The sequence below is a fragment of the Paenibacillus phyllosphaerae genome (genome assembly GCF_014192105.1).
In the GTDB taxonomy this organism is placed as follows: domain Bacteria; phylum Bacillota; class Bacilli; order Paenibacillales; family Paenibacillaceae; genus Paenibacillus_Z; species Paenibacillus_Z phyllosphaerae.
Genome location: NZ_JACHXK010000002.1, coordinates 698,937 through 756,607 on the forward strand (window position 1 = coordinate 698,937; position 57,671 = coordinate 756,607).

The 57,671-nt window shown below is 56.6% G+C and carries 52 protein-coding genes and 1 riboswitch (2 of these 53 cut by a window edge); of the genes, 41 read left to right on the forward strand and 11 right to left on the reverse strand.

Annotation, left to right across the window (positions count from 1 at the left end):
* From rny to FHS18_RS07505, 9 genes are all read left to right on the forward strand, one after another.
* On the forward strand, nucleotides 1-1,316 hold the 3' portion of the coding sequence (gene rny, locus FHS18_RS07465) for a ribonuclease Y (RefSeq protein WP_183598534.1). The gene continues 223 nt to the left of window position 1, outside the view; the window shows 1,316 of its 1,539 coding nt (coding positions 224-1,539); its start codon lies beyond the left edge, outside the window; its stop codon occupies nucleotides 1,314-1,316.
* A 93-nt stretch (nucleotides 1,317-1,409) separates the two neighbouring features.
* Entirely contained in the window at nucleotides 1,410-2,204 is a 795-nt protein-coding gene (locus FHS18_RS07470) for a TIGR00282 family metallophosphoesterase (RefSeq protein WP_183598536.1), read from the forward strand.
* 141 nt (nucleotides 2,205-2,345) lie between these two features.
* A complete protein-coding gene (locus FHS18_RS07475; protein WP_006286829.1) occupies nucleotides 2,346-2,606 on the forward strand; it encodes a stage V sporulation protein S in 261 nt (86 codons plus the stop codon).
* A 113-nt stretch (nucleotides 2,607-2,719) separates the two neighbouring features.
* Nucleotides 2,720-3,685 (forward strand): dipeptidase, encoded by a 966-nt coding sequence (locus FHS18_RS07480; protein WP_183598538.1) that lies wholly within the window; start codon nucleotides 2,720-2,722, stop codon nucleotides 3,683-3,685.
* Between the two features lie 178 nt (nucleotides 3,686-3,863).
* Entirely contained in the window at nucleotides 3,864-5,603 is a 1,740-nt protein-coding gene (locus FHS18_RS07485; protein ID WP_183598540.1) for a 2-oxoacid:acceptor oxidoreductase subunit alpha, read from the forward strand.
* Nucleotide 5,604: 1 nt separating this feature from the next.
* On the forward strand, nucleotides 5,605-6,471 hold the full coding sequence (locus FHS18_RS07490; protein WP_183598541.1) for a 2-oxoacid:ferredoxin oxidoreductase subunit beta: 867 nt from the start codon (nucleotides 5,605-5,607) through the stop codon (nucleotides 6,469-6,471).
* 93 nt (nucleotides 6,472-6,564) lie between these two features.
* Nucleotides 6,565-7,134: a phosphate propanoyltransferase gene (pduL, locus tag FHS18_RS07495; protein WP_183598543.1), complete on the forward strand. Its 570-nt coding sequence runs from the start codon at nucleotides 6,565-6,567 to the stop codon at nucleotides 7,132-7,134.
* Nucleotides 7,135-7,377: 243 nt separating this feature from the next.
* Entirely contained in the window at nucleotides 7,378-8,970 is a 1,593-nt protein-coding gene (miaB, locus tag FHS18_RS07500; protein WP_183598722.1) for a tRNA (N6-isopentenyl adenosine(37)-C2)-methylthiotransferase MiaB, read from the forward strand.
* Nucleotides 8,971-8,993: 23 nt separating this feature from the next.
* Nucleotides 8,994-9,497, forward strand: coding sequence for a YlbF/YmcA family competence regulator (locus FHS18_RS07505; RefSeq protein ID WP_183598545.1), 504 nt, complete (start codon nucleotides 8,994-8,996; stop codon nucleotides 9,495-9,497).
* A 279-nt stretch (nucleotides 9,498-9,776) separates the two neighbouring features.
* On the opposite strand, the gene FHS18_RS07510 is transcribed toward FHS18_RS07505, so the two are convergent.
* Nucleotides 9,777-11,024: an MFS transporter gene (locus FHS18_RS07510; protein WP_221401217.1), complete on the reverse strand. Its 1,248-nt coding sequence runs from the start codon at nucleotides 11,022-11,024 to the stop codon at nucleotides 9,777-9,779.
* A 218-nt stretch (nucleotides 11,025-11,242) separates the two neighbouring features.
* Here FHS18_RS07510 and FHS18_RS07515 point away from each other — a divergent pair, with 218 nt between their 5' ends.
* From FHS18_RS07515 to FHS18_RS07585, 16 genes are all read left to right on the forward strand, one after another.
* The gene (locus FHS18_RS07515) at nucleotides 11,243-11,602 is read left to right on the forward strand and encodes a DUF3889 domain-containing protein (RefSeq protein WP_183598547.1); all 360 of its coding nucleotides are present in this window, start codon (nucleotides 11,243-11,245) and stop codon (nucleotides 11,600-11,602) included.
* A gap of 56 nt (nucleotides 11,603-11,658) precedes the next feature.
* Complete coding sequence (locus tag FHS18_RS07520; RefSeq protein ID WP_183598550.1) at nucleotides 11,659-11,970, forward strand: heavy metal-binding domain-containing protein; 312 nt, start codon at nucleotides 11,659-11,661, stop codon at nucleotides 11,968-11,970.
* A 163-nt stretch (nucleotides 11,971-12,133) separates the two neighbouring features.
* Nucleotides 12,134-12,514, forward strand: a complete 381-nt coding sequence (locus FHS18_RS07525; RefSeq protein ID WP_183598552.1) for a DnaJ family domain-containing protein — start codon at nucleotides 12,134-12,136, stop codon at nucleotides 12,512-12,514.
* Nucleotides 12,515-12,518: 4 nt separating this feature from the next.
* Nucleotides 12,519-12,830: a rhodanese-like domain-containing protein gene (locus FHS18_RS07530; protein ID WP_246427487.1), complete on the forward strand. Its 312-nt coding sequence runs from the start codon at nucleotides 12,519-12,521 to the stop codon at nucleotides 12,828-12,830.
* A gap of 250 nt (nucleotides 12,831-13,080) precedes the next feature.
* Complete coding sequence (locus FHS18_RS07535) at nucleotides 13,081-15,282, forward strand: heavy metal translocating P-type ATPase (RefSeq protein ID WP_183598554.1); 2,202 nt, start codon at nucleotides 13,081-13,083, stop codon at nucleotides 15,280-15,282.
* A 120-nt stretch (nucleotides 15,283-15,402) separates the two neighbouring features.
* On the forward strand, nucleotides 15,403-16,944 hold the full coding sequence (locus FHS18_RS07540; protein ID WP_183598556.1) for a PAS domain-containing sensor histidine kinase: 1,542 nt from the start codon (nucleotides 15,403-15,405) through the stop codon (nucleotides 16,942-16,944).
* 118 nt (nucleotides 16,945-17,062) lie between these two features.
* Nucleotides 17,063-17,302, forward strand: a riboswitch (cobalamin riboswitch).
* A gap of 272 nt (nucleotides 17,303-17,574) precedes the next feature.
* Complete coding sequence (locus FHS18_RS07545) at nucleotides 17,575-18,582, forward strand: ABC transporter substrate-binding protein (protein ID WP_183598558.1); 1,008 nt, start codon at nucleotides 17,575-17,577, stop codon at nucleotides 18,580-18,582.
* The gene (locus tag FHS18_RS07550; RefSeq protein ID WP_183598560.1) at nucleotides 18,582-19,616 is read left to right on the forward strand and encodes a FecCD family ABC transporter permease; all 1,035 of its coding nucleotides are present in this window, start codon (nucleotides 18,582-18,584) and stop codon (nucleotides 19,614-19,616) included. Before FHS18_RS07545 ends, FHS18_RS07550 begins: the two co-directional genes overlap by 1 nt.
* Complete coding sequence (locus tag FHS18_RS07555; RefSeq protein ID WP_183598562.1) at nucleotides 19,613-20,392, forward strand: heme ABC transporter ATP-binding protein; 780 nt, start codon at nucleotides 19,613-19,615, stop codon at nucleotides 20,390-20,392. Before FHS18_RS07550 ends, FHS18_RS07555 begins: the two co-directional genes overlap by 4 nt.
* A 19-nt stretch (nucleotides 20,393-20,411) precedes the next feature.
* Complete coding sequence (cobT, locus tag FHS18_RS07560; protein ID WP_183598564.1) at nucleotides 20,412-21,476, forward strand: nicotinate-nucleotide--dimethylbenzimidazole phosphoribosyltransferase; 1,065 nt, start codon at nucleotides 20,412-20,414, stop codon at nucleotides 21,474-21,476.
* 41 nt (nucleotides 21,477-21,517) lie between these two features.
* Nucleotides 21,518-22,123, forward strand: coding sequence for a bifunctional adenosylcobinamide kinase/adenosylcobinamide-phosphate guanylyltransferase (gene cobU / locus FHS18_RS07565; protein ID WP_183598566.1), 606 nt, complete (start codon nucleotides 21,518-21,520; stop codon nucleotides 22,121-22,123).
* A complete protein-coding gene (gene cbiB, locus FHS18_RS07570) occupies nucleotides 22,120-23,100 on the forward strand; it encodes an adenosylcobinamide-phosphate synthase CbiB (protein WP_183598568.1) in 981 nt (326 codons plus the stop codon). The genes cobU and cbiB overlap by 4 nt, the downstream gene beginning before the upstream one ends.
* Nucleotides 23,082-23,888: an adenosylcobinamide-GDP ribazoletransferase gene (gene cobS, locus FHS18_RS07575; protein ID WP_183598570.1), complete on the forward strand. Its 807-nt coding sequence runs from the start codon at nucleotides 23,082-23,084 to the stop codon at nucleotides 23,886-23,888. Before cbiB ends, cobS begins: the two co-directional genes overlap by 19 nt.
* 20 nt (nucleotides 23,889-23,908) lie before the next feature.
* Nucleotides 23,909-25,036: a threonine-phosphate decarboxylase CobD gene (cobD, locus tag FHS18_RS35110; protein ID WP_343060439.1), complete on the forward strand. Its 1,128-nt coding sequence runs from the start codon at nucleotides 23,909-23,911 to the stop codon at nucleotides 25,034-25,036.
* Nucleotides 25,033-26,646 carry a cobyric acid synthase gene (locus FHS18_RS35115; RefSeq protein WP_343060440.1) on the forward strand — a complete coding sequence of 538 codons (1,614 nt, stop codon included), beginning with the start codon at nucleotides 25,033-25,035 and terminating at the stop codon, nucleotides 26,644-26,646. Before cobD ends, FHS18_RS35115 begins: the two co-directional genes overlap by 4 nt.
* Entirely contained in the window at nucleotides 26,643-27,356 is a 714-nt protein-coding gene (locus FHS18_RS07585; RefSeq protein ID WP_183598572.1) for an adenosylcobinamide amidohydrolase, read from the forward strand. Before FHS18_RS35115 ends, FHS18_RS07585 begins: the two co-directional genes overlap by 4 nt.
* Nucleotides 27,357-27,654: 298 nt before the next feature.
* Here the strand turns inward: FHS18_RS07585 and gluQRS are convergent, their stop codons facing one another.
* The gene (gene gluQRS, locus FHS18_RS07590) at nucleotides 27,655-28,620 is read right to left on the reverse strand and encodes a tRNA glutamyl-Q(34) synthetase GluQRS (RefSeq protein ID WP_183598574.1); all 966 of its coding nucleotides are present in this window, start codon (nucleotides 28,618-28,620) and stop codon (nucleotides 27,655-27,657) included.
* A 397-nt stretch (nucleotides 28,621-29,017) separates the two neighbouring features.
* On the opposite strand from gluQRS, the gene hrpB reads away from it, so the two are divergent.
* The 4 genes from hrpB to FHS18_RS07610 all read left to right on the forward strand — a co-directional run bounded on the left by hrpB (nucleotide 29,018) and on the right by FHS18_RS07610 (nucleotide 35,368).
* Nucleotides 29,018-31,501: an ATP-dependent helicase HrpB gene (gene hrpB / locus FHS18_RS07595; RefSeq protein ID WP_183598576.1), complete on the forward strand. Its 2,484-nt coding sequence runs from the start codon at nucleotides 29,018-29,020 to the stop codon at nucleotides 31,499-31,501.
* Nucleotides 31,502-31,549: 48 nt separating this feature from the next.
* Complete coding sequence (locus tag FHS18_RS07600; protein WP_183598578.1) at nucleotides 31,550-31,825, forward strand: DUF1294 domain-containing protein; 276 nt, start codon at nucleotides 31,550-31,552, stop codon at nucleotides 31,823-31,825.
* Nucleotides 31,826-32,032: 207 nt separating this feature from the next.
* Nucleotides 32,033-34,114 (forward strand): HelD family protein, encoded by a 2,082-nt coding sequence (locus tag FHS18_RS07605; protein ID WP_183598580.1) that lies wholly within the window; start codon nucleotides 32,033-32,035, stop codon nucleotides 34,112-34,114.
* 441 nt (nucleotides 34,115-34,555) lie between these two features.
* Nucleotides 34,556-35,368: an EcsC family protein gene (locus FHS18_RS07610; protein WP_409348538.1), complete on the forward strand. Its 813-nt coding sequence runs from the start codon at nucleotides 34,556-34,558 to the stop codon at nucleotides 35,366-35,368.
* Nucleotides 35,369-35,475: 107 nt separating this feature from the next.
* On the opposite strand, the gene FHS18_RS07615 is transcribed toward FHS18_RS07610, so the two are convergent.
* Entirely contained in the window at nucleotides 35,476-37,014 is a 1,539-nt protein-coding gene (locus FHS18_RS07615) for a phytoene desaturase family protein (protein ID WP_183598582.1), read from the reverse strand.
* Between the two features lie 228 nt (nucleotides 37,015-37,242).
* Here FHS18_RS07615 and FHS18_RS07620 point away from each other — a divergent pair, with 228 nt between their 5' ends.
* From FHS18_RS07620 to FHS18_RS07640, 5 genes are all read left to right on the forward strand, one after another.
* The gene (locus tag FHS18_RS07620) at nucleotides 37,243-37,704 is read left to right on the forward strand and encodes a GNAT family N-acetyltransferase (protein ID WP_183598584.1); all 462 of its coding nucleotides are present in this window, start codon (nucleotides 37,243-37,245) and stop codon (nucleotides 37,702-37,704) included.
* Between the two features lie 32 nt (nucleotides 37,705-37,736).
* Nucleotides 37,737-38,096, forward strand: coding sequence for a Lin0512 family protein (locus FHS18_RS07625; protein WP_183598586.1), 360 nt, complete (start codon nucleotides 37,737-37,739; stop codon nucleotides 38,094-38,096).
* A 295-nt stretch (nucleotides 38,097-38,391) separates the two neighbouring features.
* Nucleotides 38,392-39,132 (forward strand): SDR family NAD(P)-dependent oxidoreductase, encoded by a 741-nt coding sequence (locus FHS18_RS07630; protein ID WP_183598588.1) that lies wholly within the window; start codon nucleotides 38,392-38,394, stop codon nucleotides 39,130-39,132.
* Nucleotides 39,133-39,414: 282 nt separating this feature from the next.
* Nucleotides 39,415-40,089 carry a response regulator transcription factor gene (locus FHS18_RS07635; protein WP_183598730.1) on the forward strand — a complete coding sequence of 225 codons (675 nt, stop codon included), beginning with the start codon at nucleotides 39,415-39,417 and terminating at the stop codon, nucleotides 40,087-40,089.
* Complete coding sequence (locus tag FHS18_RS07640; RefSeq protein ID WP_246427488.1) at nucleotides 40,086-41,483, forward strand: sensor histidine kinase; 1,398 nt, start codon at nucleotides 40,086-40,088, stop codon at nucleotides 41,481-41,483. The genes FHS18_RS07635 and FHS18_RS07640 overlap by 4 nt, the downstream gene beginning before the upstream one ends.
* Nucleotides 41,484-41,532: 49 nt before the next feature.
* Here FHS18_RS07640 and thrC read toward each other — a convergent pair whose 3' ends face one another.
* Nucleotides 41,533-42,816 (reverse strand): threonine synthase, encoded by a 1,284-nt coding sequence (gene thrC / locus FHS18_RS07645; protein ID WP_183598590.1) that lies wholly within the window; start codon nucleotides 42,814-42,816, stop codon nucleotides 41,533-41,535.
* Nucleotides 42,817-42,991: 175 nt separating this feature from the next.
* Here thrC and FHS18_RS07650 point away from each other — a divergent pair, with 175 nt between their 5' ends.
* The 3 genes from FHS18_RS07650 to FHS18_RS07660 all read left to right on the forward strand — a co-directional run bounded on the left by FHS18_RS07650 (nucleotide 42,992) and on the right by FHS18_RS07660 (nucleotide 47,055).
* Nucleotides 42,992-43,903 carry a LysR family transcriptional regulator gene (locus FHS18_RS07650; protein WP_183598592.1) on the forward strand — a complete coding sequence of 304 codons (912 nt, stop codon included), beginning with the start codon at nucleotides 42,992-42,994 and terminating at the stop codon, nucleotides 43,901-43,903.
* A gap of 284 nt (nucleotides 43,904-44,187) precedes the next feature.
* Nucleotides 44,188-46,545, forward strand: a complete 2,358-nt coding sequence (helD, locus tag FHS18_RS07655; RefSeq protein WP_183598594.1) for an RNA polymerase recycling motor HelD — start codon at nucleotides 44,188-44,190, stop codon at nucleotides 46,543-46,545.
* A 45-nt stretch (nucleotides 46,546-46,590) separates the two neighbouring features.
* Nucleotides 46,591-47,055, forward strand: coding sequence for a GNAT family N-acetyltransferase (locus tag FHS18_RS07660; protein WP_343060443.1), 465 nt, complete (start codon nucleotides 46,591-46,593; stop codon nucleotides 47,053-47,055).
* 123 nt (nucleotides 47,056-47,178) lie between these two features.
* On the opposite strand, the gene catR is transcribed toward FHS18_RS07660, so the two are convergent.
* Nucleotides 47,179-47,511: a catDE operon transcriptional regulator CatR gene (gene catR / locus FHS18_RS07665; RefSeq protein WP_183598598.1), complete on the reverse strand. Its 333-nt coding sequence runs from the start codon at nucleotides 47,509-47,511 to the stop codon at nucleotides 47,179-47,181.
* Between the two features lie 232 nt (nucleotides 47,512-47,743).
* On the opposite strand from catR, the gene FHS18_RS07670 reads away from it, so the two are divergent.
* On the forward strand, nucleotides 47,744-48,481 hold the full coding sequence (locus tag FHS18_RS07670; RefSeq protein WP_183598600.1) for a GTP cyclohydrolase II: 738 nt from the start codon (nucleotides 47,744-47,746) through the stop codon (nucleotides 48,479-48,481).
* A 185-nt stretch (nucleotides 48,482-48,666) separates the two neighbouring features.
* Here FHS18_RS07670 and FHS18_RS07675 read toward each other — a convergent pair whose 3' ends face one another.
* Nucleotides 48,667-49,365 carry a class I SAM-dependent methyltransferase gene (locus tag FHS18_RS07675; RefSeq protein WP_183598602.1) on the reverse strand — a complete coding sequence of 233 codons (699 nt, stop codon included), beginning with the start codon at nucleotides 49,363-49,365 and terminating at the stop codon, nucleotides 48,667-48,669.
* A 147-nt stretch (nucleotides 49,366-49,512) separates the two neighbouring features.
* Nucleotides 49,513-50,547, reverse strand: coding sequence for a MerR family transcriptional regulator (locus FHS18_RS07680; protein ID WP_183598604.1), 1,035 nt, complete (start codon nucleotides 50,545-50,547; stop codon nucleotides 49,513-49,515).
* Nucleotides 50,548-50,739: 192 nt separating this feature from the next.
* On the opposite strand from FHS18_RS07680, the gene FHS18_RS07685 reads away from it, so the two are divergent.
* Together FHS18_RS07685 and FHS18_RS07690 are read left to right on the forward strand one after the other, a co-directional pair.
* Nucleotides 50,740-51,738 (forward strand): phosphotransferase enzyme family protein, encoded by a 999-nt coding sequence (locus tag FHS18_RS07685; RefSeq protein WP_183598606.1) that lies wholly within the window; start codon nucleotides 50,740-50,742, stop codon nucleotides 51,736-51,738.
* A gap of 214 nt (nucleotides 51,739-51,952) precedes the next feature.
* A complete protein-coding gene (locus tag FHS18_RS07690) occupies nucleotides 51,953-52,306 on the forward strand; it encodes a hypothetical protein (RefSeq protein ID WP_183598608.1) in 354 nt (117 codons plus the stop codon).
* 235 nt (nucleotides 52,307-52,541) lie between these two features.
* Here the strand turns inward: FHS18_RS07690 and FHS18_RS07695 are convergent, their stop codons facing one another.
* From FHS18_RS07695 to hxlA, 3 genes are all read right to left on the reverse strand, one after another.
* Nucleotides 52,542-52,955 carry a winged helix-turn-helix transcriptional regulator gene (locus tag FHS18_RS07695; protein WP_183598610.1) on the reverse strand — a complete coding sequence of 138 codons (414 nt, stop codon included), beginning with the start codon at nucleotides 52,953-52,955 and terminating at the stop codon, nucleotides 52,542-52,544.
* 79 nt (nucleotides 52,956-53,034) lie between these two features.
* Nucleotides 53,035-53,586 (reverse strand): 6-phospho-3-hexuloisomerase, encoded by a 552-nt coding sequence (hxlB, locus tag FHS18_RS07700; protein ID WP_183598612.1) that lies wholly within the window; start codon nucleotides 53,584-53,586, stop codon nucleotides 53,035-53,037.
* 4 nt (nucleotides 53,587-53,590) lie between these two features.
* Nucleotides 53,591-54,223 (reverse strand): 3-hexulose-6-phosphate synthase, encoded by a 633-nt coding sequence (gene hxlA / locus FHS18_RS07705; protein ID WP_183598614.1) that lies wholly within the window; start codon nucleotides 54,221-54,223, stop codon nucleotides 53,591-53,593.
* 861 nt (nucleotides 54,224-55,084) lie between these two features.
* Here hxlA and ltrA point away from each other — a divergent pair.
* On the forward strand, nucleotides 55,085-56,485 hold the full coding sequence (gene ltrA, locus FHS18_RS07710; RefSeq protein ID WP_183598617.1) for a group II intron reverse transcriptase/maturase: 1,401 nt from the start codon (nucleotides 55,085-55,087) through the stop codon (nucleotides 56,483-56,485).
* A 90-nt stretch (nucleotides 56,486-56,575) separates the two neighbouring features.
* Here the strand turns inward: ltrA and FHS18_RS07715 are convergent, their stop codons facing one another.
* Nucleotides 56,576-57,671: the 3' portion of a sensor domain-containing diguanylate cyclase gene (locus FHS18_RS07715; RefSeq protein ID WP_246427489.1), read on the reverse strand. The gene runs 569 nt beyond the window's last position; only the last 1,096 of its 1,665 coding nucleotides appear in the window; its start codon lies beyond the right edge, outside the window; it ends in the stop codon at nucleotides 56,576-56,578.

The window sequence follows — 57,671 nt, forward strand, 5'->3', positions numbered from 1 at the left end:
ACATTCGCGAACGTCGTAATGAGGTACAGCGTCAAGAGCGACGGCTGGTCCAGAAGGAAGAGTCGTTGGATAAGAAAATAGAAGCGCTGGAACGCAAAGAAGAACAAGTGGCCAACAAAGAGAAACGGATCGAGGAAACACAGGAGACGATCGATTCGCTCTACAAGCAGCAGGTAAGCGAGCTGGAGCGCATCTCTAACCTGACTATGGACGAAGCCAAACAGATCATTCTGCAAAGTGTCGAGCAAGAGGTAAGGCACGAGACGGCACAGATGATCAAGGAAATCGAACAGCAGGCCAAAGAGGAAGCGGACAAAAAGGCACGCGATATTATATCCCTTGCTATCCAACGCTGTGCGGCGGATCACGTTGCAGAGACGACGGTTTCCGTTGTTGCTCTGCCGAACGAGGAAATGAAAGGCCGCATCATCGGACGCGAAGGCCGCAATATTCGCGCCTTGGAAACGTTGACCGGTATCGATCTTATCATCGACGATACGCCGGAAGCGGTCATCTTGTCAGGCTTTGACCCGATTCGCCGTGAAATCGCTCGCACCTCGCTGGAGAAACTCGTCGCAGACGGGCGGATCCATCCGGCGCGTATTGAAGAGATGGTTGAGAAGTCACGCCGTGAGGTTGATGAGCGCATCCGTGAATATGGTGAACAAGCAACTTTCGAAGTGGGCGTACATGGCTTGCATCCAGATCTGATCAAGATTTTGGGCCGGCTTAAGTACCGGACAAGCTATGGCCAGAACGTACTGAAGCATTCCATGGAGGTCGCTTACTTGACCGGTCTTATGGCAGCAGAGCTCGGCGAAGACGTTACGCTTGCGAAACGTGCCGGCCTTATGCATGACATCGGTAAAGCACTCGATCACGAGGTAGAAGGTTCGCACGTTGAGATTGGCGTCGAGCTTGCCAAGAAGTATAAAGAACATCCGGTTGTCATTAACAGTATCGCATCCCATCACGGAGATTGCGAGGCAACATCTGTTATTGCAATGCTTGTCGGCGCAGCAGATGCCTTATCTGCCGCACGTCCAGGCGCGAGAAGAGAGACGCTTGAGACATACATCAAGCGACTGGAGAAACTCGAGGATATTACCGAATCGTTCGAAGGCGTTGAGAAATCCTACGCCATCCAAGCAGGCCGTGAAGTTCGTGTCATGGTACAGCCGGACAAAATCGACGATACTGAGGCATTCCGCCTTGCACGCGATATTACGAAGAAAATCGAGAGCGAACTCGATTATCCGGGTCATATCAAGGTTACCGTTATCCGGGAAACCCGTGCAGTTGAATACGCCAAGTAATTCCATAAGAATCCAATTGGTAAAGTGGCTGCCCTGCAGCCACTTTACTGATTTTCTGGGGAATACTAGCGATGAAAGTGAGGGCTACATAAGATGAACGTACTTTTTATCGGGGATATTGTGGGCAGTGTAGGTAGGGCGGCGGTGAAGAAGGTGCTGCCGGCGCTTCGTTCCAAATATAACCCCCATATTATTATCGCCAATGGCGAGAATGCTGCTGCGGGCCGAGGCATAACGGCTGCAATCGTCAAAGAGCTCCTCGATGCCGGCGTCCATGGAATTACGATGGGGAACCACACGTGGGACAACAAAGATATTTTCGAGTGGATCGACGATGAGCCGAAGCTCGTGCGGCCAGCGAATTTCCCGGAAGGCGCACCAGGCCGCGGGGCAGCGATTATTAAAGCCAATGGCAAGGAACTGGGCATCATTAATCTGCAGGGGCGGACGTTCTTGCCGCCGATCGACTGTCCGTTCCGTGCAGCGGATGAGCTGATCGAGCAGATGCGCGAGAAAACAGCCTGCATCCTCGTTGATTTTCATGCCGAAGCGACTTCAGAGAAAATCGCTCTCGGTTGGCATTTGGATGGCCGTGCATCGCTCGTAGTCGGCACGCACACGCATGTGCAGACGAATGACGATCGTATTTTGCCGGGAGGTACCGCATATCTTACCGATGTAGGTATGTGCGGCCCGCGTGACGGAGTGCTCGGCATGGAGCGTACGGCAGTCATCCATAAATTCCAGACGCAGTTGCCGGTACGTTTCGTCGTCGATGAAGGCGATTGGCATTTTCATGCGGTATTAGTGGAGATCGACGAGTCGACAGGCAAGGCCAAACGAACGCAAAAAATCCGGATGACCGAGACGGATTTAATGATGATGTAGAATTTTGTTTTGAAAATATGAAAATTCTCGCAATTCGGAAGAGTTTGCTAACGGGGCGACCAGAAAGAAGGAATTTTATTACCTCTCTCGAATACTATCTAAATAGTGGTATTCATCCATCATTCCCGAGGAGGTACTTTCATGGAAGTCTTAAAAGTTTCAGCAAAGTCTAATCCAAATTCTGTAGCAGGGGCGCTGGCCGGTGTACTTCGTGAACGCGGCGCGGCCGAATTGCAGGCGATCGGGGCTGGTGCGTTGAATCAAGCAATTAAAGCAGTGGCCATCGCTCGCGGGTTTGTGGCTCCTAGCGGGGTGGATCTGATCTGCATTCCTGCATTCACGGACATTGTCATTGATGGAGAAGACCGCACTGCCATTAAGCTCATCGTTGAGCCAAGATAGTGCTGCTGCTATAAAGAGAACGTAATCTGGAACCTGTTTACGATGTAGACAGGTTTTTTGCTTTGTTTGCATGCTTTGCTTCACAACGCTATCGGCCGAAAGGATGCGGTGACATGAGTTTGAAGTTAAGGTCTGCTGATTTTCATTGCGATGTACTGATGAAGCTGCTTGAGGATGAGAGTCGCTCCTTCACGAACGAAGAAAGAACGGAGCTCGATGTAACGCTTCCAAAATTGCGGCAAGGCGGGTCTGTGCTGCAAACCTTTGCCATATATATTCCTGAACGAATGGAGAAATCGATGATGCCGATCCTGCAGAGCATCGATCTGTTCCAACGTAAGATCCTGACTTCACCATCCTTGAAATGGATCCGGACGCGCCAGGATGTGAACCAATTAAATGGAAGCGGTTCAATCGGCGCCTTGCTTTCATTGGAAGGGGCTGACGGCCTTCAAGGAGAGTTATCCATGCTGCGGATTCTGTATCAACTTGGCGTTCGGGCGGTAGGGCTAACATGGAACAGGGCGAACTGGGGAGCAGACGGCGTATTGGAGAATCGGCAAGGGGGGCTTACGGGCAAAGGGCGTGAGTTCGTGGCGGAATGTAACCGGCTGGGGATGTTGCTTGACGTATCGCATTTGAGCGACAAAGCGTTCTGGGATATGGTGGACATTACGAATAAGCCGCTCATTGCTTCGCACTCGAATGCAAGAACTATCTGCGATCATCCGCGCAACTTGACCGATGATCAAATTCGCGCCCTAATTGCAATGAATGGCAGAATCGGCGTTACCTTTGTTCCCCAGTTCGTCATTGCAGGGAGGACGGCTCGCGTGGATGATATCCTCTTGCACGTGGAGCATATTTGTACGCTTGGCGGCGAGAAGCATATCATGTTCGGATCGGACTTCGACGGAATCGAATCCCACGTTATGGGCTTGTCAAACCCGGGCGAATTGGAGAACCTACAGGAAGCGTTGCTGCAAAGGTATAACGAGGCGCTAGTGAGCGGTTTCATGGCACAAAATGCACTCGATTATCTGCTCGAACAGCTGCCTGCTGGCAGTAAAATACAGTAGGTTATATCACTTAAGAATATAAGTTTCATCTAAAAGTGTTATATTTAAATATCTGTTTTTCCCTTGCATTTTAACACCTACAGTCATAGAATTTACTTAATGTTAAATCGTAATAATCACATGTTATACTTATATGCTCGTTATCATTGCACGTTCGTCTAAAGAGGAGATGTTCATTTTGATTAGTCAATTGTCTTGGAAGATCGGGGGACAACAAGGGGAAGGCGTAGAAAGTACCGACCGAATCTTCTCGACGGCTCTTAACCGTCTTGGATACTACTTGTACGGATATCGGCATTTCTCATCCCGTATTAAAGGCGGCCATACGAACAACAAAATCCGGATTAGCACGCATCCGATTCGTGCGATCTCCGATGATCTTGATATATTGGTAGCATTCGATCAGGAAAGTATCGACCTCAACTCGCATGAGCTTCGCTCAGGCGGCGTTGTCGTTGCAGATGCGAAGTTCAATCCGGTACTGCCAGAGGGCGTAGATGCCCAGTTATTCGCAGTTCCGATTACGAAGATAGCCGAAGAGCTCGGCACATCGCTCATGAAGAACATGGTTGCTTCCGGCGCATCGTGGGCGCTGCTCGGCCTGCCGATTGAAGTATTCAACAAAGCGGTGGAAGAAGAGTTCGGACGCAAAGGTCCGGCGATCGTGGAGAAGAACGTCGAAGCGGTTAAACGCGGCGCGGAGTTCGTCCTCGAACAAGCAGGCGGACCGCTGGATGCTTTCAAGCTGGACGAAGCGGACGGCAAGCAGAAGCTATTCATGATCGGCAACGAAGCGATTGGTCTTGGTTCGGTCGCAGCAGGCTGCCGCTTGATGTCGGCCTATCCGATTACGCCGGCTTCGGAAATCATGGAGTATTTGATCAAGAAGCTGCCTAAATTCGGCGGTACAGTCGTACAAACCGAAGACGAGATTGCGGCCGTAACGATGGCCATTGGCGCTAACTATGCGGGCGTGCGTACGATGACTGCTTCCGCAGGTCCTGGTCTGTCGCTAATGATGGAAGCAATCGGCCTTGCAGGGATGACCGAACAGCCGCTTGTCATCGTCAACACGCAGCGTGGCGGTCCTTCGACCGGCCTGCCGACGAAGCAGGAACAATCCGACTTGAACGCAATGGTATACGGGACGCATGGCGAGATACCGAAGATCGTTATTGCACCTGCCTCGATCGAGGACTGTTTCTACGATATGATCGAAGCATTTAACCTTTCTGAGCAATACCAGGTACCGGTTATCGTGATGACTGACCTTCAGCTTTCCTTGGGCAAGCAGTCCTGTGAAGAGCTGGATCTGTCCACGGTGACGATCAACCGCGGCAAACTGGTCCGCGAGAGCGAACTGCCGGAGCTGGAGACGCATCAACTGTTCAAACGTTATGAATTAACGGAAGACGGCGTATCTCCGCGCGTTATTCCAGGCGACAAGCATGGTCTGCACCATGTAACGGGCGTTGAACATGACGAGACGGGTCGTCCGTCCGAGAATGCCGGGAATCGTCTGCGTATGATGGATAAACGTCTGAACAAGCTGAACGGTCTGCAAATTCGGGATGCTGTTCGCAGCGACTCGCCGCATGACGCAGCCGACCTGCTCATTATTGGCATGGGGTCGACGGGCGGTACGATCGATGAAGCCCGAAGCCGCTTGGCTGAAGAGGGAGTATCGTCGAACCATATTACGATCCGCCAGATTCATCCGTTCCCGACAGAGCTGGTGAAAGCAGAACTTAACAAGGCGAAGAAGGTTATTATTCTTGAGAACAATGCGACGGCGCAATTGGCAGCGCAAGTGAAGTTGTATGCAGGCGGCGCGGACAAAATCAAGAGCGTGCTCAAATACGACGGCAATCCATTCCTGCCTTCCGAAGTGCACCAAGCTTGCAAGGAGTTGAACTAAGATGGCAACATTCAAAGAATTTCGTAATAACGTGAAGCCGAACTGGTGCCCAGGATGCGGCGACTTCTCCGTGCAAGCGGCGATCCAACGGGCGGCAGCGAATGTCGGGCTTGAACCTGAACAGCTTGCCGTTATTTCCGGTATCGGCTGTTCCGGCCGGATTTCCGGTTACATTAATGCTTACGGCCTTCACGGTATTCACGGCCGTGCGCTTCCGATTGCACAAGGCGTTAAGTTGGCTAACCGGGAGTTGACCGTAATCGCATCCGGCGGGGACGGCGACGGCTTCGCGATCGGCATGGGACATACCGTTCATGCGATCCGCCGTAACCTTGACATTACGTATATTGTCATGGATAATCAAATTTACGGTTTAACCAAGGGCCAAACTTCGCCGCGCAGCGCGGAAGGCTTCAAGACGAAGTCGACGCCGGAAGGCTCAATCGAGTCGACTCTTTCTCCGCTCGAGATCGCAATGTCCGCTGGCGCGACATTCATCGCCCAGTCGTTCTCCAGCGATCTGAAGCAGCTGACGGCATTGATCGAAGCAGGCCTGAATCACAAGGGCTTCTCGCTTATCAACGTATTCAGCCCATGCGTGACCTTCAACAAAGTGAATACCTATGACTGGTTTAAAGAGAACATTGTGAACTTGAATGAGTTCCCGGACTATGATCCATCCAACCGGATGGCGGCAATGAACAAAATCATGGAAACGAACGGTATGCTCACAGGTCTGATCTATCAGAACAAAGAGCGTAAATCGTACGAAAATCTTATCGCTGGTTTCCAGGAGCAAGGTCTGGCTAACCAAGATATTCAATTGTCGCAAGATCAGTTCGAGAAGCTGCTCGCCGAGTTTAAATAGGACTCACCAGGGCATACGGTCCGATTGGGCCGTATGCCCTTTGATGCGTTTGGACACAGCTACATAGGGATGCAATCGAAAGGATGATGGAAGATGAAATTAGTACCAGTAGGCGTATCCGCACGCCATATCCACCTATCGCAGGAACATGTTGAAATTCTGTTCGGAGAAGGCGCGCAGCTGACGGAGATGAAGCCGCTCTCCCAGCCTGGCCAATACGCAGCGAATGAACAGGTAGCCGTAATCGGTCCGAAAGGCCAGTTCCCTAAAGTTCGTATTCTTGGTCCCGCCCGGAACGCAACGCAGCTAGAGGTTTCGCGTACGGACGCGTTCGCACTCGGCCTTAACCCGCCGGTACGCGAGTCCGGTAACATCGAAGGAACGCCGGGCGTTACATTGAAAGGTCCTGCCGGTGAAATTACGATCGAGCAAGGCGTTATCGTGGCAGCACGCCATATTCACTTCCATACAAGCGATGCAGAGAAGTGGGGCATTGCGGACAAGCAAAAGCTGACGGTACGTCTGCAAGGCGAACGCGGATTGGTGCTCGAGAATGTCGTAGCGCGCGTATCTCCTGATTTTGCACTCGATATGCACATCGATACGGACGAAGCGAATGCAGCTGGCGCCAAGACAGGCGATCAAGCAGAGATCATCGGTTAAGATAAAATGGTCTGAAACAGAACGTAAGCTCCCTTATGCTGGTACAAGCCAGCGTGAGGGAGCTTTTGTATTTTTCATAGAGGGAACAAATGACAGATGTTGGCTTCATGGCACATATTTCGGTTGGATATGAAGGTGTAAAGTGATATAATACCATATTGGATTGAACTGCAACCTTACACCGGAATAAGACGAACCTTACGGGCGTCAAGGCCCGTGCCAGAAGGAAGTGAGCGCACAGTGATGAAGGAGAACAACGGCTCTCCGGATCTCAAATCCGTCAAGAGCGAGAAGGATTTCTCGAAGTATTTTGACTTTTCGAGTGCGAAGCTGCTGAAGGAAGAAGGAGGAAGTTCCACCTACCGAATCAGCGGCCGTGACATTACGATCAACTCCGCCCCGAGCTACAAGGATGAGAAGAAGCGGGGCAAAGAGGATATCAAAGTACATTACGACGATATCGTTCCGGAATCGCTGCGGACATTCGGCGCCCGCAAAAATTATATGATTTATACATACGGCTGCCAGATGAACGAGCACGACACCGAAGTGATGAAAGGGATATTCGAGCAGATGGGCTACACGGCGACCGAGGACCGCAAGCAAGCGGACGTCATCCTGCTGAATACGTGCGCGATTCGCGAGAATGCGGAGGACAAGGTATTCGGCGAGCTTGGCCATCTGAAGCATCTGAAGCGGGAGAATCCGAATCTGATCCTTGGCGTATGCGGCTGTATGTCGCAAGAGGAGTCCGTTGTAGGCCGCATCCTTCAAAAGCATACGTTCGTCGACATTATTTTCGGCACCCATAACATTCACCGTCTGCCGCATCTGCTGCAGGAAGCGACGTTCAGCAAGGAGTTGGTTGTCGAGGTATGGTCCAAAGAAGGCGATATCATCGAGAACATGCCCAAGAAGCGGGAAGGCATGCGCGCGTGGGTGAATATCATGTACGGCTGCGATAAGTTCTGCACGTACTGCATCGTTCCGTATACACGAGGCAAAGAGCGAAGCCGCCGGCCGGAAGACGTGATTGCCGAGGTGCGTGATCTTGCCCGCCAAGGGTTCAAGGAGATTACGCTGCTCGGCCAGAACGTCAATGCGTACGGCAAGGACTTCGACGATATTCAATATCGCTTCGGCGACCTGATGGGGGATATTCATAAAATCAATATCCCTCGCATTCGCTTCACGACGAGCCACCCGCGTGATTTCGACGATCATCTCATCGAAGTGCTGGCGCGCGGCGGCAATCTGGTCGAGCATATTCATCTGCCGGTACAGTCGGGCAGCACCGAGATTCTGAAGAAGATGAGCCGGAAGTATACGCGCGAAGGATTCCTTGAGCTTGTCCGCAAAATCAAGCAGGCCATCCCGAATGTCGTGCTGACAACGGATATTATCGTCGGCTTCCCTGGCGAGACGGAAGAGCAATTCGAGGAGACGATGTCGCTCGTGCGCGAAGTCGGCTTCGATATGGCGTATACGTTCATCTATTCGCCGCGGGAAGGGACGCCTGCGGCGGGGATGGAGGATAACGTTCCGGAGTCTGTGAAGAAGGAGCGCCTGTACCGGCTGAATGCGTTGTTCGGCGAGTTGAGCCGCGCGAGCTACGAGAAGCTGAACGGTCAGATCCTCGAGGTGCTGGTCGAAGGGGAGAGCAAGAACAATGCGAATGTGCTGTCTGGCCGCACGCGCGCGAATAAGCTTGTTCACTTCGAAGGCCCGAAAGAATGGATTGGCGAATTTGTCCACGTGAAGGTGACAGAGGCGCAAACATGGTATATTAAAGCAGAACCAGTAAGTGGCCCCATCCCAGACGAAGCGGTGTCCTAACCCACAGGAGAGTGAATCAAGCCATGTCCAACGAGCAATCAACTGCGAAGAAAATAGAAGGCTGCGGTCATGATCATCTGACGCATGACCAGAAGCATGGGACAGGCAATGTGCCTTCCTTCAACAACCAAGATCTGATCGTCCGCGCCGATATTATGGAGAAGACGAAAGAGCTGGCGAGCATGCTCTACACTTCCGAGGAAGTACAGCAATTCCGTCGTGCGGAGCAGCAGATTAACGGCAATGAGCGGATCCAAGTCCTGATCGCGCAGATCAAGAAGAAGCAGAAGGAATTGGTCGCTTTCCAGACGACGTTCAAGAACACGGATATGGTCGCGAAGATCGAGAACGAGATCGACGAGCTGCAGGATGAGCTCGACAACATTCCGATCATCTCCGAATTCCAGCAAAGCCAAGCGGACATTAACTATCTGCTGCAGACCGTCGTATCGGTTATCCGCGATACGGTAGCGAAGAAAATCAACATGGAAGACGTCGAGCTGGAAGCTCCGGAGAACTGCGACTAATAGCGGCGCCTCGCGAGGAACATCTCTTCGCATCCAGTGAATTCCTGATTGCGCCATGCGATTGCCTCCCATACTAACACGGTCTGAAGCCAAGACAAGACTCAAGGTAAGGGAGGGTATCGCAATGGATTCGAAGAACGGTTCCCAGCACAAAGAGCCCGCTTCGAACGGCCCGGAGCATCAAGGCCGTTCCGCAGCGAAGAAGAAGTCCAAATAAGAACGCAAAGAGCTGATCTTAGCTTTCGTCTATATGACGAAAAGCATAAGATCAGCTCTTTTTTATATCGAACGGGACTGCTCTTCTTGACCAGTTGCGATGCGTAACTTGACGCTCTCCGCGTATTTCCACCACAAGCTTAAGGCGACGGAGAGCGCGGCGATTGTTCCGCCTAACCAGAAGCCGCTCGCAAGGCCGTAGCTGTCATTCATGAAGCCCGCGAGGAACGGACCGGCGAACATGCCGGCGCTATAGGCCGCCTGGTAGAAACCCATCGCCGTCGCCCGGCGAGCCGGCTCGAACGGTGCAATGGCAAGCGCAAGCAGAAGCGGGAAGTGCAAGCCTTGAGCCAGTCCATTCAACGCCTGCGTCAAGGCAAGCATGCCGAGCGTCTCACTGAATGGAATAGCAATTGTAAAGATGGCGCTGAGCGCGAAACCGGTTATAATCACATTCCATGAACCGAATCTGGGAGCGAGGTAACGTCCGGTCAGCAAGGAGACGGCCGCATGCGGCACCATGAAGGCGATCACGATCCAAATAAGCTGTCCGCTGGTGGCGCCGAGTGCCGTCGCATGAAGCGGCGTAAACCCGAACATGGTGATGAATAGCACGCTGTGGGCCAGGATGGAGAGGATCGACACTTGAAGCAGCGATCTTGTCTTGACCACATCAGCCAGCAAGGAAAAAGAGATCGGCGCCCGAACGATTCCGCCCGAAGGCTCCTTCACCAGCAGCGCAAGCAGGAGTCCCGCAACGCCGAATGCGATACCGGTGGCGAAGGCCGCATTCCAGCTCAGCGCGCCAGCCAGCCAGCTGCTCAAGGTCATGCCGGCGAGCTGCCCGCCTGCTGTCATGAAGCTGATATTGCTCATGGCGCGCGAGGAATCGCTGTTCGCGAAGTAGGCGGCATAGAGCACCGTGAACGCGACCCAGGCGGAGGCACAGACGCCGGAGACGATTCGTCCGGCGAGCGGCCATATCCAGGAGCCGGGGATCATGAACAACAGGCAGCTGAGCGCGCCTGAGAGCAGCCCTAACATGAGGAAGGGCTTGCGTCTATGCAGCTTATCGGACAGGATCCCCAGCGGGAACCGGATCAGCAGCTGCGTCAAGCCGTAGCTGCCGAGTACGATGCCGATCATCGTCTCACTATAGCCGCTGTCGCTCATGAAAGGCGTTAGAATCGGAACATAGATATAAAGCGTCGACCAATACAGCAGCGTGACGATGATAAAGATGAGATGATCGAAGCGAGTGGCGGTTATGAACGGCCGGTCCGCCGTGTCGATAGGTACAGGGGATTGCAACGAATATCGCTCCTTCCAGCTGCAGGTATAAATCCCCCTCTACTGTAACGCAGGCGGGAGGGAGGCGGCAATGCTTATTGTTGTCCTGAACTTATGCGCTTAAGGCTACTGATCGATCGCTTCCGTCCGGTGCAAAATCGTCCACGTGCATGCGTGAGTAAAGCAGACGGCGTAGGGGCATACTACTTCCGCAAATAAGCTGGAGGTGGATTTTTCCAATGCGTCTAACGAAAACAAGCGGGATCGTCTTTACTTTGCTCGTGCTGCTAATGATGACTGCCGGACTTTCGCAGGCAAACGCTGAGCCTCCCTATGCCAAATGGGGGCGCCTGGCTATGAAAGAGACATCCAAACGCTACCATGCGCAGATTATCGACTACAAGCATCTAGGCAGAAAAGTGGAGCAGAAGGGCGTCGTGTCCGAATCTTTCAAGCTCATTCTGAACAAAAATTCGAATCCGTTCAGCGTGACGGTACGGATCTGGTTTGACCAGAAAACGGAGCAAGTGATCCGTATTCAATTTACGGAGGAAGGCCGCGCGGTAAGCCGTACCCGAGCGCAAACTAAAATGATTTGAAACGAGAGGATTTTATAATCGTATGGAAAAAAAGGATAAATAAGGAGGAGTAACTTATGATTCTGACTACAACTTCAACGATTGAAGGTCGTCCGGCCCAGAGCTATCTCGGCGTCGTAACCGGCGAAGCGATCATGGGCGCGAATATTGTACGCGATCTGTTCGCATCGATCACCGATATTGTCGGCGGGCGCTCCGGCGCCTACGAGGCGAAACTGAAGGAAGCGCGCGATGTCGCTTTTGACGAAATGAGCAGTCAAGCAACGCGACTCGGTGCGAATGCCATTGTCGGCATCGATGTCGATTACGAGGTTATCCGGGACGGCATGCTGATGGTGGCCGTCAGCGGGACAGCGATCAAGATCTAACGCATTCGTGAATCGGTGGGAGAAGCAGCATTCGCTTGGACAGCGGCGGTGCTGCTTTTTTCCATGCAGATCAGTCCTCGCACTGGACATAGCCAAGTCTGGAAATGTACAATGCAAGTGAGCGTTCACCTTGGCGATCGATCATAGGAGGCATAATGATTCTATGGATATTTTTCGGCTGATCGCGGAGGAGCGGATCAAGGAAGCCATTGCAGACGGCGCCTTCGACAATCTTCCGGGAAAAGGCAAGCCGCTTGTCATGGAAGATCTGTCACATGTTCCGGAGGACATGCGGATGAGCTACAAAGTGATGAAGAATGCGGGCTTTCTTCCACCGGAGATGCAGCTGTCCAAGGAGATGGTCACGCTGCAGGATATGCTGGCTTTATGCACGACCGAGGAAGAGCGGGTTTCGCTCCGGGATGAACTGACCGAGAAGAAGCTGCGCTACCGGATGATGCTGGAGGCCAAAGGACTTTACGGCAACAGCGCCTTTACCCAATACGAGCAGAAGGTTCGAGCCAAACTTGAAGGAGATGAATGAAGGCATGAGTCAAGAGATTACGACGACCGAGCTAGCCAAGCTCTTGGAAGAAGGACAACCTATCAATTTGATCGATGTACGCGAAATCGACGAATGGCAGTCGGGCCATATCGCGCAGGCGAAGCTTATTCCGCTGTCGGAGTTTACGGATCGGATGCATGAGATCGATACGGACAATTCGCCGATCTATGTCATTTGCCGCAGCGGCGGCCGCAGCGGCAAGGTATGCGACTATCTCGCGCCTCAAGGCTATAAAGTGGTCAACGTCCAAGGCGGCATGCTGAGCTGGGCCGGGGATGTCGTAACAGGCGATTAGCGCATGCGTGCGCCGGACTTTTCATAAGATGATGGGCACTCGGATTGTGAACGATCCGGGTGCTTTTTTTAATGCCCATGCAGGTGGGGCTAGAAGTCTAGCAGAGTCGTTCTACCTTTCTTGCGCTTCCCGTCATGTCCGAGGTATTCCGCCCATATAGTAAACAATAGAGTTTGCGCATGGCATCGCTGTGGCAGCAAGCACAATTGCCGAAGATGACGTTTACGGCAGCCTGGGAGGAGGCAAGTGAATGACGGAACGGCCAGATCGCGCGGTATTGGACATGACGATTCAAGGGATGAGCTGCACCGCCTGCGCTGCTCGAATCGAAAAAGGACTGGGCAGAATGAAAGGCGTGGAAGCGGTGTCTGTCCATTACGCCGGCAAATCGGGGAGTGTCCGTTATTACGCCTCGCTGGTCTCGCCCGAGCAAATTATGGACCGGGTCCACGACCTTGGCTTTCGCGCGGCGCTATATGGAAGCCAGCAGGGAGAGAGCGATGAACAGGGGAAGCTGCTCCTTCGTCTTGTCCTATCCATACTCTTGTCGTTGCCGCTGCTTCTCGGGATGCTGCACCATTACGAATGGCTAAGCGGGATTCCGCTGCCGGGCTTCATCCAGGAGCCGCTCCTGCAGTTCGTCCTGGCGGCGATCGTCCAGTTCGGGATCGGCATGCCCTTCTACTTCAACGCCTACTACGCGCTTCGGGAGCGGACCGCGAATATGGATGTATTGGTCGCATTCGGGACGACGGCGGCTTTTGCCTACAGCTATTATGCGATGCTGGCGGGCCTTCCGCTTTATTTTGAAACTTCGGCGGTCGTCATAACGGCTGTCTTGCTGGGCAAATGGCTGGAAGCCTCGATCTCCGACCAGGCGCTGCGTGCGGCTACAGGTTTCGAACGGCTGCAGGTAATGGAGGCGGTCGTCCTGCGTTCCGGCGCTGCAGTTACCGTGCGGGTGGAGGAACTGCGGACGGGCGATACCCTCATCACGAAAGCCGGCAGCCGCATTGCCGCCGATGGGGCCGTCGTGCGCGGCCATGCCTTCGTCGACGAATCGTTCCTGACAGGCGAGAGCATGCCGGTGAGCAAAGAACCGGGGGACCCCATATTCGCCGGAACGATGGTATCCGGCGGTGAACTGGTGAGCCGCATCCAGGCGACGGGAAGCGCGACGATGCTTAGCCGGATTGCCGCCTTAACGAGGCAGTCGCAATCGTCCAAATCCTCGATCGGACGGAAGGTGGACGCCCTCGCGGGAATATTCGTCCCGCTCATGATGCTGCTGGCCATCGTCACGCTGCTCATCTGGCTGCTCATCCTCCGTCCGGGCGATCTGAGCACGGCAGCCGTACATGCCTTAGCCGTCGTGCTCGCTGCCTGTCCGTGCGCCCTTGGACTTGCTGCGCCGATTTCCCTCGTGCTGGCCTCGGGAAGAATGGCCCGCAGAGGAATCGTGCTGAAGGAAGCGGGCGTGCTCGAGCGTCTGGCTGCGCTTGATACCGTCGTGCTCGATAAGACCGGTACATTAACCGAGGGCAAGCCGCAGTTGAAGCAGATTGCGGTCGCTTCTGGCCGCTCCAAGCTTGCGCTCTTGCGTATCGCGGCTGCGGCGGAAGCGGCGTCCGCGCATCCATTTGCGCTAGCGCTCAAGGAGGAAGCCGGCAAGAAAGGACTGGTGCTGCCCCAAGCCGAGCAGTTCCAAGCCGTGTACGGCCGCGGCATCAGAGCTCGCGTAGAGGGCCGGCTGATTGCCATCGGGAACAGGCGCTTCGCGGAAGAGGAAGGCCATGCCATCTCGCCGGAGATGATCCGATTTGCGGAGACGGCCGAATCAGCGGGGGAATCGGTGCTGTACCAGTTTGCTGACGGGATCTGTGAAGGTGCGTATGCCTTCTATGATCCGGTGAAGCGCTCTTCGATTGAAGCGGTCAAGCAATTGCAGCAGAGCGGCGTCGAAGTGTGGCTGGCAACCGGTGATCATCCGGCCGCGGCGCATGCGGCTGCAGCGGAAGCGGGAATTCGGCATATCCACGCGTCCATGCTGCCGGAAGACAAGAAGGCGCTTATCGAACAGCTGCGCCAGCGGCATAGAAGAGTCGCGATGGCCGGGGACGGGTGGAACGACGCGCCGGCGTTGGCCGCAGCCGATGTAGGCATGGCGATGGGCGACGGAACGGAAGCCGCGCTGGCAGCCGGACATATGACCCTCATCCGGGCCAGACTGACGGGAATTCCGGATGCGATCCGCATCAGCCGGCTTGCGCTGCGCAATATTCGGCAGAATCTCGCGTTTGCCTTCGTGTACAATGCGATCGTCATTCCGTTCGCGGCCTTCGGAGGGCTAGAACCTTGGATGGCGGGCACAGCCATGGCATTCAGTTCGGTGTCCGTCGTGGGCAATGCGCTGCGGCTCAAGAAACAGATGGAGCGTGTCGTACAGACGTAAGCGATAAATGGGACCAAGGACTTACGCGAATAGCAAAATAAGCCAAAAGGGCAGAAGGTTTTTCGGCGTGCGACAGCGAATTCGTAAGAAGCAGGTTGCTTAACAAATTGCGGAGGATGGATGATGAGACGTCGTGTCACCTATATCAACCGAGAGCAGGCATTAAAGGTAAAGGATCGGGGACTCATCAATCCCCACGCCATTTTGACCGGGAACATGAACGCGCTGATCGATCATTATTTGACAGGTGTTTATATTTGTTACGAGGGACGTATCATCTATGTCAACTCCCGGCTTGCGGAGATGTTCGGCTATACGCAGCATGAGATGCGGGAGCTGGATCCGCTAGACCTCGCGTTCCACGAGGATCGGGAATTGTTCCGCATATACACGACGCAGTCCTCTGAAGTCGTGACGAGACAGCATCCCTATTGGATCCGCGGCTTGCGCAAGGACGGCTCCATCTTTTTCTTCGAGACGCAATCTTCTCTCATTACGTACAATGGCAAACCGATGTTCATGGGGACCCTGATCGACACAACGAATTTGAAGAAGGCGGATGATCTGCTGCGGGAGAATGATGAACGCTATCAGCGGCTGATCAAATATTTGCCCGAACCGATCATCGTGCAGGACGGCGATACGATTATCTACACCAACAATGCGGCGCTCAAGCTGCTTGGAGCGGACTCGCATGAGCAGCTGCTCTATCAGTGCTTCCGCCAGTTCGTTCATCCGGATTACCGGGAGGCGACCGGCGAGCGCGTCTCGAAGGTGATGCAGCTCGATGATCCGCTCGAGTTCGTCGAGAGCAAGCTGATCGGCATGGACGGGGAAACGATCGATGTAGAAGCGTCCAGTATTCGGATCTACAATTTTCTTGGACGGCGTAATGTCGTACAGACGGTGTACCGGGATATTCGGGAGCGCAAACGGGCGGAGGAGGCGCTGATTAATTCGGAGAAGCTGTCCGTAGCCGGCCAAATGGCCGCGGGCATCGCGCACGAAATCCGCAACCCGCTCGCGTCGCTCAAAGGATTCTCGCAGCTGCTGAAGAAGAAGTTCGACCGGCATCACGATTATCTCGATATCATGCTCGTCGAGTTAGACCGAATCAATGAGATCGTCCAGGAATTCATGGCGCTGGCCAAGCCGCAGGCCAACCAGCTGTTCGGCCATTACAATCTGGTCCGCATCCTGAATTCCGTGATGACGCTGCTCGAGACGCAGGCGATCTTGAAGAACATCGAGCTGATCATTAAGCAGAACGAGCATCATGATACGATGATTTTCTGCGACGAGAATCAGATCAAGCAGGTGTTCATCAATCTGCTCAAGAATGCGATTGAAGCGATGCCCGACGGCGGCCGCATCGAGATTGAGTTGAAGTCGGTACGCGAAGGCGCGATCTCCGTTACGATTAAAGACGAAGGCATCGGTATCCCGATGGAGCTGATCGACAAGCTGGGCGGACCGTTCTATACGACCAAGAGCAGCGGCACAGGCTTGGGCCTTATGATCTGCAACCGTATTATTCAAGCCCACCATGGCGAGCTTTCCTTTGCCAGCGAGAAAGGCGCGGGATCGACGGTGACCATCGTGCTTCCGCTGAGGACAGCAGGAACGCCGGAGATTGCCAGAGCGGAGCAGCTGCAGCATTAACGTTTACGCCGGGGCGGAAGACGTCCCGGTTTTTTGGCGTTTTCACGAGGTTCGGCCATACGACCGCCGGAGAAAAAGTGGACAACCGTTTCCATGGAATGATATAGTAACAGTCGACAATTGCATAAGAGGAACAGGTGCCAAGGACGATCGATTACAGCGTAAACGATGTGCTTGGTTAAAAGGGAAGACCGGTGCAAGACCGGCACGGACCCGCCACTGTAAAGAGCCGCATGTTTGAAGGATTCGCATTCATGCGCTGCGCGCGTTATCGCTAGGTGTCACTGGATGATTCCGGGAAGACAGATGGACGCGAACGCTCTGAAGTCAGGAAACCTGCCTGTTTCTTTAGTGACGCGTACCTACGTGGAATTAGGGAAGTGTTGGAGCTTGGATATACGATCGAGGGAAGCAAGGCCATATGTGCCGTTGATGGAAGGCTGACCGTGTACATCTTATATACGCAAGCACTTCCGGCACTTAGGAGGTGCTTTTTTTAATTCCCTGAAGAATGGATATGCTTCGAAGTAGTGGCAGCTAATATTCTTGGGGATGCGACACGAGCACCGTTACGAAAGACTTGCGTCAGCCATTCATGCAATTGCTACGCTAATTCAAGGAGTGGGGTACATGAAGAGAAGTGCAATGATGAGATTGAGCCAGCTGTTGCTTGCCATGATGCTGCTCGTTGTTATGGCCGCTTGCGGTAGCAAGGCGGACAATAACGGCAACGAAGCTGCCAACACGACGAACCAAACGACGAATACAGCGAATCAAACGACAGACGAGACGGATACAGGCGGGAAAGCATCAACGGTCTATCCGCTCACGCTGACCGACGCGACGAATACGGAAGTCACGTTCGACGCCGCGCCTCAGAAGGTCGTGACGCTTGTGCCAAGCGAAACGGAAGTGCTCTACGCGATCGGCGCCGGTGAACAGGTTGCCGGCGTGGACGATTATTCCAACTATCCGGCTGAAGCGGCATCCAAGCCTAAGGTAGGCGGTATGGAAGCGAATATCGAATCCATTGTCGGCTTGAAGCCGGATCTGGTCCTGGCCTCCTCGACGATGAACACCGCCGTGATCGAGAAGCTGCGCGGCCTGAACATCAAGGTCTACGCATCCGATCCGAAAACATACGAAACTGTCATGGAGAAGGTTGCTACGATCGGCGCGATCATGGACAAGGCGAGCGAAGCTGCGGAAGTCATCCAGCATATGCAGGACGTGAAGGAACAAGTTCAGAGCGCGGTTAAAGATGCGGCTCAGCCGAAAGTATACTTGGAGTTCTCCCCGGGCTGGACGGTCGGCAAGGGCGAATTCCTCGACGAGATCATCACCATGGCCGGCGGCGTGAACATCGCGGATCAGCAGAGCTGGTACGAGATCGATCCGGAGAAGGTTATTGCCGCGAATCCGGACGTCATCATCTACGCATCGATGACGGTCAAGGAAGGCGAGAAGAATCCGATTCTGGCCGCGATCGAGTCGCGTCCGGGTTGGGAAGCGATCGCTGCAATCAAAAATAAACAGCTGTATGAAATCGAGCAGGATCCGCTTGTTCGCGTAGGTCCAAGGCTTGCAGACGGATTATTGGAAGTAGCGAAGAAGCTGCATCCGGATCTTGTCAAGTAATGCGGCTCAAATTGTTAGGATATGGAGGAGCAGCGATGCTCCTCCTTGCCGCATCTATCGTCATCAGTTTGTCGATCGGCACGTCCAATTTACCGCTGCGGGAAGTGTGGAGCATCCTGATTCACCAGCTGCCGTTCGTCAGCGGCGATGGCGGCTGGGATGAAAGCTCCATCGTAATCGTAACGGACGTCCGGCTGCCGCGCATCTTGCTCGCCGTATTGATCGGCGCTTGTCTATCGCTTGCCGGAGCAGGGTTTCAAGGGGTGCTCCGCAATCCGCTCGCAGATCCATTCACCTTAGGCGTGGCCTCGGGCTGCTCCGTAGGTGCCGCATTCATGATTTTATTCGGGTATCAGACGGTTGCCGGGATTTGGTCGATTCCCATTGTGGCCTTCATCACAGGTATTATTACGCTGGCCATTGTATTCATGCTTGCCCGTTCGCGGGGAGCGATGAACGTGGAGACGCTAATCTTATCCGGCGTCATCGTGCAGGCTTTCCTCAGCGCATTCGTATCCCTCATGTCGACGTTGACCAACGATGTCGTGAACGAAATTATGTTCTGGCTGATGGGCAGCATCTCCAGCCGCGGCTGGGAGCATACGCAGGTCGTGCTGCCGTTCCTCCTCATCGGCTTGCCGGTCCTGATCAGGTACGCGCAATCGCTTAATCTGTTCGTCTTTGGTGAACGCCATGCCGCTTATCTCGGCGTCGATGCCGAGCGGACCAAGCTGATCGTATTGGTCGTCTCGACGCTGCTGACGGCTGCGGCGGTATCCGTGACGGGCGTAGTCGGATTCGTGGGGCTCGTTATCCCGCATCTGATCCGGCTTGTGGTCGGTCCGGACTATCGGTTGATCGTCCCGCTCTCGGTCATCGGCGGGGGCATTTATCTGCTGTGGTCCGACACGCTCGCCCGAGTAGCTATGGGCGGGCGCGAAATCCCGCTTGGCGTCGTAACGGCGCTGATCGGGGCGCCTTTCTTTGCGTATTTGCTCTACAAGCGCAAAGTGGTGAAGGGCGGTGCCGCATGATCGAAGCCCGATGCCTGACCAAGGTGCTCGACGGCACTGCCGTCATGGACAATCTATCTTTTAGGATGGAAGAAGGCGGCATGTATGGCATTATCGGACCGAACGGCGCGGGCAAGTCCACGCTGCTGAGCCTCATATCGGGCGTAGAGAAGCCGACCTCGGGCGAGTTGCTGTTGAAGGGTAAGCCCGCCTCCGACTATCCGCGCAAGGAGCTGGCCAAGTGGGTAGCCGTTCTTCAACAGGGCGGATTGATCCCGGCCGGATTTACCGTGCGGGAGGTCGCGGCGATGGGGCGATTCCCGTTCCAGAGCTGGCTGGGCGAGGAGAAGCGCGATGTCTCGGAACTGCTCGCTCGTACGCTTGCGCAGACTGCGCTGACTGAACTTGCGGATCGCTCGATTGACCGCTTGAGCGGCGGGGAGCGCCAGCGAGTCGCGCTTGCGAAGGTGATGATCCAGGAACCGCAATTGCTGCTGCTCGATGAACCGACGACTTATCTCGACATCGGCTATCAAGTTCAACTGTTGGACATGGTCAAAAGCTGGCAGCGGCAGAACCGGGTTACAGTGGTTGCCGTGCTCCACGACTTGAATCTGGCCGCTCATTATTGCGATCAGCTGCTGGTGCTTCAGCAAGGGAGAATCGTTGCGACGGGGTCGCCTGAGGAAGTCATGGTGCCTTCGTTAATCGAACAGGTGTATGGAACTCAGGCGGTAATTGTCAATCATCCGGTTACAGGCAAGCCGCAGCTGCTGCTGCAGCCGTCAAGTCTATAGTAATGGAGGAAAGCAGAATATGAAGAAGACGCCTTTGCACGTGGTAGAGGATACGATAGCACGTATCGAGCCGCTCAATCAGGAGGCGATACAAGCCGCCGAGGATCATTTGAACGCCTTGACCAAACCGCCTGGAAGCTTGGGCAAGCTGGAGGCCATCGCACGCCAAGCGGCCGGAATCACCGGTGAGCTCGCGGCGGATCTGACGGGCCGTGCCGTCATCGTAATGGCAGGCGATCACGGGGTATGCGAGGAAGGGGTCAGTGCATTCCCGCAGGAGGTTACGCCGCAGATGGTCATGAACTTCTTAAGCGGCGGAGCTGCCGTTAACGTGCTCGCCCGCCAGACCGGTACGCACTTGTTCTGCGTCGATATCGGCGTGGCCGCGGAACTTACGCATGATTCGCTGCTCAGCCGAAAGGTGCGCCCCGGAACAGGCAACATTGCCCGCGAAGCCGCGATGAGCCGGGAGGAAGCGTTGCAAGCGATAGCGGTGGGGATCGAGCTCGTGCATGAACTTGCCGACCGCGGTTACCGGATGTTCGCAACCGGCGAGATGGGGATCGGGAATACGACCGCAAGCGCGGCCATTTGCGTCGCGCTCGTCGGCATGACAGCCGACGAAGCCGTCGGCTTGGGGACGGGGATTAATGAGGAGCGCCGCCGCCATAAAGTCGAGATTGTCCAGCGTGCTCTCGATACGAATCAGCCTTCCGCAGCCGATCCGATCGATGTGCTGGCCAAAGTGGGCGGCTTGGAGATCGCCGGTCTTGTCGGCGTTATTCTAGGAAGCGCTGCCCGACGCCGCCTGGTTGTCATTGACGGCTTTATCTCGACGGCAGCCGCATTGGTTGCCGCGCGGTTGGCCCCTGAGGCGATCCCTTATATGATAGGGTCCCATCTGTCCCATGAACAGGGACATAGCAAGCTGCTGGCTGCGGTAGGCTTGTCGCCGATGATTCATATGGATATGCGTCTTGGCGAAGGGACCGGCGCCGTACTTGGCTTCCATTTCATCGATGCGGCCCTCCACATTATGCGGGAGATGGCAACCTTCGAAAGCGCGGGCGTGTCGAAGGGCTGATCTTATTCGCCACTCACAACCCCGGGAAAGGAGATGAAGGCATGGCGATATTCATTACCGGCGGCGCACGGAGCGGGAAGAGCGATTTTGCCGAACGATATGCGATGCGGCTCGGTACTCGCGGTATCTATATAGCGACATCCCAAATTTGGGATGAAGAGATGCGGGAGCGTGTGGAGCAGCACCGCGCTATTCGCGAACAATCGGGCTATTCGTGGTCGACCGTGGAAGAGCCGTACCGGCTGGCCGACTGTCTGAAGGAGCTGCAGGCGCAACATGTGAGCGGTACGGAGCGGCCTGTCGTGCTCGTCGATTGTCTGACGTTATGGCTGAGCAACCATCTGCTCTTGCATGCGCCAGAGGGCGAGGAATGGGATAAGGGAACCAGCCGCGAGCTTAGCTTGCAGCTGGATCGGCTGACCGACGAACTGATCGATACCGTTGCCGCTTATGACGGGACGCTTCTGTTGGTGTCGAACGAGGTCGGCAGCGGGGTCGTGCCGGCTTATCCGCTTGGCCGAAGATTCCGTGATGCGGCAGGACGGCTGAACAGGCGGCTGGCGCAGCATTGCGAGGAAGCGTTCCTCGTTGTCGCGGGCATGCCGCTTGATCTGAAGAAGCTGGCCTTCAACCTCGAAGAGCTATGATCTTGTATTCGCTGAATGAGATTCTGCTTATTACCGCCTGTGCGATTGTGATCGACTGGGTTGTCGGAGACCCGAAGTGGCCGACGCATCCCGTGATCTGGATCGGCCGGTTCATCAGCGCGTTCGAGCGGAAGCTGCGGCCGGAATCGGTGACGCTTACAGCAGGGCAGCTTAAGCGCCGCGGCGTGCTGCTGACACTTGGGACCGTGCTGCTTGCTTACGTCATCTTGCAGGCTCTCGTGCTGCTGGCTGACTGGATTCATCCGGTCGCGGGCTACATTGTATCCGCCTGGTTCATCTCCACCACGATCGCGGTGAAGGGGCTCAAGGATGCGGCGATGCTCGTCTACCGGCCGCTCGCTGCGGGCGATCTGGCGCAAGCGAGGGTCTATATCGGTTACATCGTAAGTCGCGACACCTCGGTCATGGAGGAGCATGATACGGCTCGGGCGGCAATCGAGACGGTTGCTGAGAATACGGTGGACGCCTTCGTGTCGCCTATCTTCTTCGCGCTGCTCGGCGGCGCGCCGCTAGCCATGCTCTATCGGGCCGCCAACACGTTGGATTCCATGGTCGGCTACCGCAACGAACGCTACTTGCACTTTGGCTGGGCTTCCGCCAGGCTGGATGACGTGCTTAATTACGTACCTGCCCGCATCAGCGGATTTCTGCTGACCATGGCGTCCGCAATGTTGCCCGGCCTATCGCCTTCACGCGCAATGAAGGCGGTCTTCGTGTTCGCTAAGCGGCATCCGAGCCCGAACAGCGGCATCCCGGAATCCGCTGCGGCAGGCGCGATGGGAATCGAGCTTGGCGGACGGAATATTTACTTCGGGCGTGTCAGCGAGCGTGCCCGGCTAGGTTGGCCGCTAAGGCCGTTGACGCCGCAGCATATCGTCCAGACCGTCCAACTGCTGTATGTCACAAGTATACTGGTGTTCGCGGGGGTATTAGCAGTATGGCTATTCGTTCGTTAAAGGAAAGTCTTCAAGCAGCCGGTGCCGCCTTCCAGCTATTGACGCGAATTCCGATTCCGGTCCAGATTCCGTTTACGCGCGAGGTGCTGGCAAGAAGCGTGCTGTTTTATCCGTTAGTCGGACTTATTGTCGGTCTTATAACAGCGCTTGCCGGCTGGCTGCTTGCGTACGTCTTGCCTGCCTGGCCAGCTGCGGTGTTGACGCTGCTCGTATGGATCGCCCTGACTGGCGCTCTCCATCTAGATGGGCTGATGGATACGGCCGACGGCGTGCTTAGCCATCGTTCCCGGGAAAAGATGCTTGAGATTATGAAGGACAGCCGCGTCGGCGCAATGGGCGTCATCGCGGCTATTCTGCTATTGCTGCTCAAAGCAAGCCTCATCGCCCAGTGGCTAGGCGAGTCGGATTTGCGGCCGCTTCTTCCTCATTTGGTTACAGCCTGTATGTGGGGGCGGTTATGGATGGTTGGCGCGATGCTGCTGTGGCCCAATGCCAGGGGCAATGAGGGGCTTGGCGGCATGTTTGCCGGCTTGCCGAAGCGTCAGCTTGCCTACGCCGGCCTCTTGCACGTGGTGCTGGCGGGTGGTGTTTATGCCGTGAGCGGGACAAGTTGGCAACATGGCGCGTTGTATCTATTGACCGGAGCCGTTATTACAGCGTTTGTCGGCGGCGGAGTCGCGATGTGGCTGAATGCCAAGCTCGGCGGGTTGACCGGCGACACTTACGGCACGATGAATGAAATTGTCGAGACGGTCCTGCTGCTCGCTGCAGTGGCGATCTTTTTATAAAGAAAGGGGCGGTTGAGTCTATGCTCGAGAAATTCGGCCATGGCGGCGATCTGCTCACGGCCGCGGGACTGTATGGCCTGGAGGCGGGGCAATTCGTTGATTTTAGCGCCAATATGAATCCGCACGGTCCGCCAGACGCGGTGCGAGCCGTGCTTCAACGCTACGCCGAGACGATCGGCAGCTATCCGGATCCGGCCGTTCGCGGGCTGCGGCGCAAGCTGGCTCTGCATCATGGCGTGGAGGAAGGCAGCGTGCTCGTCGGCAACGGAGCGGCGGAATTGATTGACCTCGTCGTCCGGCTGTTGCTGCCGAGCGAGGTTATCCTAGCTCAGCCATGCTTCGTGGAATATGGCGATGCCGCGCGCAAATGCGGCATACCGATCCGAACGGTAGCGCTTGCCGCAGAAGAACGGTTCGCTTTAACGGAGCAAGCGGTGAGACATACGATGGCGAATATGCGGGACCAAGGGATAGCTACGGGAACCGCCCTTTGGTTTCTCGGCTCGCCGAACAATCCGACTGGGCAGCTCATCGATGCAGGCGTCATCCGGCTGCTGCTGGCAGAAGGCGAGCGCGTCGTGCTAGACGAGGCGTTTATGGATTTTGTGGCGGAAGAGAAGGCGTACAGTTTCATATCGGAGGCCGCTAGCGGGTACGGAGACCGGCTGATCGTCATCCGTTCGATGACGAAATTTTATGCGATTCCCGGCATCCGTCTTGGTTATATGGTTGCAGACGAGGCGTTAATTGCGGGACTTAGCGAACTGCAGGTGCCTTGGAGCGTCAATTCGCTCGCGCAGCAGATCGGAGAAGCGGTGCTGGATGATATCAGCTATGCGGAACGTACGATGGCTTGGCTGAAGGAGGAGCGTCCTTGGCTGACGCAGCAGCTGGAACAGCTGGGGCTTGACGTAGCGCCGGGACATGTCAATTACGTCCTATTCCGGATACCGCGTTCGTTCAACCTTAAGGCCTCCGAACTGCAGCAGCTAATGGGGGAGCGAGGCGTGCTCATTCGGGACGCCTCTCATTTCGAGGGACTCGGCGAGGGTTATTGCAGGATTGCCGTTCGATTCCGTCAGGAGCACGAGCTGCTTCTGCAGACGCTGCGTGAAGTGTTAGCAGGAAGAAAGGCAGGGGGACGATGAAACAGCCGGCTCGAACAATCATGGTGCAGGGGACAGCCTCGGATGCGGGCAAAAGTATCATTACGACAGCGCTTTGCCGGATTCTGACGGAGGAAGGCTACCTGGTCGCTCCCTTCAAGTCGCAGAATATGTCGCTTAACTCTTATGTGACTTGGGACGGGAAGGAAATCGGCCGGGCGCAAGGGATGCAGGCCGACGCATGCGGCATTCTGGCAACGACGGATATGAATCCGATCCTGCTGAAGCCGAAAAAGGAGATGGTATCCCAGGTGATCGTGCATGGGAAGCCGCTCGGGGATTTTGCCGCCCGCACCTACAGGGAAGAGGTGCTGCGAGAAGCGGGGACGATCGTGCAAGAGTCGCTTCATCGCCTGCGCGATGCGTATGACGTCGTTGTGCTCGAGGGAGCCGGCAGCCCGGCCGAAATTAACTTGAAAGATCGCGATGTCGTTAATATGCGCGCTGCCGGGTGGGCAGAAGCACCGGTCATCCTGGTGGCCGATATCGATAGGGGCGGCATGTTCGCGGCGATCGTCGGGACGATGGAGCTGCTCGAACCGCATGAGCGGGACCGGGTGTGCGGGTTCATCGTGAACAAATTCCGAGGCGATGTTTCCCTGCTGCAGCCGGGACTGGATTGGCTCGAGCAGCGGACGGGCAAGCCGGTATTGGGCGTCGTGCCGTTTTTGCCGAAGCTGGACCTGGAAGACGAGGATTCCTTATCGCTTGACCAGAAGCTGGCCGCGGGCGACTCTGCATTGAACGGGGACAAAGCAGCGGAATCGCTCGATGTGGCGGTCATCCGCTTGCCGCATATTTCGAACTTTACCGATATCGATCCACTGCTCGGCGAGCCGGATACGCGTGTTCGTTTTGTAAGAGATGCTGGCGAGTGGGGAGCTCCGGATATCGTGATTATCCCCGGCAGCAAAAATACGGTCGACGATCTGCTCTATCTGTACGACAGCGGGCTAGCCGGCCTGCTGGAACGGCATCGCAGCGTCGGTGGTTACGTCGTCGGCATCTGCGGCGGTTATGAGATGCTCGGCATACGGCTGCTTGACCCGTTTCATAGTGAGTCGGATCGTGATGAAATAAAGGGGCTTGGATGGTTTCCGTTCCAGGTGACCTTCTCGCAGACCAAGCGGACCGTCCGGGTACATGGCTATGCCGACTTGCCGGGACTTAGCGAACAGCATCCCGTCGAGGGGTATGAGATTCATACCGGTGCCGTGGATTGGATGCGAGAGGGCGCGGAGGCATCGACATTCGTATCTCAGGGGGAGGATCGCAGCCTAACGCTTGAACAAGCCGATCGTCCCTTTGCGCTGCGCGAACACGAGGGAGAAGCATTCTCAGCAGAAGGTTGCGCCTCCGTCTACGGCAAGGTGTGGGGGACGTTCCTGCACAGCGTGCTACACAATGATGAGCTTCGCCGGGCTTGGCTCAACCGGGTGAGGATCGGGAAAGGGCTCGAGCCGGTCGCCGAGGTAATCTATACGCGCGAACGGCGCGAGCAGGCTTTTGCACGGCTGGCTGCCCATGTCAGGGAGCACGTCGACATCGCGCGCATCAAGCAGCTGATGGGCCTTGGGCAGGAGCGGTCATGAGCCAGCCTTTTCGCAGCGGAACGCATTGGTCCTCGACGATATGGCCCGGACTGAGCGCATCATTCGACGACGAGCAGATTATTCTTCGGAGCGGGCAATTGCTGGAGACGCTGAGCAGCAGCGTGTATGGAGGCGGTAGCGGCGTCTGGGCCCATGCATTCGTTAACCGCAAAGTGCCGCTCTCGTACCGCAGCGGAGATCCGGTTGAAGATCTGCGGGAGATGATCCGGAAAGCTCGATTGCCTGCCGAGGCTACGGTCGGGCTACTGACAGCGGCCAAGCTGACACATGCTTCCGTGCATGAAGAGGCGGGCGACAGGTTTAATATTGTCTGCCTGGCTACGGCGGGGATTGGCAATGCAGCGAGGGCCGGTGCCGAGCGTCAGGTATTCTCGGCTTATTCGGCAGGCACGATCAACATCTTCGTGTTGATCGACGGCCAGTTGTCTCCCTCGGCAATGGTAGGCGCGATCATTACGGCGACGGAGGCCAAGTGCGCGGCATTGCAGGATCTGGGCATTCCCGATCCGGTGCATGGCGTCATCGCGACAGGTACGACGACCGATTCGGTCGTAATTGCCGTCAGCCAGAACGCGGATTTCGGCGCCGTCCATGCCTATGCCGGAGCTGCGACGACGCTAGGCAATACGCTTGGCCGGGCGGTGTATCGGACCGTGTATGAGTCGGTGAAGACCAGGGATGAACTATGATAGTCAAGCGACAACTAAAGTGAAGCGAGCGTAACCTTCGTCTGCATGCAGGCGGAGGTTTTTTTGGCGATCCGGTGAATCTTAGTGGATGAATCGGACAAGAGCTACGGAATTGTGGGCTGTACAGTTGATTAAGTGTGGCTGAGTGGGGGATTGAGCGGTGAATAGTGAGATGAGGAAATGTGGTTGATTGAGGCTCGTGCTACGGGATCGTGGTCAGCAGGGATATAGCACGTTCAAGCATTACGGCAATGAGCAAGACGAAACGCCGCTTGTTACCCGCGTCTCGTCTTTTCTCTTATCCGGTGAGATAGCGCATCAGCTCGTCCGTGACGACAACTGCTTCCTTCGGAATGCGGTCCAAAGCGAACTCGCTCACCAGTTCGCTCGCGCGAACCGGTTCCGGCTGCGGGAGCAGCCCGCTCAAGGCTGCCAGCCAGCCGATGATCCGCTCCGGGCTGACGCCGGCTTCGCGCAGGCTGGCGAGCGCGATGGAACCGTGCCGCTTGGCAAGGCGCTTCCCGTCGGTACCGTTCAGCAGCGGCACATGGGCAAAACGCGGCGCGGGCAAGCCAAGCGCCTCATAGAGCATCAGCTGGCGGGGCGTCGAATCGAGCAGATCGTAACCGCGCAGCACATCGGTTACGCCCATCGCGGCGTCATCGACGACGACGGCCAGCTGATAGCTGATAATGCCGTCCGCCCGCCGAACGACGAAATCCCCGCCCCCGCCGGCGGCGAACGTCTGCCAGCCGGCTGTTTCATCATGGAACGTATAGGGACCTTCCGCCGCGCGAAAACGCAGGGACGGCGTCTTGGATAACGCTCTCTCCGCGCGTTCTGCTTCCGTTAGCCGCGAACAGGTCCCCGGATATACAGGGCCTTCGCTTCCAAGACCGTGCGGCGCGCTGGCGATGGACAGCAGTTCCGCGCGGCTGCAGTAGCAAGGATACAGCAAGTGCTGTTGCTCCAACTGGTCCAATGCTGACGCATACAGATGCTCCCGTTCGCTTTGCGTATAGGGGGCATGCGGTCCGCCCATATCCGGGCCTTCATCCCAGTCGAGTCCCAGCCAACGCAGGTCGGCGAGTGCCTGCTCCGCAAGCTCCGGCTTGCAGCGCGGTTTGTCGATATCCTCCATGCGCATGATGAAACTGCCGTTCATGCTGCGGATCTGCAGCCACGACAAGAGCGCCGTCCGGGCGTTGCCGATATGCATATATCCAGAGGGGGTAGGGGCGAAACGTCCTCGGATGTGGCTCATTATTCATTCTCCTTTCGTGAAGGAAGGTTGTTACTGTGAATGGAATGCTGATCGTCCTACCGGCCGCTCAAGCCAATCCATATGAATGGAATGCTGATCGTCCTACCGGCCGCTCAAACCAATCCCTATGAATGGAATGCTGATCGTCCTACCGGCCGCTCAAACCAATCCACATGAATGGAATGCTGATCGTCCTACCGGCCGCTCAAACCAATCCATTTCTTATGCCACATTTTAGCACGTCCCTCCGAACGCCCGCAATGAATGCTAAGCAGGCCGCTCATCACTCGACCTAGCAGGTATCATGCTATCTTTTGCCGGCCAACGTCCCTATAATAGAGGCAGCAGACCATGAACTGGTCCATGGCAGACGTAATTATGAACAAGGGGAAGAAGCATGAACCGATTACCTATCGACGAAGTACTGCCGGAACTTGCGCAAGTCCTCCAAGCCACGTCCAACGCGGTGCTGGTGGCTGCGCCCGGCGCTGGCAAAACAACCCGTATTCCGCTTGCGCTTCTCGGCGAGCATTGGCTGGACAGCCAGCGGATTCTAATGCTGGAGCCACGGCGGATCGCGGCACGATCGGCAGCCCGTTTCATGGCGGCCTCCATAGGCGAACAAGCTGGGGGAACCGTTGGCTATAGAGTGCGCATGGACACGAAAGTCGGACCTTCCACGCGAATCGAGGTCGTGACGGAAGGCGTGCTGACCCGCATGCTGCAGCATGATCCGGCCCTGGAAGGCGTCGGGCTTGTCATCTTCGACGAATTTCACGAGCGTCATCTGAACTCGGATCTCGGACTTGCGCTCTGTCTGCAGACGCAAGCTCTGTTCCGGGAAGATTTACGCATCCTGGTCATGTCGGCCACGATCGAGGCGGAGCCGATCGCCGAGCTGCTCGGCGGTGCGCCGGTCACCATAAGCGAAGGACGAGCCTATCCGGTCGATACAATCTATCAAGCAGTACGCCAAGAAGGACGTCTCGAGGAGGCTGTCGTTCCCGCGCTTCTCGAAGCGATCGCGAAGCATGAAGGCGACATTCTCGTATTTCTGCCTGGAGCGGGTGAAATCAGGCGCGTGCAAGGACGTCTGGCAAGCGCGGGTCTACCTGCCGGGGTCGACGTAACGCCACTCTACGGCGGCATGCCGGCGGAGGCACAGGACAAGGCGGTATCGGCCGCAGAACAAGGCAGGCGAAAAATCGTGCTGGCTACCTCCATCGCCGAATCCAGCGTCACGGTCCGCGGCGTCCGCATCGTCATCGACGGCGGGCTGAGCCGCGTGCCGAAATTCTCGCCGCGTACCGGAATGGCGCGCCTCGAGACGGTGCCGGTCTCGGTGGCCTCGGCCGATCAGCGGCGCGGCCGCGCAGGCAGGGAAGCGCCCGGCGTATGCTACCGGCTGTGGACGGAAGAGCAGCATCGGCAGCTGCCGCCGCAGAGCGAGCCGGAGATCCGGGCCGCCGATATGGCGCCGCTGGCGTTGGAGCTTGCAGTCTGGGGCATCGCGGACCCCAGCGAGCTGGAGTGGCTGGATGCTCCGCCAGCCGCGGCATACGGCCAGGCGACGCAGCTGCTCGCCGAGCTTGGGGCGACCGAACCCGGCGCCCCCGGCACGCCGACGAGCCACGGCCGAGCCATGGCCGAGCTCGGCATGCATCCGCGTCTGTCCCATATGGTGATGAAAGCTACGGAACTCGGACTTGGCGGGGCCGCTTGCGAGCTGGCGGCGCTGTTAAGCGACCGCGACCCGCTGCGTACCCGGAGCGTCGACATGAGGCTCCGCCTTGCGGCGCTTCAAGGCAACTCGAAAGAAGAGGGGGATGAAGCCGCCCTGCGCCGAATGGCGGAAGAATCGCGGCAATGGAAGCAGGCACTGGGCTTGCCAACGGGCAAGAGCAGCCGCGAGAGCGCGGAGTCCTGCGGCTTACTGCTCGCTTTCGCTTATCCCGATCGTATCGCCCAGCGTCGTCCCGACGGCCGATTCCTGCTCAGCGGCGGGCGCGGCGCGGCGATCGCTGAATTGCAGCCTTTGTCGGGCGCGGCATTCCTTGTAGCCGCTGAGCTCGATGATACGGGAACGGACAGCCGCATCCGTCTAGCCGCCCCCATCGCCTTGGAGGAGCTGCATGCGCACTGCGCGCAGCTAATCCAAGAGGAGACCGAGGTGCGTTGGGACCGCGGAGCGGAGGCGGTACGGGCGCGCAGGCGGACGCGACTGGGGTCCCTGGTCCTGCGAGAAGGTCCTCTGCCGGACCCGGACCCGGCACTCGTGATGGCTGCCTTGTTCCATGGTCTGCGCGAGCAGGGGCTTGGCCTCTTGCCATGGACGAAGCCGGCGAGACAACTGCAAGCGCGCGCCTTACTCATGCGCAAGCATAATGCGTCTTGGCCGGATCTATCCGAGGAGGGGCTTCTGGATTCGCTCGAAGCGTGGCTGGCTCCATACGTATCCGGCATCCGCAGCCGCTCGGAGCTTGGCAAGCTGAACATGACCTCGATCATCGAGAACCTGCTCTCGTGGCAGGAACGCCAGCAGCTTGAGTCCGAGGTACCGACGCATCTGACCGTGCCGAGCGGCTCGCGCATCCCGGTCGACTACAGCGATCCGGACAGCCCGTTCCTGGCGGTTCGGCTGCAGGAGCTGTTCGGTCTGACGGCTACGCCGCGCATCGCCGGGGGCAAACTTCCGGTGACGCTGCACCTCCTGTCGCCGGCACATCGTCCCGTCCAGGTGACCCGCGATTTGGCGAGTTTTTGGCAAGACGCTTATTTTGAAGTGAAGAAGGATCTGAAAGGGCGTTACCCGAAGCATTACTGGCCGGATAATCCGCTCGAGGCCGCCCCGACCAATCGGGCCAAGCCTCGCCAGCATTAACGCTTCATACGCGGTCCGCCCAAGAACGAAGGGGAGAGGGGAAAGGCTATGATCGCGATTGTCGTCTATATACTAATCGTTAATATTGTGGCGTTCTCGCTCATGGGAAGCGACAAAACGCTTGCGAAGAAGGGCAAACGCCGCATCTCCGAACGCAGGCTGCTCACTTATGCCGCGCTTGGCGGTTCGGTAGGCGCTTATGTGGGGATGCGCGCCTTCCGCCACAAAACGAAGCATGCCAAGTTCTTTATCAGCCTGCCGCTGATGGTCATTGCGCACGTCATTCTATTCGGCGCATTATTCCGCTGGTTGATGGCCTCATAATGGCGCATGGGCAGGAGAAATCGGCCAGTATTGGCACGGATTGACTGCCAAGCATGGCATATGTTATATTGGTCACTCGCTCATGGCTGCGAGAGGCCATGATATACGAACGAGGAAACCGTAAAGCCGCATGACTGAACATGCGGCTTTACGGTTTTCATCACGCATCAGCTCGTATGAGGGCTGATTATGGGGGGTAACTGACTTTTGAATGCTCAAAGTGCCTTTCAACACGAGACGAAACGTCTTGAGGATGTGCTGGGGCAAATCAACAAGCAGCTGGGCAAGATCGGACCGCGCTACACGGGGGACGATTTCACCGAGCAGATGCTGGATTTGCAGACCGAGCAGCGGAGAGAGCGGCTTGAGGTGTCGAAGAAGGAGCCGTATTTCGGACGGTTGGATTTTCAAGAGGACGCAGAAGACGCTGCCAAGCCGTTATACATCGGCAAAGCGGGCGTTGCGCACGAGAACTCGAATGATCTGCTGGTGGTCGATTGGCGAGCGCCTGTAGCGAGCCTGTTCTACGCGTTCAGCGGCGGGGAGTCGCCTGTCGCTTACGAGTCGCCGGACGGCACCGTGGAAGGGCTCGTTCACTTGAAGCGCAACCTGATGGTGCGCGACAGCGCGCTCGAACGCTTGGTCGACAGCTATACCCGGGGCCAAGAGGAAGAAGCGGTCACCGATGAATTCTTGCTGTACCGGCTCGGCGAGAGCAAGGACAACAAGCTGCGCGACATCGTCTCGACCATCCAGCAGGAGCAGGACAAGATTATCCGCACCGAGAAGAACAAGGCCGTCTTCATTCAAGGGGTGGCCGGCAGCGGGAAGACGACCGTGGCGCTTCATCGCCTGGCCTTCTTGCTGTATCAGTACGCCGATCGGATTCGCGCCGAGCGCATGGTTATTTTCGCGCCGAACCGCATGTTCCTCGATTATATTTCCGGCGTGCTGCCGGAGCTCGGCGTAGGCGATATTCTTCAGACGACCTATTCGGATTGGGCGCTGGAAACGTTGCAGAATACGGTTCGAATGGACGATTCCGCGGACGCGCTCGAGTATTGGTTCGAGCATCCGCGTACCCGCCAGGAGATGGAACAGTCGTCCGGCCGCCAGAAGGGAAGCATCCGCTTCAAGGAAGCCATCGACGCTAAGCTTCGGGAGATGGAGGCCGCGCTGCTGCCGACGGAGCCGTTCGAGCCGTTGCCCCGCATGAAGCTCGTCCCTGGCAAAATCGCGGAATGGCTCGCAACCGACGAAGTCGGCGAGCCGATCATGCGCCGCAGAGAACGGATCATCAGCCGCCTGAAGCGGTGGCTCGAATCGGAGTGGAAAGCCCGCGGCTTAACCGACAAGAAGCTGAAGTCCCAGGCGACCTCCAAACTCAACGCCTATGGGAAGAAAATTCCTTCCTACACGGCAGCCTCCTTGTACGCGGCCATTATGGATGATGAAGCAGTAGGCGACCTGCTGCCGGCTAAAGTGCGCACCGAAACGAAGAAGCGGGTCAAGAAGGGGCTGGCCGCGGCAGAGGATCTGGCGCCGCTCGTCTATATCCAGCTGAGGCTGTTCGGGCGGGATCAGCCGGCCTACGATCACGTCGTCATCGACGAAGCGCAGGACTATTCGCCGTTCCAGCTCGAATCGCTCCGCCTGTGCCAGCGTCAGCCATCGATGACGGTGCTTGGCGATCTCCAGCAAGGGATCCACGGTTATGCCGGCATACATAGCTGGCTGGAGCTGTCGTCGTTGTTCGCGCTGGAAGACAGCGGCTACTTCGAGCTGGATCGCAGCTACCGCTCTACCACGGAGATTATCGAGTTCGCCAATCAGGTGCTGCGCGGCATGGGCGATGGCGTCAAGCCGGCCGTTCCGGTGTTCCGCAGCGGAGAGCCTGTAGACGTGACGCATGTAGCAGAAACGGAACGACTGACGCGAATCGCTCAGACCGTGCAAGCATGGCAGCAAGGCGGCAGCTACAAGACCATCGCGGTGCTCGGCCGTACGGCCCAATCGTGCGAAGCGATCGGCGATCAGCTGCAGGCTTCCGGCATTACCGCCTCGATCGTGCGTAACAAGCAGGAAGCGTACGGCGGCGGCATTACCGTCGTTCCGGTCTATTTGGCCAAGGGACTGGAATTCGATGCGGTCATCATTGCCGATTCGGACGCGGACAGCTACAGCCCGGACGATGCGAAATTGCTATACGTGGGCTGCACCCGTGCGCTTCACAAGTTGGAGTTGTTCCATAGCGGCGAAGTGACGACGCTGATCCAAGCATCCTCGTAGATCGATAGATGGAGATTGACCCCGCCTTCGGGCGGGTTTTTTCGTGTTTTGCATCCATAAAGGGTATGAATGCGTACGTAGTGAGGGAATGTGAAGATGGAAAGGAATGTGATCGTAACGATGAGCCACAATCATACCGAGCCGAATCCGCTAGAGCAATCCTCCGGGCAACAGGCAACAGAGCAAACCGAACAGCCGGAGCAACGCCAGCCGGAAGCGACTGCGACTCCGATGGCGGAAATCTCGCTGGCCAAACCGGCCTTAGATAAGTCCGTGCACGAAAGCGCGGAAGGTACCCCGAATCCCGAATCAGCTGAACCGGTTGAACCAGTTGGATCGGTACAGCCTTCGCCTCATGCGGGCTTACCAGTTGCGAACGATCAGGGTGCTGCAGATGCCGTATCGCCGGATCTGTCCGCCTCCGTTGACCCGAACGCAACGATTCCGGCGCATCCCGCTCAGACTTTACCGCCGCCCGAATCGCTTCCTGAACTGCAAGCGGCCCTGCTCGAGATCGGGAAGTGGGAGAAGGAGCAGAAGGATCTGTGGTTCTTTGAGAAAATCGGCCGAATCCCCTTCATGCTGCTCGACAAACTGACGCCGAAATTCCTGCAGCAGAAGATTGGCCAAGCGCTGGACGAGGTCGGAAGCTTCGTGCAGAACGGCGGCCGTTACCTCATCTCCGAACGCGAGGTGCTCGGCAAGCTCTCTGCCTACAGACTGGAAGAGGTCTCGTTACTGCCGCTCGCCCAGATGAATAAGGCGGCGGAAGAACTGACGCACAGCCGTAAAACGCTTGCGACGATGCAGGGAGCGACAACGGGCTTCGGAGGCGTATTCACGCTGGCAATCGACGTTCCGGCGCTGCTCGGCTTGTCGCTGAAGATCATTCAGGAAATCGCGATCTGTTACGGCTATGATCCGCGGCAGAAGGAAGAGCGTATTTTCGCGGTCAAATGCCTGCAGTTCGCCTCCTCCGATATCGTCGGCAAGCGCGCCATTCTCGAGGAGCTAGCCATGTTCGGCCGCAAGGAATCCCATTCGCAGATGGCTTCGCAGCTGCAGGGCTGGCGCGAGGTTATGATGACGTACAGGGACAATTACGGCTGGAAGAAGCTGTTCCAGATGATTCCGGTCGCCGGCATGCTTTTCGGCGCCTTCATTAACCGCAGCACGCTTCAGGATGTGGCCGAAGCGGCGAGCATGCTGTACCGCAAGCGCCGCATACTCGAGCGGATCGACAGCTTGACTTAAGGCTGCGAATACAAAGAGCCAGGTATGCTTCCCGTTAGAGCGGGTGGCGTTACCTGGCTCATTTTGTACGGCACGCTAATTGTGATCGGGCCTCCTCGCTCCTCGCGTTAGGCCAATTCGTCATGTCCGATCTGGCGCACAGGGCCGAGCATAACGACTTCACGGGCCGCTACGTCGTTGCGGACCAGATCCGCGGCCAGTTGACCGCTTAAAGCAACCATCGCCACGCTTGCCCCCGGGTGGGTGGAAGCGCCGACGAAGTAGAGGCTGTCCACGATTTGGCTGCGGCATGCGATCTTGAATCCGCCGCCGCGATTGCGGTCCGTATCGACTCCGTAAGCCGATCCGCCATAGGTTCCGTACTGCGCCCGGAGATCGTCGGGGATCAAGTCGAATTCGATCTCAATCGCTTGGCGAAGCCCGGTAGCCCCCATCCGTTCCAATTTGTCGAGCACCAGATTCCGGTAATAGTCGCGCCGATGGGTCCAGCTTTCGCCAACGGTGAGCGGCGGCACATGAGTGAGCACGAACCAGTTTTCCTTGCCCTCCGGCGCTTGCGTACGATCGCTTTTGGCCGAGATGCTTACATAGACGGTCGGATCTTCCGCAGCCTGCTTCTCGTCGAAGATTCGTCTGACTTCGAGTTCGGGGTCCGCAGATAGGAACAGATTATGATGGCGCATCTCCGGGTAGGTCCGATTGACGCCTAGCATGAGTGCAAATACCGATACCGACGGTTCATACGCTTCTAGTTTATGAAGCGCCTGCTTCTGCTGCGGATGATCGGCGAGCAGCGATTCGCACGCGGAGCGGACGTCTTGATTGCATACGACCGCATCGGCTAGCAGCCATTCTCCGCCGCGGAGCTTCACGCCGGCTGCCGCACCGCGATCGACGAGGATCGACGCCGCTTCGGTATTCGTCCGCACTTCCACGCCTAATTCGTCCAAGAGCTTGAGCAGGGCAGAGGCAAGCGAATACATGCCGCCCTCGATATAATAAAGGCCAAGCCCCAGCTGGGCAAAGGCCAAATGCGTCATGAACGCCGGCGCGGCTGACGCTGGCATTCCCGCATGTCTGAGCATGTAATCCATGAACTGGCGCATATGGCCATCGTCGATGTAACGCGCGGTGGTCTGAGCTGCGCTTCGGCGTAAATCGATCGCGAGCCGCTCCTTCAGGGAGTGGTGCTGGCGCAAGTCCGCCCGGCTGTTCAGGCTATATTTATAGACGCTCTTTAAGCTCAGTTCGTACAGCTTTCGCGCATGCCCCAGGTAGCGCAGGAGCTGTTGGCGTTCGCGGTCGTTCCTTGCGCCTAGGCTCAGATCGCTGCCGCTCAGATCGAGTCTCGTACCATCCTCGTAGAAGGCGCGCCATTGCGGCTCGATGCGCACCAGCTTGACGTAATCGGAGAGGTTGCGCCCGGCCGAAGCGAATAGCTGCTCCAGCACCCAGGGCATCGTTAGTGCCGATGGGCCCGTATCGAACGTGAAGCCCATTGCCGAGCGTTGGTTCATCCTCCCGCCAGCTCGTTCATTCCTCTCCACGACGACGACCTCATGTCCGTCCGCCCGAAGCCGGATCGCTGCCGCCAGACCGCCTAACCCTCCGCCAACGACGATAACCTTCCTCGCATTCTTCGGCATAACAGTCCCTCCATTCCGGCCGACTAGATCTGTATCTCATTCTTAACGCAATGCGAGGAGGACATACCATCCGCACGATCCGCAACTTTTCCGTTGCTTCACCTTCCCGCCCATACGCGAGCAGCCGTTTGCCAAAGTGTGCCAAGCCGCCCGCAATTATGCTATGATAAGGGACGCAAAGACGATGAAATGTGCGTCGTTCCGATGAAGAAGGAGTTGTGCTGCACGATGAGCATCCGTGTTAGGCAAGCGGTAATCGAAGATATCGGACTGATTGCCGAGCTGTTCGATGCGTACCGCGTATTTTACGGGCAGCCTTCCGACGTGGAAGGGGCCAGGCAGTTTTTGTTCGACCGTACCGTTCACCGCCAGTCCACCATTCTCGTTGCCGTCGACGAGGCGCGGGAAGGCCGGTTCGTAGGTTTCACGCAGCTGTATCCGCTGTTCTCTTCGGTCTCGATGGAGCGTTTGCTGCTGCTGAACGATCTATACGTCGCCGAGAGCCATCGTAAGCAAGGCGTAGCCCAGCTGCTGCTGGATGCAGCCCGAGACTATGCCCGAACGACGAAAGCGAAGGGGCTGGAGCTGTCCACGGCGATCGATAATGCGGCGGCGCAGCGGTTATACGAACGCAACGGATTTGAGCGCGACGAGGACTTTTATCATTATTTTCTAAGCACGAAGGGGTAGTGCCCCTAACTAGTAGAGGAGGTCGATGAGGGATGGAACAAGTGATGTTCATCGAGCTTGGCATGGGAACGGATCTGCATGGCCAGAACATTACGAAGGCGGCTGTGCGGGCGGTCCAGAATGCGATTCGCCACAACTCGATGCCGGGCCTCCGCTCGGTGCTGCCGGGCGGCGACCTGAATGCGATGAAGGTGCATGTGAAGCTGGCGCTGCCTTGCGATCATGAGCTTCTGGACCCGGAGGCGGTGAAGGCGGTGCTGCCTTACGGTACGTTGACGCTGGAGCTGCTCCAAGGCGGCATGGTCACGACGAGCGGCGTCGTGCTGCCCGATAAGGACGACAAGAATGATCTGATTTACGTCGTGAACGCTTCCGTCGAAGTGGGTTTCTAACCGAAGGCTAGCATACGATCAACGGAACGCAGATAGTTATGTAGAGCGGTAGTTCTCGCAAGGAGGACGCCGCTTTTTCACAATACGCTCATGGATAAGTTTTGCGCTTTGGAATCATCTTGTCGTTCTCCCGAATGAAATGTGTATGCCACTAAAGTCGAAGTTAGCGTCCTGCCTTAACAGGAGGTACGCATCCGTTTCGCGCCGGTAGAGCTTCCCTGACCGTCTTCGTGGAAGGAAATGGATGGTTGTGGAGAGAATAGGTTTACGATCACGAAAGGAGTGTAGGCTTAAGATGAAGCGAGATATCGTCATTATTACCGGAGCCTCCCGCGGGCTCGGGGAAGCGCTGACACTGGCTTATTTGAAGCGGGGCAGCTACGTATACGGACTGTCGCGCGGGGTATCGGAGGAGGCTAAGGCGGCGGAGCGGTTTACGGCGGTTAATGTGGATTTAAGCAGCGCGGCGGAGGTCGAGATGGCGATGCATCGGCTGTTCGAGCAGCTGGACCCGGCGTCGGTCGAAGCAATCACGCTGATCAACAATGCGGCAATGCTCGAACCGATCGCGCCGATTGACCAGTGCGGAACGGATGACATTGCCGACCATATTCATACCGGACTGCTCGCGCCGGTGCTGCTCACCTCACTCTTCATCGGCAAGACCCGTGAATGGGCGCTGGCCAAAAAGCTTGCGATCGTCACATCCGGGATGGCTAACTATCCGACGGCGTCGATGAGCCTGTATTGTTCCGTCAAGGCCGCGGTCAATATATTCACGCAGAGCGTTCGGGCCGAGCAGCGGCTGGCAGCGCATCCGGTACGGGTCGTGGCGGTCGATCCAGGTATGATCGACACCCAGATGCAGGTCAGCGCACGCTCCCACCAAGGCGAAGAGGCTTTTCCGCTGGGCGCTTTCTTCCAAGAATCGTATGAGCAGGAGAAGCTGGTGCCAGCCGATCAAGTGGCGGCTAGGGTAATTGAGCTGCTCGATCAAGAACAGGATAACGAGGCGATTGTCCGCACCTATACATAGCTTCTTCCCGCTGATAGCCGATCCGCCGCATTCACAGCCATTAGATGAAAGGCAGTTCATATTCGGTTCATAATAGCCGGGTATGCTTGTCGAAATAGCGGATGGGTCATGGCGGATCGGTGCAAATACAACTGGACATCGGAATTCCGCTGCAGCATGCCCGAACTCTCTTACTGAGTTTCGCTGACAACAAGACCCGGGGTATTCGCGGGGCTAGCTCTCCTTCATCCATGATGGAGGGCGCTACGCTCCCTATGCCCGCGGGCAACGGAGATGATCGAATTGACAAAGCTGCTTGTCGTGGACGATGATCCGCACATTCGCGAGCTGGTGCGGCTTTTTCTAAGCCGGGAAGGATTTACGGTAATCGAAGCCGGTGACGGCGTCGAGGCGCTTGCGGCGTTCGAGGCGGAGCAGCCGGCGATGGTCATTCTGGACGTGATGATGCCGCGCATGGACGGCTGGGCTTTGTGCGAGGAGCTTCGAGGCTCGACCAATGTGCCGCTGCTTATGCTGACGGCCAAAGGGGAGACGAAGCAGAAGGTGAAGGGCTTCGAACTGGGTGCCGACGATTACCTCGTGAAGCCTTTCGAGCCGATCGAGCTCGTCATGCGCGTCAAGGCGCTGCTCAAGCGTTACCGGATCTCGACTAGCCAGCAGGTGCAGGTCGGCGCGGTGCAGATGGATCGGGCGACCTTCGAGGTGACCGAGGAAGGCAAGGCGCTGACGCTGCCGCTCAAGGAGTTCGAACTGCTGTTCAAGCTGGCCAGCTATCCGGGCAAAACCTTCTCGCGCGATCAGCTGATCGAGCAGATCTGGGGCTACGATTACGAAGGCGATGAGCGTACGGTCGATGTCCATATCAAAAGGCTGCGCGAGCGCTTCCCGGAAGAGACTGCCGGTTTCCGCATTCAGACGATTCGCGGGCTCGGTTACCGGCTTGAGGTTCAGGCATGAACCTCAAGCGGGAACGAACCGTCGAAGTCGTCAGAGGAATTTTCCTGTTCGCGCTGTTCATCACGATCGGCTGGAGCATCGCGTATGGAATCATCAACTTCGTACATGAGCGAATGAGCGGCGACACCGAGTTTGCGCGGCTCGAGCAGGAAGCACGGATGCTCGGCGACATCGTTACGGCTTCCACGGGCGGCCAGACCGAAGAGGTGCTGAACGAACTGGCAAGGCTGAAGGGGCTGGAGCTTGTTTTCGTGCAAGGCGATGCGGTGCGGCGGTTCCAGGGACAGCCCGAAGCGACGGAAGAGCTCAGCCTGTCCGATGAGCAGCTGCAAGCCCCAGTCGGCGGCAGCATGATCCAGACCGTGAAGCGGCAGGCGCTGCTGGGCAGCGGTTACATGCTAGTCGGCTTACCCGTTCAAGTGGAAGGTTCCGCTGCCGGGCTGCTCGTGATCGAGCGTCTGCCGGGCTTCTTCGCCAATTACAGCAAAGGGCTGCTGACGGTGTATTGCGCGCTTGTCGTCCTGGTGCTGATCGCGCTGGCCATGCGGCCATGGCGGGAGGAGCTTCGCGGCTGGATGGAAGTGATCAACGCCATCCGCAGGATCGGCAAAGGGGATTTCACGGTGACGCTGGAGCGCAATCGCCATATGCGCGGGCAATTCGGCGAGCTGGCGGATTCGATCAACGACATGACCACGAATTTGAGCCAGATGGAGGAGATGAGGCAGTCCTTTATCTCCAACGTCTCGCATGAAATCCAATCGCCGCTGACTTCGATCCGCGGGTTCGCCCGCGCGCTGCAGGAAGACGGCCTGGAAGAAGAGCAGCGCAACCGGTACTACAACATTATCGAGACCGAGAGCATGCGCTTATCCAAGCTGAGCGACAATCTGCTGAAGCTGACCTCGCTCGATTCCGACAAACATCCCTTCGAGCCGAAGCCTTACCGTCTGGACAAGCAGCTCCGCCGGATGATTCTGGCCTGCGAGCCGCAGTGGAGCGATAAGGACATTGTGATGGATGTCGAGCTGCCGGAGCTTCGGATCGCCGCCGACGAGGATTTATTGTCGCAGGTATGGATGAACCTTCTCAGCAACAGCATCAAATTCACCCCGGCGAAAGGCGTCATCCGCGTTCATGCCAAGCAGCAGGGGGATCATATCGTCGTAGTGCTGTCCGACAGCGGGATCGGCATTGCAGCCGAAGACGTGCCTCACATTTTCGAGCGCTTCTTCAAGGCGGATAAGGCGAGGGACCGCAGCATCGGGGGCAGCGGACTTGGGTTGTCGATCGTGAAGCGCATCTTGGATATCCACGGGGGAATCGCGGAAGTGGCGAGCGTGCTTGGACAAGGGACGACGTTTACCGTCAGATTGCCGGCCATGCAAGGGTGAGGAGGATTCGCGGGAATCCTTCCTCGCCCTTATTGCGGTTTCAGCCGCTCTACTCCATTGGCAAGTCCGCCTGCTGAATCCCATTCCGATGAAGCTCTCCCCATTTTTCGGCCAAATGGTACTCCTGCAGCGCATCCGTATCTTTCAACATATGGCCGGTCAGAATGCACGCTGCCGTCTCTTCGCGGTCGATCACTCCCGCCTCCACCAGTTGGCGCAGTCCCGCTAAGCCGGCTGCGGAAGCGGGCTCGCAGCCGATGCCGCTTGCGTCGATGACGGCCTTCGCCTCCAGAATCGCCGCGTCGCTCACCGTCTCGGTGATGCCCCTCGTCTCCGTTAAGACGCGCAGCGCCTTGCTCCAGCTCGGCGGGTTGCCGATGTTGAGCGCCGACGCGCGAGTAGACGGCTTCGGTTCCGGCACAAGCTCCGGCCTGCCGTGTTTCCGGGCAGCGTTATCCTTCATGGCAGCGGCCAAGCGATGGAAGGGACTTGCGCCCTCCGCCTGTATAATCGCCACCCGCGGCAGCCGTTTGATGAAGCCAAGCGCGTATAGCTCCTGTAGGCCTTTACCGAGCGCGGCGGCATTGCTGAGCGCACCGCCAGGCAGGACGATCCAGTCGGGCAGCTGCCAGTCGAAATCCTGAGCCAGCTCGAAAATAATGCTCTTCTGCCCCTCGATCCGCATCGGATTGATGGAATTGCAGACATAAAGCCCTTGTTCCTCGGCGTGGGCGTCCAGATAGCGAATACCGTCATCATAGTTGCCGTCGAAGGTCCGCACCTGGGCGCCGTAACCGAGCGTCTGCAGCACTTTATTCGGCGAGACGTCCCTGCTCGGGACGAGAATGACCGCTTCGCAGTCAGCGTAGGCCGCATACAGAGCCAGGGATGACGACGTATTGCCGGTCGACGTGCAGGCGAAACGGCGGTAACCGATCGCACGTCCGTGCGACAACGCGGCCGTCATGCCGTTATCTTTGAAGGAGCCGCTCGGATTCTCGCTTTGCGCCTTGAACCAGACTTGGCGGTTGCCCGCATAGCGGGCCGCTTGCGCGGAAGCGTACAGTCCGGTGTTGCCTTCAGCCCGATGAACGATGGCGTCATCCGGCAGCTCGGGCGCGATCAGCTCCTTGTAGCGCCACACGCCGCTTGCGTGCAGCGTATGCCGCTCCGCGCGCCTGTGCGCGAAGATTCGTTTCAATAGTTCGGCATCGAGCCCGCGCAAGTCCCGGGTTACCTCGAGCAATCCGCCGCAGGCACAGCGGTAGGTCATCGGCGCTTCAAGCGGATAACATTTGTCGCAGCGGATGCATTGGGCTTGAATCGTGTTCATGGTTAGGAGCCTCCCTTATTCGAGCCGACAAGGTTGTTCGATACGTGGCTTCGAACAATCTAACTTGTACCGGCTTCCGGATAGCTCTACAATAACGGGAGAAGACCCATCAGACTAATACCGGTTTCTTCGGTGAAGATAACTTTTCGTTATGAATGGCGGAGGAGAGAAGGCTTTGAACTTATACGCGCTTACCATATTCCATCATGTGGCGGCTCTCGGCAGCGTGACGAAGGCGGCCGAGCAACTGATGATCAGCCAGCCGGCCGTAACGGCCCATGTACGGAAGCTGTCGGCGGAGCTTGGCCTCACGCTGCTCGCGCCCAGCGGCAGAGGCGTGCTGCTTACGGAAGCGGGCCAACGGGTAGCTGCGCATGCGCGGCGGATTGTGGCCTTGGAAGAAGAGGTTGCCCGGGATTTGAACGATTATCGCAGCGGAGCCGTCGGCACGCTGCGGATAGCGGCTACTTCATTGCCGGCGAATGTACTGCTGCCAAGGCAGCTTGCGCGCTTCCGAAGCGAGCATCCGCAGGTTAAGATTGAGGTGAATACCTCGAATGCGCATCGCGCGCTCGAGGCGCTCTTGCATTACCGCGTGGATCTTGCCGTCATTGGAGGCAGCAGCCAGCTCGAGCGGGAGGGGCTGATCCAGGTGGAGCTGCTGCGGGACGAGCAGTGGTTTATCGTGTCGGCGGATCATCCGCTCGCCGGGCAGACGACTCCGCTAGCCGAGTTGATCCGGGAGCCGTTCATCGTGAGGGAGTCCGGCAGTGCGGCGCGACAGCAACTGGAGGGGATCTGCCGCGCTCGCGCATCCAACCTTCCGGACGGCGTGCTGCAGGTGAGCGGGATCACCGAGACGATAGAAGCGGTGGCAGCCGGTTTTGGCGCGGCCTTCGTCTCTTCGCTCGAGGCGTCATCCGCAGTGGCCCGCGGAGAGGCAGCGCGCGTCCATGTACCGGATGCGGGGGCGGTTAATCCGATTATGCTCGTGATGCGCGAGAAGGATTGGCTGCCGCCGGCAGCCGGCCATTTTGCCAAGCAGCTCCAGGTTTGCGATTGGAAAGAAGTACTCCGGGGTGTCTAACGGCACGTCAAAAAAAGGAGCCGTAGTTATCGGCTCCTTCGTCACTCGTCTATTCGATTCAAGGCAGGCGTGTTACCGCCGGCGTAACTGTCAGTCATCGTCTGCGCTTCTCCATGTCCATTGGTTGACCCTAGCGCTGCTTTTTGTTAAAATCAGGACTGGACTAAAAAAACGGTCAATAAACAAATTGTAAATATCCACAATAATTATAACATACAGCTGACGGCGGAGTCAATATGGAATTATAAGGGGTTATGGGGACATAAAGAAGGGATGATGAGAGTATGGCGAATCCGGATCAGACATGGTCGGAGGAACAGCAGCGGGTGACCGGCATTGTGCAGGAGATCGACCGGCGCATCGCTAAGCTGGAGGAGCAGACCTTGGATGTCAAAGGCGAGATGGTCGACATCCGCAAGAACTTCTGGGATGACGTGACGGTCAACTTCGAGGATGCGGCCGAAGCGGCGGAAACGTACGCCAGCATGAAGCAGCAGGCAGAGCTTCTCTCCGAGCGGGAGCGCACGCATGCCGTCGGCGATAAGCAGTTGAAGACGCTGCGGAAGCTGAAGTCTTCTCCTTTTTTTGGCCGGATTGATTTTTCCGAGAACGGCGAACCCGGGTTGGACCGGATTTATCTCGGCATTGCCTCCATGCGCGATAAGAAGGACGAGGATTATTTGATCTACGATTGGCGGGCGCCGGTGTCGAGCCTGTACTATGATTATCCGCCTGGACCTGCCGAATACGAGACGCCGATGGGGCAGATCGAAGGGGAACTGAAGCTTAAGCGCCAGTTCGTGATTCGCGAGGGCGAGATCATCAGCCTCTTCGATACGGGCGTGACGATCGGCGACGAGCTGCTGCAGGAGGTGCTCGGCAAACAGTCCGATGCGCAGATGAAAAGCATCGTCGCGACGATCCAGCGGGAGCAGAACCGGATCATCCGCAACGAGCGCAGCCGGCTGCTTGTCGTTCAAGGGGCGGCGGGCAGCGGCAAAACATCGGCGGCGCTCCAACGCGTCGCCTATCTGCTCTATCGTTACCGCGGCGTGCTGCGGGCCGATCAGATCGTGCTGTTCTCGCCGAACCCGATGTTCAACAGCTATGTCGCTACCGTCCTGCCGGAGCTGGGCGAAGAGAACATGCAGCAGACGACGTTCCAGAATTATATCGCTTACCGGCTGCGCAAATCGTTCCAGGTCGAAGGGCCTTACGAGCAGCTTGAATATTCGCTGGCTTCCGCCGATGAGCCGGGCTACGGCGTTCGGATGGAGGGGATTCGGTACAAAGCATCGGCGGCCTTCGTCCGTCTGATGGATGCGTATCTGGAATCGCTGCGTACGGACGGCATGCTGTTCCGCAATCTCTCCATGCAGGGCGAGCAGCTGCTGAGCGGGTCCGCGATCCGCGAGGCGTTCTATTCGCTGGACAGCGCCATCGCGACTCCGAACCGGCTGAAGTTGGTGGCGGAGTGGCTGCTCGGCAAGTTGAAGGAACGGGAGACGGCCGCGCTCGAAGAGGAATGGGTCGAGCAGGCGATCGAGCTGCTGGATAAAGAGACGTATCTGAAGGCGTATCGGACGCTCCGGAAGAAGAAACGATTCTCCGATAGCTCCTTCGACGACTTCGATATGGAGAAGTCGGTGCTTGCCGAGTATGTCGTGCGCGAGCGATTCAAGCCGCTCCGGGCACGGATCAAGAAGCTGGGCTTCGTCGATCTGCGGGGGATTTTCCGCCAGTTGCTCGCCGATCCGGAGACCGCGAAGCTATATGCGGCTAGTGGGGATGCCTTGCCTTCGTGCTGGGGCGAGATCGCGCACGCTACCGTCGCCAGGCTGGACGAAGGCTTCGTGGCTTATGAGGACGCGACGCCATTCCTCTACTTGGTCGAGCGGATTCGCGGTTTCCAGACGAATACGACGGTCCGCCATATCCTCATGGATGAAGCGCAGGATTATACCGCCTTCCAGTTCGCTTTCATGAAAAGATTGTTCCCTCGGGCGAAGGTGACGGCCCTTGGCGATCTGAATCAATCGATCCATGCCCATTCATCGGACGGAAGCGGCGGCTTCAGCGCGCTGGCCGCCTTGTACGACCCGGAGGAGACCGAGCGGATCGTGCTGACGCGCAGTTACCGTTCGACGCGTCCGATCGTGCAATTCACGAGCAAGCTGGTGGAGGACGGCGATCAGATCGAGCCTTTCAACCGCGACGGCAAGCTGCCGGTGCTCCACAAGTCCACCGATGAAGCTGCCATGAGGCAGGCAATCGTCTCGCGCATTGCCGCGCTGCAGGCGGACGGTTATCATTCCATTGCGGTCATATGCAAGACGGCGGGAGAAAGCGCGGCCGTATTCGAGCAGCTCGCCGCACAGGTGGCCGATCTTGCGCTCCTGGAGAAGGATTCGAGCGAATTCGAGCGCGGCGTGGTGGTCATTCCGTCGTATCTGGCCAAAGGCGTCGAGTTCGATGCGGTGCTCGTCTATGACGCATCTAACGCTTACGGCCGGGAGAGCGAGCGGCGTTTGTTCTACACGGTATGTACGCGCGCGATGCACGAGCTGTATTTGTACACGGCGTCGGGTTGGAGTCCGTTCATTACCGATGAAGCAAAGGCATTGAGCGTTACGGAATCGTAGGTTTACTACGCAGTCTCGGTTCCTGTAGAGAGGGAGAGGAAGTTGGTGGACCGGATTCGATTGCTTCACGCCGGGGAACAGCCGCCTTATGAGCTGCTGCTGCTCGCCGATCCGTCGAAGACGCTCGTGGATGCGTACCTGAGCAGCGGAACCGTCCTTGTGGCCGAGCTCGGAGCGGAGGTTGTCGGCGTCGTCGTACTCCAGCCATCGCATGAGGGCATGATGGAGATTATGAACATTGCGGTCGCGGAATCGGAGCAGGGCAAGGGGGTTGGCAAAGCGCTGCTCGCGGCGGCTATCCGAACGGCGCGGGAGCAAGGTGCGAAGGCGCTCGAGATCGGGACAGGGAATTCGAGCATCGGACAGCTGTATTTGTATCAAAAAAGCGGGTTCCGCATTGTCGGCATCGATCTCGATTTCTTCACGCGGAACTACGAGGAGCCGATCGTCGAGAATGGCATTGCGTGCCGCGATATGCTGCGTCTGCGCATGGAGCTGACGAATGTATGAAGGAAATAATTGACATTCTATGGTAGCCTCAGGCTCGAATTTGGTGCATAATGGAGAAGAAGCGCTCAGGCGGTTGACGCCTGGCGCTTCTTTTGCCGATAATGGGGCTTGCCTATTCCACGGTTACGATTGCTGCGCTTCCGGGACAGGCAGCCATTCGGAGGACCATTTGCCGATCTCCTGAAGGATTGGCGTCAGGGCACGTCCCTTGTCCGTCAGCGAATACTCGATTCGAACCGGCGTCTCCGGATAGACATTGCGGCTGACGATCCCTTCGGCTTCCAGTTCCTTCAGACGGTCGGACAGTACCTTGCCGCTTAAGTTCGGCAGCGATTGCTCGATCTGCACGAACCGCATCGGACCATTAAGCAGCTGGAATACGATGAACGAGGTCCAGCGTTTGCTTAACATCTCCACAGCCCGTTCGAAACGGGGACACATTGGGTTGGAATCCATTCTTATCACCTCGAGGTCTTGCTATCATTATACTGTACGATTACATTTAGATACAATATAACAAAATTAGGTTCAATTACTTGACCTCCCCTCATTAAAAATGTTAACTTAGTTACATTAAGTAACTGAAATAATATTGAATGTGCTATGCCATTCCGCCAACTGTGCCTAAGCATCACCCACATGCGGCAGGTATGGCCTAATGACAGCATCAAGAAGGAGTTGTTGACGCATGATCGCAGAACGTGCCGCTTCTATCGTCGCGGATAAAATAAAACTTGTGAAAAGCGAAGGGAAATCCTTGTATTTGGTCGGTCCGATCCGGCTGCCGGTGAACCTGGACGGGGAGACGATCGAGTTCCAATGGTATAGCTGGCTGAAGGCCGACGAGGTAACTAGCGATCCGGCCCGTATTATCGAGATGCTGTCGTCGAGCCGCCTTGCGGAGCAGCAACAATCGAGCGTACTGGTGTACGGCGATTTCGCCGAGGCGCCAGAGGCGTACATCCGGATGCACAGCATATGCCACACGGGCGATATCTTCGGCAGCAAACGGTGCGATTGCGGCTTCCAGCTGCGCCAATCGATGCGGATGATCGTGGACAAAGGCGCTGGCGCGCTGTTCTATCTGGCCGACCATGAAGGGCGGGGCATCGGCTTGTTCAGCAAGGCGCTCGCGTATTTGCTGCAGGAAGAAGGCTTCGATACGGTCGAGGCGAACTTGGCGCTCGGATTCGGGGATGACGAGCGCAGCTATGTGGATGCGATCCAGGTGCTTGGCGCGCTTCGTGCGAAGCCGGTGTCGCTCATTACGAACAATCCGAAGAAGCTGGACGCGCTGCATAAGGCGGGGCTAACGGTGGAGGGCAGGGTACCGCTGTGGGGCGACGTATCGAGCTACAATGAGCGCTATCTTCGGACGAAGGTGGACCGTTCGGGGCATTTGGACGAAACACATGTTTTGCAATAATCTTACTATTTATTTATGAGAAGAAGGCCGATGATACGCACTGGGATGCGCATCATCGGCCTTTTGTTCAAGGACAAGCATACTGGGAAGAGAGCTCCGCGAAATGGCAGCGATAGGCCTTCCCAGCTTTATCGACGTCAGTGCAAGATGCTAGTTGAATACGGTCATATGGCAGGCAGCCATTGTCAAAAATGCTTCCACCATACGCCAGTACATTCCGGGACGATGGTTCGCGGTTCCTGCTTCAGCGGATCGGCGAGCCAATCGCCGAAGAAGAAGCGGCACAGCGTTTCGGCTTCCTCCGGACTTGCAAACCGATAATCGGTGCGGATCCACTTGTGATGAAAACCGTAGTCGTTCTCAAGCTTTGCATAGTAGGCCGTCAGAAAATCCGGCGGATTCGGCTGCTCCGATCCCGTTCCGAAATTCTCGAACAGGATGGCAGTTCCGCCTGGACGGATGATCCGCTCCAGCTCTTTCATGACGTCCGCCAGGTTCTGCTCCCAACCCGGCAGATTGGAGCTTGCGACATAACAGATCGTCCAGCCGGCTGTCAGCAGGTCGACCGATTGATCGGGGAGCGACAGTTTTCGGTGGTCGGATACGGAGGTCCGCCAGTTCGTGACGCCGAGGTCAGCCAGCTGCTTCTTCGTTTCCTCCAGCATAGCTGCTGATGCATCCATGGCGGTGATGGACCGCACGAGCGGCGCTAATAGCCGTGTCAGCCTCCCAGTTCCGGCTCCGATATCGGCTGCTTCCAGCAGCGCCAGATGGGGCGCCAACTCCCTGATCGTCCGTTCAATCTGATGCTCATAATCCTCGCGCGCAATCAGGCGTTCATATTGCTCCGCTTCATTCCGATAAATCTGCTCATGGTCAGGCATTCCCATTTCCTCCTCGTTCTAGCTTTAGTTCGTCTAATGAAACAGGCCACGCCCGGATGGATGGCGTATGTTGTTTCACCTCGCTCCCAAAGGCTATAGCTTTCCCTTAGGTGAAGGTCAAGGGGGGACTAAGGAATGATGCCAGGCCTAATGCTTGCGAACGGCATAGACGACGTGAATCCATTCGTTCAACTGCTGCTGGACGGTAATGTAGCCGTTTGCGCGAAACCAGTCGAGCAGTCTTTGGCGATTGGCGGGAAATTTGCGCGGCGCGTCTAGCGGCTGGTTTCCTGCTTGCTTGTATTCGGGCTTATCGCCGCTCGTCATTGGTCCGGCGAGGCAGATACGCCCTCCTTGCTTCAATACCCGATCCATCTCCTCCAAAGCTAACGTCTGCTGCTGCTCGTCTAGATGATGAAAGGCAAAGGCGCTCGCGACAAAATCAAACTGCGCGTTAAAGAACGGCAGCGACAGCGCATTGCCCAGCTTCGTCAGCACCTCCGGATGCTTGGCGCGGCAGCGGGCGAGCATCTGGGCAGACTGGTCGATCGCATGGATCCTGGCGCCGCGCGCAAGGAGCTGCGCAGCCAGATTACCTGTGCCTGTGCCGATATCGAGTCCGGTCTCTCCTGGATGAGGATCGATCCATTGGGCAATAAAATCGAGCGCCAACTCATATTCTGGCGCGGAGATTTGCGGGCCGGCGGCATAGCGGGCGGCATCGGCATCGTAATCCCCGGCAATCCGGTCGAAGCCCCAGGCATCCGTCCACGAGGTTCGGCTGGCCTGGTTGCGCCGCAGCCGTTCCGACAGTTGGAATAGATCGTCCAGCTGTAATTCCTGTTTTTGCTCCAGCCGGTGGATAAGCTCGTCGACCGCGGCGATATTGGCTTTGGCAGCGACCCACTGGGAGGCCAGCGCCATCCGCTGCAGCTCGAGCTCATGGTGAATTTTCGCGGCATCCCCTTGCTCGTAGTTGGTAAGAAGCGACTTGATATCCGGAATGCTAATACCCATCTCCCGCAAGGAAGAGATCGTCTGCAGCCGCCAGGCATCGCTCTCCGTGTAGCTGCGGTAGCCGTTATCCGTATTGCGGGATGGGCTCAGCAGGCCCTTGGCCTCATATAGGCGTATCGCGCGGGGCGTCAACCGCAGCCGCTGCGCAAGTTCGTTTATTTTCATCGTGAACACCTCTCTATCCACTATAAACGATGACGTTGGGTGAAGGTATAGCAGCCGGGATGTAGTTAGAAATGGGGACGAAATTAAAGGTTTGCTTAAAGAAAGTCGTATTCGCTTGCTTTATGCGAACTAATGTTCTATTGTGAAGAAAATAAGTCCTATTCGGATAATAAGAATCGGGCAGGGATCAGCATGAATCTACTAATTGTCGAACAGTTGTGGGGAGTATCACAGCCTTACAACGCTATCGTGCTTCCTGCTGAGGGCGGCCGCCAGATGTATCGGATCAATTGCCGCAACGATTCGTATACGCTGCGCTTCTATGCGAACGATCAACAATTGAAGCGAGTGCGCTGCGAGCATCGGATGTTGAGAAGCTTGGCCGATTCGCCGCTCTCGATCGCAGTCCCACGACCTGTGGAGTCTGTATCTGGCGAATCCATCATCTGGATCGCCGAACATCGGCGATATGCCGTACTTATGAAGCGGCCTCCGGGCGTCCAACCTTGTCTGAACGATACGGCTGCGCAATACCAGTCTGGCCGTGGCTTGGCGGAGCTGAATCTGTTGCTTGCCGCGCTGCGGTTGTCGATCTCCGGGGAGCGGAATCCAGGGTTCTATGAGCTTGGCCGGTTTTATCCTGGAGTGACGGATGTTCAATCCTTTTCCTACGGACTTCCTATACGCAGACAACAGCAGGAGCGGGTTGTTGCCTTACTTGCCGAAGCCATGGAGCGGATCGCTTCCCGCAGCTACCGTGATCTGCCTAGACAGTGGATTCATGGGGGCTGCACGAACGGCAGTCTGCTAATTGGCACAGCAGGCCGGATAACTGGGCTCATGAATTTCGAATATTGCTGTTATGATGTCCGCGGAATGGATCTGGCGATTGCGCTTGGCGGCGGATCTCCTGCACGCTGGGAGCAAGGTGACGGATGGGGCGGTATTGAGGCATTCGCTGGCGGGTATCTTGATCTGCTGGCGCTGGAAGCCGAGGAAGTGAAGCAGCTGCCGTTCCTCATTCGGCTGCATCGATTGGCGATGCTGATCGACGGCTATGGGCGATACGTAGAAGGTCTGTATAGCCAGGCTTCGGTACGACGCCTCGTCGATCAGACATTGGCGGCAGATGGATGGCTGCGGGCACATGGCGATGAGCTTATCCGGCGGCTGCTTGCGATGATGGATTAGCTGCATCCGGTATAACCGCTTTGCTGTACGAGTTCGCACAGTGTGCCGGAGACGTGTAGGATGATGACATTACTGGCGGAGGGGACGGACAGGGGCGTGTCTATTCGGTTTGTCCACGCATGATTGGGGTGTGCCTCCATATAATGGTTAGGAATGAAAGGCATCCTACAGCACGTCTGAATGGATGGACGGCCGTTAGTAAGGAGTGAGCGTCATGCTGGAGAAGCTTCGCGGCAACCAAGAGACAAGGTACTCGGCCCTTTCCTTTGTGTCGCTTCTGTCCGTGCTGCTGCTTCATATTATCCACTGGGTATCGGCGCCGCTCTTGATGGGGGCGGCGGCAAGCATGCAGATGAGCCACCATGAGATGGGTGGCAGCGGCGGCATTATTATGGGGCTGCTCATGCTGATTTTGTTTATCATTAATCTCGTCAGCATGTATTTCGCCTTTCGTCAGCTATCGATTGCCTGGCGGAAGCACCGGCAGGGCGAGCACCATTCATATTGGTGCAGCTGCATCTCGCTCGTCGTTCTCGGAATGGGCTTATACACGATGGTGACGCTGTAAGTAGTGGCGTGAGTAGAGTGGCGGATGATGTGCTGCGCGGATTCCTGCGTGGTTGGACGGAGGTGTGTATTCGGCACTGTCCTGAATTCACGGATGGAGAGTTGTCGTACCGTCGCTTCTTTCCGCAGCTGGATACGCGAATAAGGCAGGTGCCTCTCTGGCCCTGCCTGTTGCCGTGTCGATTAATGGGGTAGTTGTTTCATAGGAGGCAGGAGCGCGGTGCACACGCTTCTGTTCAAGCCGATTCCGAATCGTCCTCATCGGTCACGTTATCAGCCGGTTGGTTCTCGCCAGGGACTTTGCCCAACACTTGCTCGCCATAATTTTTGCCCCAGTCGTACATCATGCGCAGAATAGGCGTCAAGCTCTGTCCGTATTCGGTCAGTTTATATTCGACCTTCGGCGGCACGACTGGATAGACGGTGCGTTCCACCAGTTGATCCTCCTCCAACTCCCGGAGCTGGTTGGTTAGAATCTTCTGGGTAATATGCGGAATCAGCTTCTTCAGTTCACTGAACCGCTGCGTGCCTTCGATGCCGAGATGCCATAGAATAATGAGCTTCCATTTGCCCCCGATCAGCGCTAGGGTCAGTTCTTTCTCGCAGTTAATCTGTTCGATCTCAATACGGGAACGAATGTCTTTGGCCAAGCTGGTTCACCTCCTTAAGCCTTGCTCCAACATGAATGGGACGCTTACTTATAGAAAGTAAGTGTCCCATTAGAATACACTATTCCAAGTTGGCATGTCTACCGTACATCTCATCGGCGGTAAGGCTGTTCCGGTCCATGAGCTGTAGGATAATCGCATCCAGCATGAGGAGCAGCGCTTGTTCGAACAGGGAGCCCATCGGTTGAATGGAAGCGGTATTGCTGTCTTTGGCCTGTGCCGGGATAGCTACGACGCAGCTTGCCATTTGGCCGATCGCCGATTGGCGGTCAATCGTAATGGCAGCAATGGAGGCGCCTAAGCTTTGTGCTTTGGCCGCCATGGCTACGAGACTCTTCGTCTGGCCGGAGCCGGAGCCCACGATCAGCAGATCGCCTGACGCAAGGCCCGGCGTTACGCTCTCGCCGACGACGAATACGCGCAGCCCCATATGCATCAGCCGCATCGCGAATGCCCTCATCATGAGTCCGGTGCGTCCGGCGCCGCAGACGAAGATGGTCTGGGCGGCCGCGATTTCCGCTGCTAATGCTTCCATTTCCTCCGCGTTCACGGCACGAAGGGTATGCGTCAGCTCGGCTAGAATGTCAGTTGTGGTAACTGCGGTTTCTGGCATGTTATTAGCCCTGCTTGATGAGCTGCTGCATTTGGGCAGCGACGTTTTGCTTGTCCTCTTGGCTCGTGATACCGCCGCCGACGATTACAAGGTCCGGCTGCGCCTGGATGACTTCCGGCAGCGTTGCGAGCTTAATGCCGCCGGCGATTGCGGTTTTGGCATTTTTCACGACGCGCTTGATCGTCTTCAGATCGTCGAAAGAGTTGATGCCCGCCGCTTGATGATCGTAGCCGGAATGCACGCAGATGTAGTCGGCGCCGAGTACGTCGATCTCTTGGGCGCGTGCCGCGATGTCTTTCACGTTAATCATGTCTACCATGATTTGTTTGCCTTGCTTGCGTGCTTCTTCGACTGCGCCTTTGATCGTGGAATCGTCGGATACGCCTAGTACGGTGATGATATCCGCGCCAGCTTCCGAAGCTTTCATTACTTCATAGCCGCCTGCGTCCATGATTTTGAGGTCGGCGAGTACTTGAAGGGAAGGGAATGCATCCTTGATTTCTTTTACAGCGCGAAGTCCTTCGTTAATGACGACCGGCGTACCGATCTCGACAATATCAATGTAATCGGCAACTTCTTTAACGACGTTCTTTGCTTCAGGGATATCGACCAGGTCGAGGGCTAATTGTAGTTTCATTGTAATGTGCTCCTTTATCGTAACGTTATTGTTCATAACCTTGTGTTCTGTACCTAGATTGTTGCAAAAATCTATGCGCTGTAGCTTTGTCATCTGTGCACCGGTGATAATCGGCTCGAGCCCGATGAGGTAATTGTAGGCGGTTCGGTCGAATTGCGGAAGTACGCACTTTCAAGTAAGCCAGTTACTTGCAGGATACTGTGGAGGGTGAAAGGGGAGGAGGCGGCTCGAACGCGATCCAGTGAGCAGGCCTTTGTGTCTAGGGAGGATAAAACTGATCAAGACGCGCTCTGCCGCGAAATCCGCTCTGTCGGTTGGCGTACGACCCAAAGGGGATACAAGCGGTGCCAGCTGCTACGCGCCTGATCGCATTGCGCTTGGAACGCGTAGGTAATAGAAGAAGCTTTGGCCGCAGCGGCCAAAGCTTCTTCATGTAGTGCGCCCGGCATGGGCGATAACTAGGCGGTGAAAGTCCGCTACAGGCTTGGCAGTAGGAACTGTTAGCTGAAGGCAAGGGTGTCCGCCGCGAGGCGGAATCTGAAGGAAGCCGGAGGCAAACCCTCGGTCTGACGAACAGAAATCACATATAAGGCATGATGGGACGGACAAGCTTGCTACACAAAGCAAAGTCCAATACTGCCCGAATCCTATCATGTAGATGTGGCAGATAGATGAGGGGAAAGTTATCGCTCTTACCGGGGAGATCTCACAGACGTGGAGTAGGGAAAAAAATCCGAAAAGACGGAGTAAAGCTAGCTGTGAGAAGTCAGCAGACGCCATAGTACGCGAACCGCAACGCGGGTAGCGGAAGGGCTGAACAATCGTAAGTCTGGAGTACACACAGGAAGGAGAACCGGTGCGTTGAAAGCAGAATACCGAAAGGGCTGCCCTCAAAGGGATAGTGTGGAACACGAAGAGTATGCGGGAGCGCGGAGTGCCGGAGCTCGGGAAAGTGGAGAAAGAGACGGTGCACACGACCTGCTTGAAAAGATACTTAACAGGGACAACCTAAACAGAGCCTACAAGCGGGTCAAAAGCAACAACGGTGCGCCGGGAATCGACGGAATGACCGTCGAGGCGGCACTACCGTGGCTGCGGGAAAACAGAGACGAACTTTTGCAACGTATTCGGGAAGGCACATACAAACCAAGCCCGGTGCGGCGTAAGGAGATTCCCAAACCGGATGGAAGCGGAGTGAGAAAGCTCGGCATTCCGACGGTTGTAGATCGTGTCATCCAACAAGCGATCACCCAGCAACTGCAATCGCTGTTCGAGCCGCTCTTCTCAGACGGAAGCTATGGCTACCGCCCGAAACGGAGCGCGCAACAAGCGATTCGGAAAGTGAAAGATTATGCAGAACAGGGATACCACCACGCGGTAGAAATCGACCTCTCGAAATATTTCGATACGCTGAACCACGAACTGTTAATGAACCTTCTCCGCAAGCGAATCCAAGACAAGCGTGTCTCCGACTTAATTAAGAAATATCTGAAAAGCGGAGTCATGGAAAACGGAGTAAGAAGAGAGACAGAGGAAGGTTCCCCACAAGGAGGACCGCTATCGCCGCTATTGGCAAACATCTATCTGAACGAATTCGACCAGGAGATGGAAAGCCGAGGCGTGATCGTCATCCGCTATGCAGATGACATCGTGGTACTGGCGAAAAGCAAGCGGGCAGCAACAAGGCTTCTAGAATCTTGCCGGAAGTACCTCGAGGACAAGCTGAGACTCCAGCTAAACACGCGGAAAAGCAAGGTTGTTAGTGTGTTCGCAAGGAAGCATTTCAAATTCCTTGGCTTCGCGCTCGGTAAGAACGGAAACGGTGTATACATTCGCACCCATCCGCAATCTCTCACCAAAGCAAAGAAGAAACTGAAAGAGCTGACGAGCCGAAGCAGAGGCAAGAACGCCAGGCAAGTGATGGAGGAAGTAAAGGTCTACATTCGTGGCTGGATCGGCTATTTCTACGTAGCTGACATGAAGCGAATTCTGCAAGACTGGAACGAATGGCTTCGAAGGCGTCTGCGCATGTACATTTGGAAGCAATGGAAGAAGCCGCGAACAAAGGTGCAAAACCTGCGGAAGTTGGGGGTCCCGGATCGGCAAGCGTACCAATGGGGGAATACAAGGCTGGGCTACTGGCGTATTGCCGGAAGCGCAGTGCTGAATCGCTCTGTAACAAACGAAAAGCTCACACAGGCAGGGTATTATGACTTCCCGGTCCGATACGAGCATCTTCGGAAACTGCACTTAAACGGTTGAACCGCCGTATACCGAACGGTACGTACGGTGGTGTGAGAGGTCGGCTACTCAACTAATGGGTAGCCTCCTACTCGATCGATCGTTATGCGGTTAACCAACGCTGTGATTCGTGTGTGTGCTTCCTGCGAAGGTGATGCGGTTCTTGCCGCTCCGTTTGGAGGCATAGAGCGCTTCATCGGCCAGACGCATGACATCGATCGGATCGGCGCTGTGTGCCGGCCAGACAGCGCCGCCCACGCTGCAGCCAATTTTGACGATCCTGCCTTCCACGACGAACGCTTGATTTAACGTCTGGATGATCCGTTCGGCGGCGATTGATCCTTCTGCGATCGCTCGCTCAGGCGTCGTCGTCTTCAAGATAGCCAGGAATTCATCGCCTCCCAGCCTTGCTGCGATCTCATTGCTGCGCATGCACGATTGCAGCCTAGCGGCCACATTCTGCAGGAGCGCATCGCCGACCAAGTGGCCTAAGGTATCATTGATGCCTTTGAAGCCGTCCAGATCCAGATACAGGAAGGTGAGGGTATGGCCTTCTTTCGAAGCCCACTCCTTTGACTCCTCAATGTAAGAATCGAGCGCAATCCGATTGGGCAGGCCCGTCAGTTTATCATGATGCGCCAAGTTCTCCATCCGGTCGAGTGCGCGTTCGGTACGGGTCAAATCGTTGACCAGACTGATGAGGGAGGTCGACAGCATCTCGATATCGCGTATGCCTCGATGATGCGGAATTTGCACATCTTCTCCCTTGCGCAGACGTTCGGCCGCGACGGCGATACGCTTGAGCGGTTTGGATACGAAACCGGCCGCATACCAGCCGAGGATTGCGAAGACAATCGCCGACCCCACACCTAGAAGGATAAACTGGTTCCGCAAGGTATGTACGGAAGCGAAGGCGATTTCGACCGGCTCGCGGACGAGAACCGTCCATCCAAGACCCGGGTATTTCAAGTATCCATCCCCGTAAGCGTAGCCGGTCAAGTACTGCTTGCCGTCGGGCCATGTTTCGGTGCTCCAGCCATTCTCATTGTGCTGCGCCTTGTCGATGCTGGCGAGTTCGAGCTTCGAGCCGACCAACGGATCAGGGCCGAGCAGAACCGTATTATCCTGCTTGCTTACGATGAAGATCTCATAGCTGTTCGCGCGATCTTTAAGCGGTTGCAGAATGGTGTCTTCTACCTCGTGTGAC

Coding starts and splice junctions, on each gene's coding strand:
- FHS18_RS07640 (WP_246427488.1), top strand. CDS start 40,086: ATGAACCTCAAGCGGGAACGAACCGTCGAAGTCGTCAGAGGAATTTTC.
- FHS18_RS07550 (WP_183598560.1), top strand. CDS start 18,582: ATGCGGCTCAAATTGTTAGGATATGGAGGAGCAGCGATGCTCCTCCTT.
- FHS18_RS07525 (WP_183598552.1), top strand. CDS start 12,134: ATGGATATTTTTCGGCTGATCGCGGAGGAGCGGATCAAGGAAGCCATT.
- FHS18_RS07480 (WP_183598538.1), top strand. CDS start 2,720: ATGAGTTTGAAGTTAAGGTCTGCTGATTTTCATTGCGATGTACTGATG.
- FHS18_RS07535 (WP_183598554.1), top strand. CDS start 13,081: ATGACGGAACGGCCAGATCGCGCGGTATTGGACATGACGATTCAAGGG.
- FHS18_RS07555 (WP_183598562.1), top strand. CDS start 19,613: ATGATCGAAGCCCGATGCCTGACCAAGGTGCTCGACGGCACTGCCGTC.
- catR (WP_183598598.1), bottom strand. CDS start 47,511: ATGGATTCCAACCCAATGTGTCCCCGTTTCGAACGGGCTGTGGAGATG.
- cobS (WP_183598570.1), top strand. CDS start 23,082: ATGGCTATTCGTTCGTTAAAGGAAAGTCTTCAAGCAGCCGGTGCCGCC.
- FHS18_RS07475 (WP_006286829.1), top strand. CDS start 2,346: ATGGAAGTCTTAAAAGTTTCAGCAAAGTCTAATCCAAATTCTGTAGCA.
- FHS18_RS07625 (WP_183598586.1), top strand. CDS start 37,737: ATGGAACAAGTGATGTTCATCGAGCTTGGCATGGGAACGGATCTGCAT.
- hxlB (WP_183598612.1), bottom strand. CDS start 53,586: ATGCCAGAAACCGCAGTTACCACAACTGACATTCTAGCCGAGCTGACG.
- gluQRS (WP_183598574.1), bottom strand. CDS start 28,620: ATGAGCCACATCCGAGGACGTTTCGCCCCTACCCCCTCTGGATATATG.
- FHS18_RS07620 (WP_183598584.1), top strand. CDS start 37,243: ATGAGCATCCGTGTTAGGCAAGCGGTAATCGAAGATATCGGACTGATT.
- FHS18_RS07490 (WP_183598541.1), top strand. CDS start 5,605: ATGGCAACATTCAAAGAATTTCGTAATAACGTGAAGCCGAACTGGTGC.
- hrpB (WP_183598576.1), top strand. CDS start 29,018: ATGAACCGATTACCTATCGACGAAGTACTGCCGGAACTTGCGCAAGTC.
- FHS18_RS07530 (WP_246427487.1), top strand. CDS start 12,519: ATGAGTCAAGAGATTACGACGACCGAGCTAGCCAAGCTCTTGGAAGAA.
- FHS18_RS07685 (WP_183598606.1), top strand. CDS start 50,740: ATGAATCTACTAATTGTCGAACAGTTGTGGGGAGTATCACAGCCTTAC.
- FHS18_RS07505 (WP_183598545.1), top strand. CDS start 8,994: ATGTCCAACGAGCAATCAACTGCGAAGAAAATAGAAGGCTGCGGTCAT.
- cobU (WP_183598566.1), top strand. CDS start 21,518: ATGGCGATATTCATTACCGGCGGCGCACGGAGCGGGAAGAGCGATTTT.
- FHS18_RS35115 (WP_343060440.1), top strand. CDS start 25,033: ATGAAACAGCCGGCTCGAACAATCATGGTGCAGGGGACAGCCTCGGAT.
- thrC (WP_183598590.1), bottom strand. CDS start 42,816: ATGAACACGATTCAAGCCCAATGCATCCGCTGCGACAAATGTTATCCG.
- FHS18_RS07600 (WP_183598578.1), top strand. CDS start 31,550: ATGATCGCGATTGTCGTCTATATACTAATCGTTAATATTGTGGCGTTC.
- FHS18_RS07630 (WP_183598588.1), top strand. CDS start 38,392: ATGAAGCGAGATATCGTCATTATTACCGGAGCCTCCCGCGGGCTCGGG.
- FHS18_RS07670 (WP_183598600.1), top strand. CDS start 47,744: ATGATCGCAGAACGTGCCGCTTCTATCGTCGCGGATAAAATAAAACTT.
- FHS18_RS07690 (WP_183598608.1), top strand. CDS start 51,953: ATGCTGGAGAAGCTTCGCGGCAACCAAGAGACAAGGTACTCGGCCCTT.
- pduL (WP_183598543.1), top strand. CDS start 6,565: ATGAAATTAGTACCAGTAGGCGTATCCGCACGCCATATCCACCTATCG.
- FHS18_RS07615 (WP_183598582.1), bottom strand. CDS start 37,014: ATGCCGAAGAATGCGAGGAAGGTTATCGTCGTTGGCGGAGGGTTAGGC.
- FHS18_RS07680 (WP_183598604.1), bottom strand. CDS start 50,547: ATGAAAATAAACGAACTTGCGCAGCGGCTGCGGTTGACGCCCCGCGCG.
- FHS18_RS07540 (WP_183598556.1), top strand. CDS start 15,403: ATGATGAGACGTCGTGTCACCTATATCAACCGAGAGCAGGCATTAAAG.
- FHS18_RS07470 (WP_183598536.1), top strand. CDS start 1,410: ATGAACGTACTTTTTATCGGGGATATTGTGGGCAGTGTAGGTAGGGCG.
- helD (WP_183598594.1), top strand. CDS start 44,188: ATGGCGAATCCGGATCAGACATGGTCGGAGGAACAGCAGCGGGTGACC.
- FHS18_RS07515 (WP_183598547.1), top strand. CDS start 11,243: ATGCGTCTAACGAAAACAAGCGGGATCGTCTTTACTTTGCTCGTGCTG.
- FHS18_RS07520 (WP_183598550.1), top strand. CDS start 11,659: ATGATTCTGACTACAACTTCAACGATTGAAGGTCGTCCGGCCCAGAGC.
- FHS18_RS07675 (WP_183598602.1), bottom strand. CDS start 49,365: ATGCCTGACCATGAGCAGATTTATCGGAATGAAGCGGAGCAATATGAA.
- FHS18_RS07585 (WP_183598572.1), top strand. CDS start 26,643: ATGAGCCAGCCTTTTCGCAGCGGAACGCATTGGTCCTCGACGATATGG.
- miaB (WP_183598722.1), top strand. CDS start 7,378: ATGAAGGAGAACAACGGCTCTCCGGATCTCAAATCCGTCAAGAGCGAG.
- FHS18_RS07545 (WP_183598558.1), top strand. CDS start 17,575: ATGAAGAGAAGTGCAATGATGAGATTGAGCCAGCTGTTGCTTGCCATG.
- hxlA (WP_183598614.1), bottom strand. CDS start 54,223: ATGAAACTACAATTAGCCCTCGACCTGGTCGATATCCCTGAAGCAAAG.
- cobD (WP_343060439.1), top strand. CDS start 23,909: ATGCTCGAGAAATTCGGCCATGGCGGCGATCTGCTCACGGCCGCGGGA.
- cobT (WP_183598564.1), top strand. CDS start 20,412: ATGAAGAAGACGCCTTTGCACGTGGTAGAGGATACGATAGCACGTATC.
- cbiB (WP_183598568.1), top strand. CDS start 22,120: ATGATCTTGTATTCGCTGAATGAGATTCTGCTTATTACCGCCTGTGCG.